Raw genomic sequence first — 42,933 nt, 5'->3', positions numbered from 1 at the left:
CAGCGCGACGCCCGCGAGGGCGCGCGCGTGGCCGCGGTGGTCACCGCGGTGCGCTCGGGCGACCGCGCCACCAGCACCCGGCTCCAGGCGCCCGCGAGCGCCCTGACCCCGTCGGGATCGCTGGCGGCCCTGCGCGAGGCGGTCGAGCTGGGCCTGAGCGTGCTCATCGGCTACGTCGACAACCACGGCACCCGCACCGAGCGGATCGTCGACCCGCTCGCGGTGGAGGGCGGACAGCTCACCGCGCGCGACCACCGCGTCGACGACGTGCGGACCTTCGCGGTGCACCGGATCACCACGGTCAAGCCCGTCGAGCCCGGCGCCGCCGGCTCGTAGGCTGGGCGCCATGGACGTCGCGGGCCACGCCGAGCAGGCCGCCCGGCTGGTCAACGCCACGGTGCTCGACGTCGACGACCTCGTCGCTGTGCTCTCGGAGCGCCCCGCGCTGGCCGCGCGGGTGACCGACCGCGACTGCATGCTCGTGCGGCGGCTGCAGCGCGACCTCGACCCCGTCTTCCGGGCGGCCGCCGAGGGTCGCGACGCGGCCGCCGTCGAGGCCCTCGACGCCCTGCTGGCCGCGCACCCGGTCACCCCGCGACTCACGCCCGACCCGCACGCGCCGTCGGGCCTGCGCCTGGCCGTCGGGGGTCGCTCCGACGCCGTGGCCGAGCAGCTCCTCGCCGAGTCGCTGGTGGGCCTGGCCACCCTGGTGGCCGACCTCGGCGCCGCCCGGCTCGGCGTGTGCGGGGAGCCGCGCTGCTCGCAGGTGTGGGTCGACACCTCCTCCAACCGCTCCCGGCGCTACTGCTCCGGGCGGTGCGCCTCGCGGGTCCACGTGGCCGCCCACCGCGCGCGACGGCGTACGCCGGCCTGAGCCGACCGCCCGCCGCCCGGCGGCTCCGTAGACTCGCCAGGTGAACGACGGCCCCCTCATCGTCCAGTCCGACAAGACCCTGCTGCTCGAGATCGACCACGAGCGGGCGCAGGACTGCCGCAAGGCGATCGCCCCCTTCGCCGAGCTCGAGCGCTCCCCCGAGCACGTGCACACCTACCGGCTCACGCCGCTGGGGCTGTGGAACGCACGCGCCGCGGGACACGACGCCGAGCAGGTCGTGGACACGCTGCTGGAGTACAGCCGCTACGCCGTGCCGCACTCGCTGCTGGTCGACGTGGCCGAGACCATGGCCCGCTACGGCCGGCTGCGCCTGGAGAAGCACCCGGTGCACGGGCTGACCCTGGTCAGCTCCGACCGACCCGTGCTCGAGGAGGTGCTGCGGGCCAAGAAGATCGCCGGCATGATCGGCGCCCGCCTCGACGATGACACCGTGGTGGTGCACGGCTCCGAGCGCGGCAACCTCAAGCAGGCGCTGCTCAAGCTGGGCTGGCCGGCCGAGGACTTCGCCGGCTACGTCGACGGCGAGGCCCACCCCATCGACCTCGACGAGAGCGAGTGGCACCTGCGCGACTACCAGCGCGACGCCGCCGACTCCTTCTGGCACGGCGGCTCCGGCGTCGTCGTGCTGCCGTGCGGCGCCGGCAAGACGCTGGTCGGCGCGGCCGCGATGGCCCACGCCAAGGCCACCACGCTGATCCTGGTGACCAACACCGTCTCGGCGCGGCAGTGGAAGGACGAGCTGGTGAAGCGCACGTCGCTCACCGAGGACGAGATCGGCGAGTACTCCGGGGCGATGAAGGAGATCAAGCCGGTCACCATCGCGACCTACCAGGTGCTCACGCTGCGCCGCAAGGGCGCCTACCCCCACCTCGAGCTGCTCGACGCCCGCGACTGGGGCCTCATCGTCTACGACGAGGTGCACCTGCTGCCCGCGCCGATCTTCCGGATGACCGCCGACCTCCAGGCGCGCCGGCGCATCGGCCTCACCGCGACCCTCGTGCGCGAGGACGGCCGCGAGGGCGACGTCTTCTCCCTCATCGGGCCCAAGAGGTACGACGCGCCCTGGAAGGACATCGAGTCGCAGGGCTGGATCGCGCCGGCCGACTGCGTCGAGGTGCGGGTCTCGCTGCCCACCGACGAGCGGCTGGTCTACGCCACGGCCGAGCCCGAGGAGCGCTACCGCCTGGCCGCCTGCACCCACCACAAGGTCGACGTGGTGCGCGAGCTGGTCGCCCAGCACCCGGGCCAGCCCACCCTGGTCATCGGGCAGTACATCGAGCAGCTCGACGAGCTCGCCGCCGCCCTCAACGCCCCGGTCATCAAGGGCGAGACGACGGTCAAGGAGCGCCAGCGCCTCTTCGAGGCCTTCCGCTCGGGCGAGATCGGCCTGCTGGTGGTGAGCAAGGTGGCGAACTTCTCCATCGACCTGCCCTCGGCCGAGGTGGCCATCCAGGTGTCCGGCTCCTTCGGCTCGCGCCAGGAGGAGGCCCAGCGCCTGGGCCGGCTGCTGCGGCCCAAGAGCGAGGGCAAGACCGCGCACTTCTACACGATCGTCTCGCGCGACACCGTCGACGCGGAGTTCGCCCAGAACCGCCAGCGCTTCCTGGCCGAGCAGGGCTACGCCTACCGCATCGTCGACGCCGAGGACCTGCCCGCCTGAGGAGGGCCCCGCCGGGGCCGCCGGCCGGGTCAGCCGGCCGGGTCAGCGGCCGCGGCGGGCCCGGCGCACCAGCCACACGACGAGACCGAGCACCGCGAGCACGAGCACGACGGCCACGGCGATCTCCGCCGGGGCGGGCAGCAGCGGGTCCAGCCCGCCGTCGTCGGTGACGGTCAGGAGGCGGGCGGTCGACAGGCGCACGGGCGCATCCTCGCCCGCCGCACCCCTGCACGCGCAAAACCGGGGGTGCCACCCGATTCCTGCTCCGTAGCGTCGCCGGTCGCCGGCCACCGTGGTCGGCGACCGATCAGGGGAAGGACGATGGAGAAGATCACCCCGAAGCTCCTCAGCTGGGCTTCCATCCTCGAGGACACCACCCGCGAGCAGGCGATGACGACGGCGCGCATGCCGTTCATCCACCCGCACCTCGCGCTGATGCCCGACGCCCACCTGGGTCTGGGGGCGACCGTCGGGTCGGTCATCCCGACCCTCGGCGCGATCATGCCCGCCGCCGTCGGCGTCGACATCGGCTGCGGCATGATCGCCGTGCGCACCCAGTGGACGGCCGACCGGCTGCCCGCCGACCGGCGCCCCGTGCGCGAGGCCATCGAGCGGGCGGTGCCGCTCTCGGCCGGCGGAGTCAACCGCCGCGTCAGCCGCGAGCACACCCGGCAGCGGCTCGAGCTGCTGACCCGCCTCGCCGAGCAGGCCGGCTTCGAGCCGGCGGCGTACGCCCGGCGCTGGGAGCTGCAGCTGGGCACCCTGGGCTCGGGCAACCACTTCATCGAGGTGAGCGTCGACGAGGAGCAGCGGGTCTGGCTCTTCCTGCACTCGGGCTCGCGCGGGGTGGGCAACCGGATCGCGCAGCACCACATCGCCGTCGCGCGCGACCTCTGCGAGCGCTGGTGGGTGCCGCTGCCCGACAAGGACCTCGCCTACCTCGTCGAGGGCACCGCGGAGCTCGACGCCTACGTCGCCCAGATGCGGTGGGCGCAGACCTACGCGCTGCTCAACCGCGAGGAGATGATGGACCGCGTCGTGCGCCAGGTCGAGGAGTGGGTCGGCGAGGCCGTGGTGCGCACCGAGGAGATCAACTGCCACCACAACTACACCGAGCGGGAGCGGCACTTCGGTCGCGACGTGTGGCTCTCCCGCAAGGGCGCCATCAACGCCGAGGCCGGTCGGCCCGGGCTGATCCCCGGGTCGATGGGCGCCGCCTCCTACGTCGTCGTCGGCAGGGGCGACCCGGTCTCGCTGCACTCCGCACCCCACGGCGCGGGGCGGGAGTACTCGCGGGCACGGGCCCGGCGCACCTTCACCCGCGAGCAGCTGCGGGAGGCGATGACGGGCATCGAGTGGCGCGACTCCGAGGCCTTCCTCGACGAGATCCCGGGGGCCTACAAGGACATCGACCGCGTCATGGCCGACGCCTCCGACCTGGTGGAGGTCAGACACGTGCTGCGGCAGGTGGTCAACGTCAAGGGCGACTGATCCGGGCCTACGGCGACTGGTACGTTGTTGCGCATTGTTCGCAACAACACGGGAGCGTCGTGACACCCACCGCCACCCCGTCCGCCCGTCCGGGCCCCGCCCCCGGACAGGCGGACGACCCGCTCGGCCTCCGCGCGCGGCGCCGGCGTACGACGCTGTGTCTGCTCGGCCTCGGGGCCGGGCTGGTCGCCACCGTGCTGGTCGGGGTGGGCGCGGGGGCGGTCGGCATCGACCCCGCCACCGTGGCGCGCATCGTGGGGCACCACCTGCTGGGCCTGCCCGGAGCGGCCTCCGTCGACCCCACCAGCGACGCCATCGTCTGGCAGGTGAGGCTGCCGCGGGTGGCGCTCGCCGTGCTGGTCGGCGCCGGGCTCGCCGTCTGCGGGGTGGCCCTGCAGGCCATGGTGCGCAACGTGCTGGCCGACCCCTACCTGCTCGGCATCAACTCCGGCGCCTCCACCGGCGCCGCGGCGGCCATCCTCTTCGGCCTCGGCGCCGGCCTCGGACAGCACGCGCTGCCCGCCAGCGCCTTCCTCGGCGCCGTGGCGGCCTCCGCGCTCGTGCTCGCGGTGGCACGCTCCGGCGGGCGGCTCACCTCGACCCGGATGCTGCTCGCCGGGGTGGCGGTGGGCTACGCGCTGTCGGGGCTCACCAGCTTCCTGGTCTTCGCCTCCGGCTCCGCCGAGGGCGCGCGGTCGGTGATGTTCTGGCTGCTGGGCTCCCTCGGACTGGCCCAGTGGGGCGCGCCGCTCGCGGTGGTCGCGGGCGTGGTGTCCCTCACCGTCGCGCTGCTGGCGGTGTGGGGGCGCGGGCTCGACGCGCTCGCCGTCGGCGACGAGACCGCCCACACCCTCGGGATCTCCCCCGACCGCTTCCGGACCCTCCTGCTGCTGGTCGTGTCGCTGTGCGTCGCGGTGCTCGTCGCCGCCGCCGGCAGCATCGGCTTCGTCGGCCTCGTGGTGCCCCACCTCGCGCGCCGCGCGGTCGGCGCGGGTCACGTGCGCGTCGTGCCGACCGCCGCGCTCATGGGCGCGATCCTGCTCGTCTGGGCCGACGTCGCCAGCCGCGTGCTCCTCCAGCCGCAGGAGATCCCGATCGGGATCATCACCTCGGTCGTGGGCGCCCCCTTCCTCCTGCTGCTCATCCGCCGCCTCCACGCCACCGCGGCCTGACCCCTCCCTCCCCGATCCCTCCCCACCTAGGAGACCCATGCCCCGCCCACGTGGCTCCGCCCTCACCGCCTCCGTCCTCACCGCCTCCGTCCTCGCGCTCGCCGGCTGCGGCACCTCGACCGACGCGTCGGGCAGCGCCTCGGGCGGCGAGCCGGTGACGGTCGCCAACTGCGGCAGTGACGTCACCTTCCCCTCCGCCCCGGAGCGGGTGGTGATGCTCAAGAGCGCCGCGGTGCCCTACCTGCACGACCTCGGCGTGCTCGACCGGGTCGTCGCCCGCGCCGGGCTCTACCCGTCGGAGTACTACGACGAGCAGACCCTCGCCGAGCTCGACGTGATCCCCGAGCTGACCAGCGACACCGACGCCGGCGGGCACCTGCAGATCTCCAAGGAGGTCGTCGTCGCCCAGCGGCCCGACCTCGTGCTGGGCGAGGTCGACAACCTCTCGCGCAGCAGCCTCGAGGCCGTCGACGTGCCACTGCTGGAGGAGCCGGCACTGTGCGAGACCGGCGGGAGCGAGCCCGGCTTCGACGACGTCTGGTCGCAGCTGGCGCTCTACGGCGAGGTCTTCGACCGTCCCGACGAGGCGGCCGCCGCCACCGCCGACCTGCAGGAGCGCCTCGCCGCCGTCGAGGCCGAGGTCGACGGGCCGTCGGGGCGCACGGCCGCCGTACTCTACCCCACGGTGGGCGGAGGCACGACGTACGCCTACGGCACCGGGTCGATGGCCCACCCGCAGCTGGAGGCCGCCGGCTTCGAGAACGTGTTCGGCGACGTCGACGAGCGGGTCGTCGAGGTCACCCTCGAGGAGCTGCTGGGCCGCGACCCCGACGTGATCGTGCTGCTCCACACCGACGGCGACCCCGCCGACGTCGAGGAGGCCCTGGTGGACCTCCCCGGCGCGGAGCGGCTCACGGCCGTGCGCGAGGGAGAGGTGATGACCCAGCTCTTCAACTTCACCGAGCCGCCGAGCCCGCTGGCCGTCGACGGGCTCGAGGCGATCGTGGCGAGGTTCGGGGAGTGATCACCGCGACCGGGGTCTCCTGGTCCTACGCCGGCCGCCCGGTCGTCCACGACGTCGACCTCCTCGCGCGGCCCGGCCGCGTGCTGGGGCTCATCGGCCCCAACGGCAGCGGCAAGACGACCCTGCTGCGCCTGCTGCACGGCGCGCTGCGCTCCCCCACCGGGCAGGTCGAGGTCGACGGCGACCCGGCCGCGTCGCTCGGCCCGCGGGAGGCGGCCCGGCGCCTCGCCGTCGTGGTGCAGGAGAGCGGCGGCGAGACCGCCCTGACGGTGGCGGAGATGGTCCTGCTGGGGCGCGGACCCCACCTGTCGACCTTCCAGCGCCTCGGGGCCGACGACCACGCGCTGGCCCTCGACTGCCTGCGCCGGGTCGGGGCCGACCACCTCGGCGCCCGCGCCTTCGCCGGGCTCTCCGGAGGCGAGCGGCAGCGCGTGCTCATCGCCCGCGCACTGGCCCAGCAGGCGACGCACCTGCTCCTCGACGAGCCGACCAACCACCTCGACGTGCGCTACCAGCACGAGGTGCTCGGCCTGGTGCGAGGGCTCGTCGAGGGCCCCGACCCGACCGCGGTCGTCGTGGTGCTGCACGACCTCAACCTGGCCGCCCGCTACTGCGACGACCTCGTGCTGCTCGGCGACGGCGCGGTCGTGGCCGCCGGGCCGGCCGGCACCGTGCTCGACCCGGCCGTCCTCGAGCCCGTCTACGGCATCGGCATCCGCCGGGTCGAGGTCGACGGCCAGGTCCACCTGCTCTTCCAGCCCACCGACCCGCCCGCCGACCCGCCCACCGACCGAGGAGCCCCCGCATGAGCGTCCAGGACCGCATGAACGACTACTGGAGCCGCCGGGCCCCGGCCTACGACGCCGGCCAGCACCGGCCCGAGCACCGGGGCCGCGACCGCGAGCTGTGGGCCGAGGTGTGGTCGGCGGCGCTGCCCCCGGCCCCGGCCGACGTGCTCGACCTCGGCTGCGGCAGCGGCTACGTCACCACCCTGCTCGCCGGGCTCGGCCACCGCGTCACCGGCATCGACCTGGCCGACGGCATGCTCGAGGTGGCGCGGCAGCGGGTCGCCGGGCTGCCCCCGACGACCCGTCCGCCGCGGCTGGTGCGCGGCGACATGGTCGCCCCCGACTTCCCGGACGACAGCTTCGACGTGCTCGCCGGGCGCTACGTGCTGTGGACGCTGCGCGAGCCCGGAGCCGCCCTGGGGGCCTGGCGCCGCGTGCTGCGCCCCGACGGGGTGCTGGCCATGGTGGACAGCACGTGGTTCCCCGACGGGCTCGGGAGCCACGGCAGCGAGGACTTCACCGGCTCCTACGACGACGGCGTGCGCGCGGCCCTCCCGCTGGCCGAGGCCACCAGCATCGAGGCCAGCGCCCAGGCGCTGCGCGACGGCGGCTTCCGCGACGTCGAGGTGACCCCGCTGACCGGGCTGCTGGAGCTCGACCGGGCCCACGGCGCGGCACCCGGGCACGACGTACGGCTGCAGTTCCTGCTGACCGCGCGCCCCTGACCGGCCCGGCCGGGCCGCCTCAGCCGCGGCCCCGGCGGTCGTCGTCGATGACCGACGCGCGGGCGACGTACTGGTCGGTCATCACGCCGTCGAGGGCCCAGGCGGTCAGCTGGAAGTCGTACCTGCGGGCCCCGCGCTCGTCGTCGGGCTGGTAGGCCAGCGGCACGACGCCACCGGTCTGCCCGGGGGCGAGGTCGAGCACGTAGCGCTCCAGCGAGCCGCGCGACTGACCGGTGGTGAGCACGAGCACCCGCGCCGGGCGGGTCAGGCCGGTGACCGTGAAGGGCAGGTCGACCGTGGCGGGCGCGGGGCCGTCGCCCTCGGGCCGGCGCACGTCGGCGAAGCTGATCGTGGCCATCCGCCGCTGCGGCACGGCGGCGAGGCCCTCGGGCGCGGCCGAGACGTCGGCGACCCAGACCCGCCCGTCGTCGCTGCGGGAGACCAGGTCGACCGCGGTGACGCGGGCGGGGTCGATGCCGGCGGCGGCGGAGGCGTCGACCAGCAGCGTCTGGCCCCAGATCTTGGTGCTGCCGCGCGGCAGCGCGCGCAGCACGCCGTCGCCCTCCGGGGTCACCACGGCGGTGGCGCCGTCGGCGTCGGTGAGGCGCACGTCGACCTGCACGTGGCCCAGCCGCGGGTCGACGAGGGTGCGCAGCTCGAGCCGACGCCCGGCGAGGTCGAGCGGCTCCTCCAGCACCAGTCCGGCGCGCTGGCCCGGGGCGTCCCACGACACCTCCAGGAAGCGGTGGGTCGGGGTGCGCTCGCCCGACGTGGTCCAGTGCGGGGTCACCTGGCCCGTGATGCCGCGCCCGCAGTCGGCGGCGCGCTGGGCGTAGGACGCGGTGCCGCGGCAGAAGCGCGAGGCCGCGCCGTCGGGCAGGGAGCGTCCGGCCTCGTCGCCGGGCGCGCGCACGTCGCGCCCGCCACCGACGGCGTGGCTGAGCACCTCGGCGTCGCCGGCCGACGCCGCGGTGACCCGCGAGCCGTCGAAGAGCGGCAGCACCGCGTCGTCGCCGGTGAAGAGCCGCACGGCCCCGGCGGTGTACGTCGCGCCCACCGCACGCTGCTCGGCGCCGTCGAGACGGCGCGGGTCGGCGGTGCCGCACGAGCGGTTCTCCCCGCCGAACCAGTCGTCGACCGACGGGGCCGCGGCCACGCCGGGGGTCCACTCGGAGTTGAAGAAGTTGTGGTTGGCGCCCAGCACCAGCACCGAGCTCTTCAGCGAGGTGTCGTCGGGGGCGACGTCACGGCCGTAGTCGGTGAAGCGCTGGCCCTGGAGGTCGAACACGTCGCCGTCGCAGGCCGGCAGCAGGGTCACGGTGGGCACGTAGGGCGCGGTCTGGGTGCCGAAGTCGGTCGGCGCGATGAGCACCTGACCGGCGACGCGGTAGGGAGCTGACAGCGGGATCTGGATCGAGGCGCGGTCCACGCCCTCGCCGCCGCGGCTGTGGCCCACCAGCACGACCCGGTCGAGGTCGACGTCGTGGGAGGGCGCCAGGTCGACCCAGTGGTCGAGGTGGCGCGCGATGATCTCGGCGCGGGCGTCGGCACCGCCGTCGTCGAGGCGGTAGTCCTGGGCGTTGATGCCGTTGACGCGGATCGAGACGGTGGCGTAGCCCTGGCTGGCCAGCAGCTCCTGGGTCTGCACGTAGCCCAGGTGGCTCGGGATCTCCTCGAAGCGGCCCGCGCAGGGCCAGTCGGAGCTGTAGGCGCGCGGTCGGTCCGGGTCGTAGCACACGCCGTGACGACCGTGCTGGAAGAGCACGAGCGGCCGGGGCCCGGTCGCGGCGTCGGCGGCGGGCTCGACCACGTGGCCGACCATCTCGACCGGCTCGGGCATCCCCGGCAGCTTGACCGGGTCGAGCTCGTAGTCGCTGGCGACAGTGGCGAACGGCCCGGCCACCCCGGGGTCGTCGGCGAGCTCGGCGAAGCCCTGCGTGTACGGCGCGGTGGCCGCGCGACCCGCGGCGAGCGGCGCGGTGGCCCGGGACGCGTCGAGCCCGGACTCGTCCAGGCGGTCGCCCGAGAGCAGCACGTCGAGGTCGGCGGGGTCGGGGCGCTGCGCGGAGCGCACCGTGGCGCTCACGGTGCGCCCGTCGGCGCTCACGGTCGGGGCCCCGAAGCCGAGGCCGGCGCCGGCGAGGGTCGGGCGGTCGGAGCCCAGCGGCAGCCGGCCCGGCGCGGTCCACGCCACGCGCCAGGTCACGGCGTCGACCCGCGACACCTGCCAGGTGCCGCGGTCGGCGGAGGTGGCGCCCGGCGCCGGCGGCGCGGCGGCGGTCGGGGTGGGCACGACGGCCGCGGCCGTCAACGGGAGCATGATGGCGGCGAGCGCCGCGGCGGCACGGCGGGTGGGGCGCTGGAGCACGGGTGGGGTCCGTTCGTTCGGGGTGGGCGGTCTGCCCACCGACTCCTAGACGCACGAGAGCGTCGTCCGGTTGCCTCGAGCACGCACATCCTGCGGCCGCACCGCCGCGGCGTCCACGCCTCATCGGGTTTTCGGCGCAGCGGCGCGGCTTCTCTACCCTTGTCGGAGTGAAGGCACTGCTGCTCGAGAACATCCATCCGCTCGCCGTCCAGATCCTCGAGGGTCGCGGCTTCGAGGTCGAGCTGCGCGCCGGCTCCCTCTCCGAGGACGAGCTCGTGGAGACGCTCCTCGGCGTCGACCTGCTCGGCATCCGCTCCAACACCCACCTCACCGAGCGGGTGCTCGACGCCGCCACCGACCTGCAGGCCGTCGGCTGCTTCTGCATCGGCACCAACCAGGTCGACCTGGCCGCGGCCGCGGCCCGCGGCCTGGCCGTCTTCAACGCGCCCTTCTCCAACACCCGCAGCGTGGTGGAGCTGGTCATCGGCGAGATCATCGCGCTGGCCCGTCGCCTGCACGAGAAGTCGGGCAAGATGCACGCCGGTGTCTGGGACAAGTCGGCCAAGGGCAGCCACGAGATCCGCGGCCGCACCCTCGGCATCGTCGGCTACGGCAACATCGGCACCCAGCTGTCCAACCTGGCCGAGTCGATGGGCATGCGGGTCATCTTCTTCGACACCGCCGACCGGCTGGCCCACGGCAACGCGCAGCGCATGAAGACCCTCGACGACCTGCTCGAGCAGGCCGACGTCGTCACGCTGCACGTCGACGGCCGCCCCGGCAACGCCGGCTTCTTCGGCCCCGAGCAGTTCGCGCGCATGAAGCCGCGCTCGCTGTTCATCAACGCCGCGCGAGGCATGGTCGTCGACAACGAGTCGCTGCGCGAGCACATCCTCTCGGGCCACATCGCCGGCGCCGCCCTCGACGTCTTCCCGATCGAGCCCAAGGCCCAGGGCGACCCCTTCGAGTCGCCGCTGCGCGGTCTCGACAACGTCATCCTCACCCCGCACGTCGGCGGCTCCACGCAGGAGGCGCAGGAGGAGATCGGCTTCTTCGTCGCCAACAAGCTCGCCGGCTTCGCCCTCGAGGGCCGCACCGAGCTGTCGGTCGACCTGCCCGCCGTCATGGCCCCGCAGCTGCAGAGCGGGCACCGGCTGGGCTACCTCCACGTCAACGTGCCCGGCGTGCTCGCCTCGGTCAACCGGCTCATCGCCGAGTCGGGCAGCAACGTCACCGGTCAGTACCTCGCCACCTCCGGCGAGCAGGGCTACGTCGTCACCGACACCTCCGACCCCGTCCCGGAGTCGGCGATCAAGGCCCTCGCCGACTCCGAGCACACGCTCTGGGTCCGCACCTGGTCGGCCTGAGCCCCACCGCCCCGTCCGTAGGCTCGGGGCATGGGGACCGCGAGGGTGAGCGTGCGCGACCGGCTGGGCCAGGCGCTGTTCGAGCGCGTGGCCGGGCCCGACGGCGCCAAGCAGAGCGACCGGATCCACAACCGGCCCGGGCCGCGGTGGTTCGAGCCCGACAGCGCGATCGTGCGGGTGCACAGCGACGCCTCGATGTTCATCGGCGGGATCCGGGCGCTGCTCCTGCAGACGCTGCACCCCGCGGCGATGCGGGCGGTGGCCGAGCACTCGGGCTACCGCGGTGACATGTGGGGCCGCCTGGCGCGCACGAGCACGTTCCTCGCCACGACCACCTTCGGCCACGCCGAGGACGCCCAGACCGCGGTCGACGTCGTGCGCCGCATCCACGCCAAGGTCACCGGCACGATGCCCGACGGCACGCCGTACGCCGCCTCCGACCCCCACCTGCTGAGGTGGGTGCACGTCGCGGAGGTCGACTCCTTCCTGCTGGCCCACCAGGTCTACGGCAAGCAGCCGCTCGACCAGGCCGGGCGCGACGAGTACGTCGCCCAGGTCGGGGTGATCGCCGAGCGGCTCGGCGTCGTCGACCCGCCGCAGACCGAGGCCGAGCTGCGCGAGGCGCTGGCCGCCTACCGCCCCGAGCTGCGCGGCACCCCCGAGGCGCGTGAGGCCGTGGGCTACCTGCTCTTCAAGCCGCCGCTCCCCCTGCCCGCCCGGGCGCCCTACGGCGTGCTGGTGGCCGCTGCCGTGGCGCTGATGCCGGTGTGGACCCGGCTGCCGCTGCGGCTGCCCTGGCTGCCGGTGGGCGAGCGGACCGTCGTGCGGGCGCTGGGCGGCCTGGCCACCGGCACCATCCGGTGGGCGATGACGCCCTCGCAGGCCGCCCGCGCCGCCGCCGACGCCTGATCCACCCCCGACCCGGGCTGGCACCGGTGGGTGCGTCCCCGTTGAATGGACCCATGGAACCTCCGCATCCGGACCTCTCCTCACGCTGGCCGCTCGCCGGCGCCACCGACGTGCGCGACGCACTGCTGGCCGCCTACGGCGACCCGAGCCGCGGCTACCACGACCTGCGCCACCTCGCCGAGGTGCTCGACCGGCTCGACGAGCTCGCCGCGCGGGGTGCGTCCTACCCGCAGCGTCCGGTGGTGCTCGCCGCGTGGTTCCACGACGGGGTCTACGACGGGGAGCGAGACGCCGAGGAGCGCTCGGCCGCCTGGGCCGAGCACGCCCTCGCCGCCCACCTGCCGGCCGAGGAGGTCGCCGAGGTCGTGCGCCTGGTCCGGCTCACCGAGACCCACCAGCCCGACGACGACGACCCCGCCGGCTGCGCCCTCTCCGACGCCGACCTGGCCATCCTCGCCGCGCCCCGTGCGCGCTACGACGACTACGTCGCCGCCGTGCGTCGCGAGTACGCCCACCTCGACGACGAGACCTTCCACGAGGGCCGAGCCCGGGTGCTGGAGAGCCTGGCCGAGAAGCCGGAGCTCTTCCACACCGCGCACGCCCGCCGCACCTGGGAGGCCCCGGCCCGCGCCAACCTCGACGCCGAGCTCGCCTCGCTGGGGGCCCGCACGGGCCGCTCCGAGGCCGTCAGCCGCTAGGGCGGCCGCGCCTCTGCGTCGTGCGCAGCCCGGCCGCGCGCAGCCGGGCGACGAGCTCGCGGCTGCTGACCGGCGTGGCACCGGCGGCCACGACGTGGTCGTACCACTCCGAGGGGACGTCGTAGTGGTCGCGGTCGAAGCCGCGCTCGGAGAAGCCCTGGGCCCGCGCGAAGGCGTGCAGCTCGTCGTAGGACGTGTCGCTGGCCAGGTGCGACCACAGCCGGCCGTGGCCGGCGGCGTTGGGCGGGTCGATGAGGATCATCGGGCGCTCACGCACCCCATCCTGGCACCGCGCGCCGCACGAGGTGCCCGAGCGCCCGCAGCGAGGCGGCCTCGTCGAGACCGCCCACGTCGAGGTCGAGGAGGTCGGGGCGCTGGCCGGTGAGCGCCTCGAGGCGCGAGATCCACAGCGCCGGACCCTGCTCGCCCTCGCCGTCGACCACGCCGGCGACAGCCTGCGCCAGCGGCGTCGAGTCCTCGCGCCGCGCGCACCGCGTGGCGACCTCGGACGCCGGTGCCCGCAGCAGCACCGAGCAGACGTCGGCCCCGGCGGCGTGTGCGGCCTGCTCGAAGCCGGCCAGGCCCGCGGGGTCGGCGAGCAGCTGCGGCAGCACGACGTCGCGCCCGCCGCGCAGGTGGGCCGTGACCATGGCGTGCGCGACGGGTCTGGCCACCTCCCCGGTGGCGGCGAAGTCCTCCCGCCACCCACCGACCCACGTGCGCAGCGCGTCGACGTCGAGCAGCAGCGTGCCCGGGTGGGCGTCCGCCCACCGGGCGGCGAGGGCCGACTTGCCGATGCCGGGCGGTCCGTTGAGGTGGAGGAGCAGGCTCACCCCTCGACCCGGTTGCCGTCGTCGTCCCAGTGGGCGGCGACCTTCTTCGAGGGCTGCACGCGCGGCGGCTCCCCCGGCATCTTGGGGTGGTCGGGCGGGTAGTTGAGCTCTCCGCCGGGCAGCTCCTCCCACAGGTCGAGCAGCGGCTGGAGCGAGCCCGCCGCGTCGTCGATGCCGGCCCACGGGTCGCCGTGCTCGCGCAGCCGCTCGGGCACCGTGACGATGTTGAGCTCGCGGGGGTCGCGCAGCTCGGCCAGCTCCTCCCACGACAGCGGGGTCGACACGGGCGCCCCGGGCAGCGGGCGCAGGGAGTAGGCGGAGGCGATGGTGCGGTCGCGGCAGTTCTGGTTGTAGTCGACGAAGATCCGCTGCCCGCGCTCCTCCTTCCACCAGTTCGTGGTGACGCCGGGGTCGCGGCGCTCGAGCTCGCGGCCCAGGCCGATGGCGGCGTGGCGCACGTCGGCGAAGTCCCACTCCGGGCGGATGCGCACGTAGACGTGCACGCCGCGGTTGCCCGACGTCTTGGGCCACCCGACCAGACCGAGCTCACGCAGCAGCGCGTCGGCGACGCCGGCGACGCGCACGGCGTCGGCGAAGGTCGTGCCGGGCTGGGGGTCGAGGTCGATGCGCAGCTCGTCGGGGCGGTCCTGCCAGCCCTCGACCGCGGGGTCGCGGCGCACCGGCCAGGGGTGGAAGGTGATCGTGCCCATGTGGGCGCACCACACCGGCACCGCGATCTCGGTCGGGCAGATCTCGTCGGCGGTGCGCCCCGAGGGGAAGGTGATGCGGGCGGTCTCGAGGTAGTCGGGCGCCCCCTTGGGCACCCGCTTCTGGTAGAACGCGTCGGCGTCCTTATCCTGCGGGCCCGTGGCCAGCCGCATGCCGGGGCGCACGCCGGAGGTCCAGCGCTCCAGCGCCGTGGGACGACCGCGCAGGGCCCGCATCAGCCCGTCGTCGACGGAGGCGACGTACTCCGCCACGCCCAGCTTGGTGATCTCCGGGGTGCGGTCGGTGGCCTCGAAGACCACTCGGTCGGGGCTCGAGACCCGCACGACGCGCCCGCCCGCCTGCACCTCGACCGCGCTCGCCTTCGCCATGGGCGCCACCGTAGCGGCGAAACCCGGTCGTGGCGGGCGGCGCACGCGCCGTAGCGTGACCACGTGCGCCCCGACCCCCTCTCCGATCCCCCTGCCGACCCCCACGCCGACCCCCACGCCGACCCCCATCCCGACCTGGTCTTCGACCAGCTCGACGTCCACAGCACCGACGCGGGCGTGCTCTCCCGCCTGCGGGCGTATGCCGACGCCTGGAGCCTGGGCTTCCACGAGGGCGGGCTCGACGACGACAAGCACCGCCGCTGGCTGGAGTCGACCCGCGCCGACGACGCGGTGCTGCGGGCGGTGTGGCCGCGCACCAGCCGGGTGGCGGGCACGCCGGCGCCGGTCGGCACCTTCACCAGCTGGCAGCACCAGGTCAACGTCGGTGGCGGGCGCCTGCTGCCGCTGCACATGATCACCGACGTCACCGTGGCCCCCACCCACCGCCGCCGCGGCCTCCTGCGCCGGCTGATGGGCGAGGACCTCGCCGAGGCCGCCGACCGGGGGCTGCCGCTGGCCGCCCTCACGGTCTCGGAGGGCTCCATCTACGGCCGTTACGGCTTCGGCGTGGCCACCCGCCGCCGGCGCATCGAGGTCGACCTCACGACCCGCTTCGCCCTGCGCGACCAGGTCGAGGACACCGGGGCGCTCGAGCTGGCCACGCCCGCCGAGGCCTACCCGGTGTGCCGCGCGGTCTTCGAGCAGGTCCTGGCCACGACGCGGGGCATGGTGGCGCGCCCGGCCCACCACGCGGTCCACGACAGCGGTGAGCACGACTGGGAGACCGGTGGCCCCGACCGCGCGTCGCGGGTGGCGGTGCACCTCGACCCCTCGGGCACGCCCGACGGCTACGTCCGCTTCCGTGTCAAGGACACCGACGGCGGGCTGGTGGAGGTGCGCGACCTGCAGGCCCTGACCCCGCAGGTGCACCTGCGGCTGTGGCGCTTCCTCGCCGACCTCGACCTGACCGCGAAGGCGCGCGCCATCGCCCCGGTCGAGGACCCGCTCGACCTCGCGCTCACCGACCCCCGGGTCGTCACCACCACCGAGGTGCGCGACGTGCTGTGGCTGCGCGTGCTCGACCCGGTCGCGGCGCTGGAGGCGCGGCCGTGGAGCGACGACGCGACGGTCGTGCTGGGCGTCGACGACCCGCTCGGTCACGCCGCGGGGACCTTCCGGGTCACCACCGAGCAGGGACGGGCACGGGTCGAGGCGACCGACGAGACGCCCGGCGTGCGGCTCGGCGTCGACACGCTCGGCGCCCTCTACCTCGGCGACCGCTCCGTGCTCACCGCGGCCGCCGCGGGTCGGGTCACCGGGTCCGACGTGGCGACGTGGGCCGCGATGGCCGACCACGCCGGTCCGGCCCCCTGGAACACCACCGGCTTCTGAGCGCCGCCGCCGGGGTCCGACACCGCGGGACCGGGGCTCCCCCCGGATGTCCCGGCTCCCGCGGCGCGGGGTCGGTGGGGCGGCCCTCAGCCGCGGGAGGCCTCGCCCAGCAGCGAGTTGGGGCTGAAGACCGGTCGGCGGTCCTCGTCCTCGGCGGTGGCGCGCACGAACTCGAAGCCCGACGTGGTGACCACCCGCCAGTGGTCGACCCGGGCGGCCAGGTCGGCCGCGCACGTCAGGTGCAGGGGCGGGGCGTGGAAGGCGTTGCGCCCGATCTCCAGGTCGTCGCCGACGAAGGCCACCGGGCGCCCCAGCGACTCCGCGCAGGCCCCGCAGATGCGGCTCAGGGCGCACTGGGTCACCCGGCGGGCGACGAGCTGGAGGTCGCCGGCGTCGTCGCGCTCCCAGGCGAAGGGAGCCTCGACGGCGTCGACGTCACGGCTGAGGCCCCGGATCATGACGCCTTCCGCGACCAGCCGCCCAGCTCGGCGCGGCGCGAGGGACGCTCGGCGTCGCTCTTGCGGCCGCGCTCGACCGGGGCCCGGTCGGGGCTCGGGGGCTCGGGCTTGTCGGAGGTGGTGAAGCCGTTGGGCACCGAGAGCTTGATGATGGTGCGCAGCGCCTGGCCGTACTGCCGGTGCAGCGGCCCGATCGTGTAGGGGATGTCGTACTTGTCGCACAGCGCGCGGACCTTGACCGCGATCTCGCCGTAGCGGTTGCTCGGCAGGTCGGGGAAGAGGTGGTGCTCGATCTGGTAGCCCAGGTTGCCCGACATGATGTGCAGCAGCGGGCCGCCCTCGAAGTTGGCCGCGCCGAGGATCTGGCGCAGGTACCACTCCGCACGGGTCTCGTCCTCGATCTCCTCCTCGGTGAAGTGCATCGCACCGTCGGGGAAGTGGCCGCAGAAGATGATCACGTAGGACCACAGGTTGCGGGTCACGTTGGCCGTGGCGTTGGCGGTGAGGGTTGTGCGCCAGTGCGGCCCGCTGAGCGCGGGGTAGACGACGTAGTCCTTGAGCACCTGGTTGCGGCCCTTGCGCCAGATCTGCCCGAGCTGGCGCTTCATCTCCTTCGGGTCCTTCTTGCCCTTGCGGATGGCCTCGATGTCGAGGTCGTGGAGGGCCACGCCCCACTGGAAGAGGCTGGCGAGCAGCGCGTTGTAGACCGGCTGGCCGAGGTTGGCGGGGTGCCACTTCTGCTCGCGGGCCATGCGCAGGATGCCGTAGCCGATGTCGTTGTCGTGGCCGAGCACGTTGGTGAACTGGTGGTGCACGTAGTTGTGGGAGTGCTTCCACTGCTCCGCGGGCTGGGCGGTGTCCCACTCCCAGTTGGAGGAGTGGATCTCGGGGTCGTTCATCCAGTCCCACTGGCCGTGCATGACGTTGTGGCCGATCTCCATGTTCTCCAGGATCTTGGCCACGCCGAGCATCGCCGCCCCGGCCGCCCAGGCGGGCTTGCGGTGCGAGGCGAGCAGGGTGACGCGGCCGGCGAAGGCCAGGCCGCGCTGCACCTTGATCATCCGGTTGATGTACGCCGCGTCCGCGGCCCCGCGCGACTCCTCCACCTCCGCGCGGATCGCGTCGAGCTCGCGGCCGATCTGCTCGACCTCCTCGTCGGTGAGGTGGGTGTACTCCCGGACGTCCGAGATGGCCATGGGTCCTCCAGTGGGTGCAGCGGTGCGGGGGGGCTGGTGGGTCGGGTGGGTCAGATGTCGAGGGTGCAGTCGCCGGCGGCGGCGGTCACGCAAGTCTGGATCTGCTCGTTGGGCTGGGCGTACTCCTCGCCGTTGCGCAGGTCGCGCACCGCGCCGGAGACGAGGGTGACGGTGCAGGTGTGGCAGATGCCCATGCGGCAGCCGTAGGGCATGCCCACGCCCGCCTGCTCGCCGGCCTCGAGCACGGTGGTGGCGCCGTCGGCGTCCACCGTCTTGCCGGAGTTGCGGAAGGAGATCGTGCCACCCTCGCCGCCGGCGTCGCCGAGCTTCAGCGAGAAGCGCTCGAGGTGGAGCCGCTCGGCGACCCCCTCGGCCTCGAAGTGCTCGCTGAGCGCGTCGAGCATCGGGCCGGGTCCGCAGGCCCACGTCTCGCGCTCGCGCCAGTCGGGGCACACGCGGTCGAGGTCGGCGGGCGCCAGCATGCCCTCGGTGTCGGTGTGGAGGCGGTGCACGGACAGGCCCTCGTGGCGCTCCTCGAGCCGGTCGAGCTCGTCGCGGAAGATCATCCGCTCCGCCGTCGGCGAGGAGTAGTGCATGACGACGTCGGGCATCGAGCCGCGGCGGTCGAGCGTGCGCAGCATCGACATCACCGGGGTCACCCCGGAGCCGGCCACGAGGAAGAGCATCCGCGCCGGCGGGGGGTCGGGGAGCACGAAGTCACCCTCGGGCAGCGCGAGGCGCACGATCGTGCCGGGGGCCAGGCCGTTGACCAGGTGCGAGGAGAGCAGGCCCTCGGGCATGGCACGCACCGTGATCGCGATGGTGCGGCCGCTGCGCTTGGGCGCTGAGCTCACCGAGTAGGAGCGCCACTGGTACTTGCCCTCGACCTGCACGCCGATGCCGACGTACTGGCCGGGCTTGTGGTCGTAGCGCCAGCCCCAGCCGGGCCGGATCACCAGGGTGGCGGCGTCCTCGGTCTCGGGCACGACCTTCTCGATGCGGCCGCGCAGCTCGCGGGTCGACCACAGCGGGTTGACCAGCGAGAGGTAGTCGTCGGGGTGCAACGGGGTGGTCAGCTTCGAGCCCGCCCTGCGGACCCGCTCCCACGGGATCGTCCCTGCCATTGGCCCAGTGAACAGGCGTTCTCCCACTGGCGTCAACGGGTCGGAGGGGTGAACCTCCCCGACGTACTCTGGGGGTATGACCTACTCCGTTGAGAAGACCGACGCCGAGTGGCGCGAGCAGCTCTCCCCCGACGAGTACGCCGTCCTGCGCAAGGCCGGCACCGAGCGGGCCTTCACCGGCAAGTACACCGACACCGAGACCACGGGCGTCTACCGCTGCAAGGCCTGCGAGGCCACGCTCTTCGAGTCCGACACCAAGTTCCACTCCAGCTGCGGCTGGCCGTCGTTCTACCAGCCGATCAGCGACACGATCGAGTACATCGAGGACACCAGCCACGGCATGAAGCGCGTCGAGGTCCGCTGCGCCAGCTGCGGCTCCCACCTGGGCCACGTGTTCCCCGACGGCTACGGCACCCCCACCGGCGACCGCTACTGCATCAACTCGATCAGCCTCACGCTGGAGGAGAAGCACTAGGACGGTCGGCGTGACTCTCCGGGTCGCCATGTGGTCGGGGCCGCGCAACCTCTCCACGGCCCTGATGCGCAGCTTCGAGCACCGCGCCGACTGCACCGTCGTCGACGAGCCGCTCTACGCCGCCTACCTCGCCGCCACCGGTCTCGACCACCCCGGCCGCGACAAGGTCATCGCCTCCCAGTCGACCGACTGGGGGGCGCTGGTGCGCGAGCTGACCGCGGGCCCCGTGCCCACGCCGGTGCAGTACCAGAAGCACATGACCCACCACGTGCTCCCCGACCTCGACCAGGGAGCCCTGACCGGGCTGCGCCACGCCTTCCTCGTGCGCGACCCCGAGCGCGTGCTCACCTCCTACGCCAAGGTGCGCGAGGAGCCGACGCTGGAGGACCTCGGCCTGCCGCAGCAGCTGGCGCTCTTCGAGCGCTTCGGCGGCCCGGTGGTCGACGCCGCCGACGTGCTCCGCGACCCGCGCGGCACGCTCACGGCCCTGTGCGCCGCGCTCGGCCTCGCCTTCGACGAGGCGATGCTGTCCTGGCCCGCGGGCCCGCGCGAGACCGACGGCGTGTGGGCCCCGCACTGGTACGCCGGGGTCGAGGCCTCCACCGGCTTCGCCACCTCCTCCCCCGGCGGGCACGACCCGCTGCCCGAGCGCCTGGCGCCGCTGCTCGAGCGCTGCCGCCCCTTCTACGACGCACTGGCCCCCCACCGGCTGCGCCCCGCCACCGACCAGGAGTCCTGAATGCTGCAGCAGTTCGACCCCCGCAACGCCGACCTCCAGGTCAACGTCGGCGGCCGGATCACCCACCGCGACGAGGCGGCGGTGAGCCCCTTCGACTCCGTGGTGCAGGGCGGTGACGCCGTCTGGGAGGGGCTGCGGCTGCACCGGGGCCGGATCTTCGGGCTCGACGAGCACCTCGCCCGGCTGCGCCGCTCGGCCAAGGCGCTGGCCTTCGCCGAGATCCCCTCCGACGCCGAGATCGTCGAGCAGCTGCGCCGCACCCTGGCGGCCAACGACATGCACGACGACGTGCACGTGCGCCTCACGCTGACCCGCGGGGTCAAGGTCACCAGCGGCATGGACCCCCGGCTCAACACCTCCGGGCCCACGCTCATCGTGCTCGCGGAGTTCAAGTCACCGGTCTACGACGCCTCCGGCATCACCCTGGCGACCTCCTCGGTGCGCCGGCACCGCGCCGACTCCCTCGACCCCAAGATCCACCACAACAACCTGCTGACCTCGATCATGGCCAAGGTCGAGGCCACGGTGGCCGGCGCCGACGACGCCCTCATGCTCGACGACGCGGGCTTCGTGGCCGAGACCAACGCCACCCACGTCTTCCACGTCGCCGGCGGCCGCGTGCGCACCTCCACGACACGGGCGTGCCCCGAGGGCATCACCCGCGAGACGGTGCTCGGGCTCTGCGCCGACCTCGGCCTGCCCACCGAGGTATGCGAGCACTCGCTGGTGGAGCTCTACACCGCCGACGAGGTGTTCGTGACCGGCACCATGGGCGGGGTCACGCCGGTGGTCGCGATCGACGGGCGCACCATCGGCGACGGCGCGCCCGGCCCGGTCGCCGCGCGCATCTCCGCGGCGTACGCCGAGCTCACCGCCCGCTCCGGCACCGTCGTGGCCTGAGCCGGCCGCCGCTCAGGGCAGGCGCTGGACCAGCTCGGCCACCGGCACCAGGGCACCGGTGTAGAACGGGATCTCCTCGCGCACGTGGCGGCGCGCGCGGCTCGCGCGCAGGTCGCGCATGAGGTCGACGATGCGGTGCAGCTCGTCGGCCTCGAAGGCGAGGATCCACTCGTAGTCGCCGAGGCCGAAGGAGGCGACGGTGTTGGCGCGCACGTCGGGGTAGGGCCGCGCCTGCATGCCGTGCTCCTTGAGCATGTCGCGGCGCTCCTCGTCGGGCAGGAGGTACCACTCGTAGGAGCGCACGAAGGGGTAGACGCAGACGTGGCGCTTCGGCTCCTCGTCGGCGAGGAACGCCGGCACGTGCGACTTGTTAAACTCCGCGGGCCGGTGCAGCGCCATCTGCGACCAGACCGGCGCCAGGCGCGAGCCGAGCGCGGTGCGGCGGAAGCGGTGGTAGGCCGACTGCAGGGCCTCGGAGTCGGCGGCGTGCCACCAGACCATGACGTCGGCGTCGGCGCGCAGGCCGGCCACGTCGTAGACGCCGCGCACCACGACCCCCTCCTCGGCCAGCTCGGCGAGGAGCTTCTCGACCTCGGCGCCCTCGGCCTCGCGGTCGGCGTCGCCGAGCACCCGGTCGAGACGGAAGACCGACCACGTGGTGTAGCGGATGGAGTCGTTGATCTCGCGCAGCCGGGCGGCGTTCGTCTGGGTGTCGCTCATGGCTCCATCATGCCGCGCGGGGCCTCGTCGGCCCACGTGACCCTGGTCGCCAGCAGCTCGCGCACCGCGCGGTGGGCCGAGCCGACGGCCGCGGGGATGCCGACCCCGTCGTAGGCCGCCCCGCAGACCGCCAGGCCCGGCACCTGCGCGACCGCGGTCCGCACCCGTGCGACGCGCGCGACGTGGCCCACGGCGTACTGCGGCAACCCGCCGCCCCAGCGCTGCACGTGGGTGTCGACGGGGCGGGCGTCGAGCCCGGTCAGCGCGTGCAGGTCGGACAGCGACGCGGCGACGAGCTCGGCGTCGTCGGCCTGCAGGGTGCGCTCCTCGCGGTGACGGCCCAGCGAGGTGCGCAGCAGCAGCACGTCGTCGCCGTCGACCAGCCCGCGGCCGGCCTCGCGCACCCACGCCCACTTGGAGAAGGAGTACGTCGCCGCCTTGATCCGGCGCCGCTCGACCGGTGGCACCAGGAAGCCCGACGTGTCGGCGGCCGCCAGCGCCGGTGCCTCGGCGGCCCGCACGGCGAGGGTCACCACCGCCACCGAGGCCGTCTCCACCGCGGCCAGCTCGCTCGCGGCGGCGGGCGCCACGTCGGCGAGCAGCCGCGCGGTCGGTGCGGGCGGGGTGGCCAGCACGACGAGGTCGGCGCGCAGCAGCTCGGGGTCGGTGGTGGGGCCGAGCAGCAGCTCGAGGCCCTCGGGCGTGCGGCGCAGGCCGCGCACGGTGGTGCCCGTGCGCACGCGCAGCCCACCGGCGGCGACCACCGCGTCGGGCAGCGCCCCCATGCCGCCGGACAGCCCCGCGAAGACCGGGCCGGCGTACGTCGTGGGCACCGCGCCGCCGTGGGTGACCACCGAGCCGCGGGCGGCCAGCGCGACCAGCTGCGGCACGGCGGCGCGCGCGGAGATCTCCCGGGCCAGGCCGGAGTAGACCCCGCCGAGCAGGGGCTCGACGAGCCGGTCGGTCACCTCGGGGCCGAAGCGGGCGTCCACGAGGTCGCCGACGGTGACGTCGGCACCCGGGTCGCCCGGGTCCCCCAGGTCGCTGGCGGGCAGGTCGACCTCCCGGGCGGCGCGGGCCAGGCCCTCGGGCGAGAGCACGCCGGAGGCCTCGAGCGCGGCCAGGTCGAGCGGCACCCCCATGAGCGAGCGCGGCAACGACCGCATCGCCCCGCGGCTGTGGATGCGCGAGCTGACCACGGCCGGGTGCTCGACCTCGAGCCCGACCGCGCGGGCCAGGTCGACGCCCTCGGCTCGGCGGTTGAGCATCGCCTCGGCGCCGACGTCGACCAGCGCGCCGGCGACCTCGTGGCGGAGCAGCTTGCCGCCGACGCGGTCGGCGGCCTCGAGCACGACGACCTCGTGGCCGGCCTGGGCCAGGTCACGGGCCGCGGCGAGGCCGGCGATGCCGCCGCCGACCACCACGGCCAGGGCGCGGGGGGTGCCGGGTGCAGCCATGCCACCAGCGTCTCAGAGCGGCCCACGCCGCGACGACCGGGTGCGGGGTCGTCGCGGCGTGGGAGTCGGGGGGTGGAGCCGGGGCAGCGGCAGGGGGGCTCAGGCCGAGGCAGCCATCCGTCCGAAGCCGCTGCGGTGGAAGACCAGCGGGGCGTCGGCGACCGCGCCGTCGACCGACTCCACGGCGTGCAGCTGGAGCAGCACGATGGTGTGGTCGCCGGCCTCGACCTCGCGGTAGAGCGAGCAGTCGAAGCGGGCCAGGCCCTCGTCGAGGGTCACCGCGCCGTCGTCGGTGGTGGAGATGTCGATGCCGGTGAAGCGCTCGTCGACCGGCCCGGCGAGCTGGCGGCAGACCCCGCCGTGGTGGTCGGCCAGCACGGTGACGCCGAGGTGGTCGGCGCGGCGCAGGTCGGGCCAGGTCTTGGAGGTGTTGGCGATCGAGAACGACACCAGCGCCGGCTCGAGACTGACCGAGGTGAACGAGCTCGCGGCCAGCCCGACCGGGCGTCCGTCGACCTGCGCGGCCACGGCGACGACCCCGCTGGGGAAGATGCCGAAGGCCTCGCGCAGGCGCTGGGGGTCGAGGTCCTGGTTGGTGGAGAGGGCGGTGACGCTCATGCGGGGGCTCCTGTCGGGAGGTGGGGGTGGAGCGCGGGGTCGAGCAGGGCGGCCACGCGGGGCCGCGCCGTCGCGAGCCAGTCGGCGTAGGCCGCCGGGTCGTCGTGGTGCTGGTCGAGCACGTAGAGGCCGCGCGCCGGCACCGTGGCGCCGAGCTCGGTGAGCACCGGGCGCAGGGTGAGCTCGGGGGCCAGGGCGTGCGCGGGGCTGGCGCCGAGCATGAGGGGCACCGCGACGCCGCGCAGCCCCGTGCCGGCGGCGAAACGGTCGAGGAAGAGCTTGAGGAGGCCGGTGTAGGTGGCCTTGTAGGTGGGGCAGGCCACGACGACGAGGTCGGCCTCCCCCACGGCCTCGACGAGGTCGGCGACGACCGCGCTGGACCAGTCGAGCAGGGCCGGGCCGAGCTCGGCGAGGTCGACGGTCAGGTCGGGCTCCTCCCCCGACAGCTCACGGGCCAGCAGCGTGGCCGCCCCGAGGGTGCGCGAGCGCGGCTTGGGGTTGCCGACCACCACCGCGACGCGCGGGCGGGCCGTCACGACGCCGCCGTGCGGCCGGCGGCCTGGAACGGCACGGCGGTGTTGTGGTGCACCGGCGGGGCCGGGTGCTCCCACAGGCCGCGCTCGGCCAGGATCGGCAGCACGCCCTCGCCGAAGTGGTAGGCCCCCTCGAGGTGGGGGTAGGCCGAGAGCACGAACTCGTCGATGCCGACGGAGTGGTACTCCTCGATCCGGTCGGCGACCTGCTCGTGGCTGCCCACGAGGGCCGTGCCGGCGCCGCCGCGCACGAGGCCCACGCCGGCCCAGACGTTGGGGTGGATCTCCAGGTCGTCCTTGCTGCCGCCGTTGAGGTCGAGCATGCGGCGCTGGCCCTCCGACTCGCTCTTGCGCAGGCCCTCCTGCACGGCCTTGATCGAGGCCGGGTCGATGCCGGCGAGCAGGCGGTCGGCCTCGGCCCACGCCTCCTCGGCGGTGTCGCGCACGATGGTGTGCATCCGGATGCCGAAGCGGATCGGGCGCTCGGCACCGCGTCCCTCCTCGGCCGCGAGCTTCCGGATCCAGTCGACCTTCTCGGCCACCGCGGCCGGCGGCTCGCCCCAGGTGAGGTAGACGTCGGCGTGCTTGGCCGCGACCCTGCCGGCCGCCGGCGAGGAGCCACCGAAGTAGATCGCGGGCACCGGGTCGGGGATCTGCCCGAGCGTCGCGCTCTCGACCTGCAGGTGCTCACCGGCGAAGTCGACCGTCTCCCCGGCCCACAGCCGGCGCACGATCTCGAGGAACTCGTCGCAGCGGGCGTAGCGGGCCTCCTTGTCGAGGAAGTCGCCGAACATGCGCTGCTCGTGGCTCTCGCCACCGGTGACCACGTTGAGCAGCAGGCGGCCGCCGGTGAGGTTCTGGAAGGTGCCGGCCATCTGCGCGGCGAGGTAGGGCGCGACCAGCCCGGGCCGGAAGGCGACCAGGAACTTCAGCCGCTCGGAGACCTGGCTCAGCATCGCGGTCGAGAGCCAGGCGTCCTCGCACCACGCACCGGCCGGGGTGAGGGCGGCCTCGAAGCCCATCTGCTCGGCGCCGCGGGCGATCTGGCCGAGGTAGGGCACGTCGGCGGGTCGACCCGACGGCCCGGCGCTCACGCCGTGGCCGCCGCCGACGACCTGGCGGCCGTCACCGCCGTTGGTGGGCAGGAACCAGTGGAACGTCAACGGGCTCATGGGGGGGTTCTTCCTCTCAGATCTGACCGTGGTTGGGCGGCAGCGTGCCCTCGAGGGCGTGGCGCCCGAGGTGCTGGACCTTCCAGCTCGCAGGGTCGTGCAGCGTGTGGGTGCGGGCGTTGCGCCAGTGGCGGTGCAGGTTGAGCCCGTCGAGGGCCGAGCGGGTGCCGGCGACCTCGAAGAGCCGGCTGGCGACGGCCACCGACACCTGGGTGGTCGAGGCGCGCGCGGCGGCCACGGCGAGGCTGGCCGCCCCGGCGCTCTCGACCGTGAGGTGGGCGTCGGCGCGGTCGACGGCGCGCCCGGCCTCGGCCACCAGGGCCTCCGCGCCGCGCACGGCGAGGTCCATCTCGCCGAAGGCGTGCACGACGAGCGGGTCGTCGGCGGCCCGCTCCACCCCGGCGTCGGGGTAGGGCCGCGACGTCGTGGTGACGAAGGCCGCCGCGTCCTCGATCGCCGCGCGGGCGATCCCGGCGTCGATCGCGGCGTGCAGGAGCTGGGCGAAGGCGCCGTAGGTCTGCGGGCCCTCGAAGGTCAGGTGGTAGGGCGTGATCCGCGAGTCGTCGACCGCCACACCCTCGAGGCGCACCGTGCCGCTGGCGGTGGTGCGCTGGCCCATGCCGGCCCAGTCGTCGACGACCGTGACGCCGGGGGCGGTGCGCTCCACCCACGCGACGTGCATGGGACCGTCCTCGCCGAGGTGGGCGAGCACGGGGATCCAGTCGGCGAAGAGCGCGCCGGTGCTGTAGCCCTTCTCGCCGTCGAGGCGCCAGGTGCGGGCGCCCTCCGCCGTGGGCCCGGTCGGGGTCAGGGTGGTGCGGTGCTCGCGCACGTGCTTCGTGCCGACCTCGGACTGGGCGTTGCCCAGCCGGCGCCCGCGCAGCACCTCGCCGAAGAAGAACGCCTGCTGGGCCGGCGTGCCCTGGTGGCGCAGCGCGTTGACGTAGACGAAGTGGCTGTGCGGCACCTGGGCCACGCTGGGGTCGCCCGCGCCCAGCAGGCGGAAGACCTCGGCCACGACCTCCACCGGCAGGTCGGCGCCGCCGTGCTCGGCCGGCACCGTGATCGCCAGCAGCCCCGAGGCCGACAGCAGGTCGAGCTCCGCGGCCGGCAGCACCCGCTCCGCGTCGCGGCGTACGGCGCCCTGCGCCAGCTCGCCCGCGAGGTCGGCGGCGACGCGCAGCGCGGCGTCGGCGTCGAGCACGGGCACCGTCGCGGGGGCGGTCAGCGTCGTCATCGGCCGACCCTCGCGAGCTCGGCGGCCTCCAGCTCGCGCACGATCGGCAGCACCTCGCGGCCGAAGTGCTCGACGTCCTCGATGAAGTGCAGGAAGCCGAGCAGCATCATCTGCACGCCCTGCCGCTTGTACTCCATGATCCGGTGGGCGACCTGCTCGGGCGTGCCCACCAGCCCGGTGCGGAAGCCGTCGTTGTACTGCACGAGGTCGGAGAAGTCGGAGTCCTGCCACATGCCCTTCTTGTCACCCGTCGACTGGCCGGCCTGCTTGACCGCGGAGCCGAAGCCCTCGACGGCCTCGACGTCGGCCTGGTCGATGATGTCGTGCAGCACCTGGCGGGCCTCGGCCTCGCTGTCGCGGGCGACCACGAAGCCGTTGACGCCGAACTTCACGGCCCCCTCGGGGCGGCCGTTGACCCGGGCCACGTCGGTGACGTCGCGGACCTGCTCGGCGACGCCCTCGGGGGTGTTGCCGTTCATGAAGTACCAGTCGGTGACCCGCCCGCCCATGCCGCGGGCGTCGGTGGAGTTGCCGCCCATGAAGATCTCGGGGTGGGCCCGGCCGGGCACCTCCAGCGGCTTCGGCTTCAGGTCGAAGTCGTGCAGGCGGTAGAAGTCGCCCTGGTGCTCCGCGTGGTCGCTGGTCCAGATCTCGCGGACGTAGCGGATGAACTCCTCGGCGCGGCGGTAGCGCTCGCCGTGCTCGAGCCACGGCTCGCCAAGCCGGGTGAACTCGTCCTTGAACCAGCCGGAGACGACGTTGATCGCGGCGCGCCCGCCCGAGATCTGGTCGGCGGAGGCGATGAACTTGGCGAGCACGCCGGGCTGCCAGAGGCCGGGGTGCACCGCGGCGATGACGTTGAGCCGCTCGGTGGCGAGCAGCAGCGCGAGCGACAGCGAGGTCGACTCGTGCTGGTAGGCCGCGCCGTAGGAGGCCATGTAGCGCACCTGCGACAGGGCGTACTCGAAGCCGCTGTCCTCGGCGACCTTGGCCAGGCGCTTGTTGTACTCGTAGCTCCAGTCGGTGCGCTGCTCGATCTTGCTGACGACCAGGCCGCCGCTGACGTTGGGCACCCAGTAGGCGAACTTCAGCGGCTCGTGACCCGGCTGCACGCCGGTCTCGCCGCGGGTCTGCTGCACGGTCATGGGGACTCCTCGTGGTCTCTCGCGGCCGAAGCCGCTTATGTCGATAAGATTGCTGGACAATGGGCCGGGATGCAAGGCGGGACCCCCGGGAGCCCCACCGGAAGCGGCGACGGGGTGACAGGCACCGCCTCTCACCGCCCGTCACCGGTCACGTCACCGGTCGCGCCGCGTGGCCCCGATCGACCAGGCGTACGGCGGGGTCGCTCCATTGACGAGGTGGTCGCCGACCACCCGCGCCTTGAGGATCCGGGGATTGTGCGACGACACCGTGCGGGCGTTGCGCCAGTGCCGGTCGAGGGCCCGACCGCGCGCGGTGGCCGAGGCGCCGAGGGTGTCGAAGAGGTCGTTGGTGGCGCGCAGCACGAGGTCGGTGACGACGACCTGCGCGGTGGACGACTCGATCTCGCCGACCTCGACCAGTCGCCGGGTGCGCTCGGGGTCGCCGTGCGCGGAGTCGGCGACGGCCTGGAGGGCCTCGGCGACCCGCAGCGTGGCGGCCTCCGCGGCGTAGACGGCGGCGGCGATCTCGCCGATGCGGGCGAGCACCTGCGCGTCGTCGCGCACCCGGGCGGCGTTGGCGTGGGAGTAGTTGCGCTCGCGGCGGCGCACCTCGGTGACCGCGTCGGCGAGCGCGGCACGCCCGATCCCGGCGAGGGTCGCGAGCAGGTTGAGCTGGTAGAGCGCGGTCTGGTGCGGGAAGCGCTCCTCGAAGGCGAGCACGTCCTCGGCGGGCACGCGCACGGCGTCGAAGCTCGTCGTGCCACTGCCGGTGCCGCGCTGGCCGAAGCCGTCCCAGTCGTCGACGACGCTGACCCCGGAGCGGCGAGTGTCGACGATCGCGATCGCGAAGTCGTCGGCGACCCCGCCGCCGGGCCCCTCGCCCTCGGCGCCCTCGTCACGCAGGGCGTAGACGTCGACCCACTCGGCGTAGATGGTGCCGGTCGTGTAGTACTTCGTGCCGTCGAGGCGGTAGTCGCCGCCCGCGAGGCGGGTGAGCACCGTGCGCTGCGTGCCGATCTCGGTGGCACCGACCTCCGACCAGGCGTTGCCGGCGATCTCGCCCGCGGCGAACCGGTCGAACCACCGCGCCTGGTCGGAGCCGCGGGCGTGCTGCCACAGCCGGTCCTCGACGAGGGCGAAGTGGCCGCGGAAGGCCTGCGGGAGGTTGCTGTCGACCGCCGCGAGCTCGATCCACAGCTGGGTCACCTCCAGCAGCGACAGCCCCTCCCCGCCGTGCTCGCGCGGCACGCGCACCGCGCCGAAGCCGGCCGCCTTGAGCCAGGCGACCTGCTCGACCGGCAGCTCGCCGTCGAGCTCGCGCCCGACGGCCCCGGCCGCGATCCGCTCCCACAGCGGGGCGTAGGTCGCGCGCAGCCCCGCCAGGCGCGGGGAGTCGACGGCGACGTGGGGCACGAACGGCACGGCGGCCTCCCGGGCGGGGGCACGCCCCACGGACGACCGCGCGGCGGGCTGGACGGACGGCTGGACAGACATGGGCGCTCCTCGGCTACAGTCATGACACGGTTTGTCTACTGACTTTGTCGACTATGACGTCGAGGAGCCCCGGGGGCAAGCCGACACCCGCCCCTCCCAGGAAGGATCCCCGGTGCGCATCGAGCAGCTGGAGTACCTCGCCGCCGTCACCCAGCACGGCTCCCTGCGCCGCGCCAGCGAGCGACTGCACATCTCCCAGCCGGCGCTCAGCGAGGCGGTCAGCAAGCTCGAGCGCGAGCTCGGCGTGACGCTGCTCGACCGGCGCCGCTCCGGCGCCCGGATCAGCCGCCAGGGCCGCGACCTGCTGCAGAACATGGTCGACGTGCTCGAGGCCGTCGACCGGCTGCGCACCGCCGCGGGCGACCAGACCGCCTCGGCCCGGCTCATCCGGCTCGGCACGGTCAACGCCGCCACCTCCAGCCTGCTGGTGCCGGCCGTGCGCGGGCTGCAGGACAGCCACCCCGGCACCACGGTCGAGGTGATGACCATGCAGCAGGCAGAGATCGACGCCGGCCTGCACGAGGGCTCCCTCGACCTCGGCCTGGTCAACGTGCTCTCCGGCGACGACACCCCCACCGACCTGGTCGGCACCGATCTCCTCCACGGGCGCCCGGTCGCCGTGCTCCCGGCCGGTCACGCGCTCACGGCGTACGCCGAGGTGGGCGTCGACCAGCTGCGCGCCGAGCGGTTCGTCACCATGCGCGCGGGCTACCTGATGCACCGCTTCGCCCACCGACTGTTCGCCGGCCACATGCCGGCCACCTGCCACAGCACCGACGGCGCCGAGCTCGGCAAGGTGATGGTCGCCGAGGGGCTGGGTCTCACCGTGCTGCCCGACTACAGCGTCGTCGACGACCCCCTCGAGCGCGCCGGCCTCCTCACCACCCGGCCCATCGCCGGCGACCGCACGGTGGTGTCGCTGGTGCTGCGCCATCGCACGCCCGACCGGGTGCCGGTGCAGGTGCGCGAGCTGCGGGGCCTCCTGGTCGACCTGGCCCGACGGCGCAGCAGCGGAACCACCCTGGCCGTCGCGGCGTCCCAGGGGGCATGACCCGACGCCACCGCAGCGCCCCGGCCGCCCTGCCGACCGCTCTCCTGCTCGCCCTGCTCCTCGGCCTCACCGCCTGCTCCGGCGGCGGCTCCGACGAGGCGTCCGGCGCCGGCAGCACCGCCGACACCGCCGCCGACGCCGTCGGGCCCGAGTCGGCCCTGTCCTCGGCGGTCGAGGGCGGCTCCGGCAGCAGCACCGCCCGCGCCCGGCCCGCGGCCGTCGAGCCGGCCACACCGGCGATCATCTCCACCGGCAGCCTCGAGGTGCGCGCCGACGACGTGGCGGCAGCCCGCGACGAGGTGCAGGACGTGCTCGACCAGACCGGTGGGACGGTCGCGGAGGAGCGGTCGACCAGCGACGAGGACGGCGCCGTGGAGTCGACCCGTCTGGTGCTGCGCGTGCCGAGCGAGGGCTTCGCCGTGGCGATGGAGGCCCTGGAGGGCATCGGGGTCACCGAGGACTCGCGCCGCGCGAGCGAGGACGTCACGACGCAGGTGGTCGACAACGAGGTGCGGGTGCGGGCCCAGCGCGCCAGCATCGCGCGCATCGAGGCCCTGCTGGCGCGGGCCGAGACCATCGGCGCCGTCATCAGCATCGAGGGCCAGCTGACCCGTCGCCAGGCCGACCTCGACTCGCTGCTGGCCCAGCAGGCCTACCTCACCGACCAGACCTCGCTGTCGACGATCACGGTCAGGCTCGCCCGCACGCCTGACCCGTCCTCGGACCAGCGGCCCGAGGAGGACCGGTCGGGCTTCCTGGCCGGGCTGGCCGCCGGCTGGGACGGCCTGTCGTCGGTGGCGGTGGGTGCGGCCACCGCGCTCGGCGCCGTGCTGCCCTTCGCGGTCGTCGCGCTGCTGCTCGGCGTGCCGCTCGCGCTGCTGGTGCGCTCGCTCAGAGCGGGTAGGACTGCACGAACTCCGTGAGCCGGGCCAGCTGGTCGGGGTCGGTGGAGGGGATCACGCCGTGCCCGAGGTTGAAGACGTGCCCCCGGGCCGCGCGGCCGGCCTCGATCACCTCGGCGGCGCGCGAGGTCATGACGTCGGTGGGGGCGAAGACCAGCGTCGGGTCGAGGTTGCCCTGCACGGCGCGGTCGCCGACCTGGCCGATGGCGTGCGTCAGCGGCGTGCGCCAGTCGACGCCGACCACGTCGGCGCCGGCCTGACCCATCAGGCCCAGCAGGTTGGAGGTGCCGACCCCGAAGTGGATGCGCGGCACGCCCAGCGCGCCGGCCCGCTCGAGCACGCGGGCCGAGTGGGGCATGACGTGCTCGACGTAGTCGGCCGGGGTCAGCGCGCCGGCCCAGGAGTCGAAGAGCTGCACGGCCGAGGCGCCGGCGGCGACCTGCACCTCGAGGTAGGCCGCGGCGATCCCGGCGATCTTGGCCATGAGCGCCTCCCACACCTCGGGGGCGCCGAACATCATGGCCTTGGTCCTGGCGTGCTCCTTCGACGGCCCGCCCTCGACGAGGTAGGAGGCGACCGTGAACGGCGCGCCGGCGAAGCCGATCAACGGGGTGGCGCCGAGCTCGCCGACGAGACCCTGCACGGCCTGGGTGATGAAGGGCACGTGCTCGGGGGTCAGGTCGGGGATGGCGGCCACGTCGGCCATCGTGCGCACCGGCTCGGCGACCACCGGGCCGATGCCGGGCTTGATGTCGAGGTCGACCCCGACGGCCTTGAGCGGCAGCACGATGTCGGAGAAGAAGATCGCCGCGTCGACGCCGTAGCGACGCACCGGCTGCAGGGTGATCTCGACCACCAGGTCGGGGTCCATGCAGGACTCGAGCATGCCGACGCCCTCGCGCACCCGGAGGTACTCGGGGAGGCTGCGGCCCGCCTGGCGCATGAACCACACCGGCGTGTGGGGCACCGGCTCCCCCCGGACGGCCTTGAGGAAGGCGCTGTCGGCGAGGTCCTGCACGGGCGCGGTGGCAGTCGTCACGGGCACAAGGGTCGCACTCCCCCCGGCGTGTTCGCACATCGGTTCGAGTCCTCCCGACCTACTGTGGCCCCATGGTCGTCCGCCAGGAGACGCGCCCGGGTGCGGGCGCGGACGCGCAGCCCCCCGAGTTCCGGCAGGCTGTCGCCAGCATGCAGGGTGCGCGGCTGCGCCCCGAGGTGCTCTGCGAGCAGATGCCGGCGCCGCAGCGGATCGCCCCCTACGCCTCCGCACTGTCGGCCGACGTGACGGTCGACGGCACCGACGTCGGCACCGGGCGGATCATCGTGCTCCACGACCCCGACGGCAACGACGCCTGGGAGGGCACCTTCCGCTGCGTCGCCTACGCCCGCGCCGACATCGACGTCGACCTCGTGGCCGACCCGATGCTGCCCGAGGTCGGCTGGTCCTGGCTGGCCGAGGCGCTGGAGTCCCACGGCGCCGCCCACCTGGCCGCGTCGGGCACCGTGACCACGGTGACGACCGAGAGCTTCGGCGGCATGGCCGAGGAGGGCCGCACCGCGCAGATCGAGGTGCGCGCGTCGTGGACGCCCGCCCTCGGCGACGACGGCGCCCCCGACCTCGCCCCGCACGTCGAGGCCTGGGGTGAGCTGCTGTGCACCGCCGCGGGCCTGCCTCCCGTGCCCGACGGGGTCACGATGATGCCGAGCCGCCGCGGGCAGCGCGGCCCCACCCGCTGATGACGGACGAGCCCGACACCACCCCGATCCCCGAGCAGGCCCCCGAGCAGGCTCCCGAGCTGCCCCTGCTGACCCTGCGCGACGGCCTGCCGCCGCTCACCGACACCGACGCCGGCCTGCGCGAGGTCTGCGCGTCGCTCGCCGCCGGCACCGGCCCGGTCGCCATCGACGCCGAGCGCGCGTCGGGCTACCGCTACTCCGGTCGCGCCTACCTCATCCAGCTGCGCCGTGAGGGGTCCACGACCTTCCTCGTCGACCCGATCGGCCTGTCGAGCCTGGCCCCGCTCCAGGAGGCGCTGGCGGGCACCGAGTGGATCCTGCACGCCGCCACCCAGGACCTCCCCTGTCTCACCGAGCTCGGCCTGCACCCCGACGCGCTCTTCGACACCGAGCTCGCGGGCCGGCTGCTCGGCTACCCCCGCGTCGGGCTGGCCACGCTCGTCGAGACGCTGCTGGGCGCCCGGATGAAGAAGGAGCACTCCGCGGTCGACTGGTCGACCCGGCCGCTGCCCGAGCCGTGGCTGGAGTACGCCGCGCTCGACGTCGAGGTGCTCGTCGAGCTGCGCGACCGGCTCGCCGCCGAGCTGGTCGAGTCCGGCAAGGACGAGTGGGCGCGCCAGGAGTTCGACGCGCTGCGCGGCTTCGCGCCGACACCGCGGGTGGATCCCTGGCGGCGTACGTCGGGCCTGCACCGGGTGCGGGGACGACGCTCGCTGGGCGCGGCCAAGGCGCTGTGGGAGGCGCGCGACGAGATCGCCGAGCAGCGCGACGTGACGCCGGGGCGGATCATCCCCGACGCCGCCATCGTGGCGGCCGCGACCGCGATGCCGGAGGACCGGGCGGCCCTGCTGGGCACCAAGGGCTTCCACGGCCGCGGCGCGGAGCGCTACTCCAGCCGCTGGATCGCCGCCGTGCGCGGCGCCGCCGAGGCCGAGGAGAAGGACCTGCCGACGCGCTCGCCGCGCTCCGACGGCCCGCCCCTGCCCCGCGCGTGGGCCGAGCGCGACCCGGTCGCCGCCCGCCGGCTCCAGCTCGCCCGCGAGCAGATGGCGGCCCTCGCCGAGGAGCAGCACCTCCCGGTCGAGAACGTCCTCACCCCCGACTACCTGCGCCGCACCCTCTGGGACCCGCCGCACACCCGCGAGCCCGCGGCCCTCGCGGAGGCGGTCGCCGCCCTGCTGAGCGGCTACGGCGCACGTCCGTGGCAGGTCGCGCTGGCCGAGCCGGTGCTCACCGCCGCGATCCTCGAGGCCGACCTCCCCGTGGAGGAGCCGGTCGAGGAGGACTGAGCCTCACTCCTCCTCGGAGTCGTCCTCCACGGGCTGCTCCAGCACCTCGCGCGACTCCTCGTCGATCTGCGTGGTGAGCTCGTCCAGCGGCAGCACGCCCGGCGCGCTGACCAGCTCACCGATGGTCGGGTCGACCGCCGCCTGGAGCTCGCTGTAGGTGTCGAGCAGCGGCGGCAGCACCATGAAGCGGTTGGTGTAGGTGAAGACGCCCGCGCTGGCCGGCTGCTCGTCGGTCTGCAGGAAGTCCTCGGAGAGCGCGACCTCCTGGTTGGCCGGCACGAGGTGCCCGGCCCGGGTGACCACGGCGACCTCCGGCGAGGAGATCATGTGGACCAGGAAGTCGGCCGACTCCACCAGGCTCTCGGTGTCGGGGTCCAGGCAGAGCCCGGTGAGGTCGCCGATGGTGGCGGTGGTGTCGAGGGTCGGCATCGGCAGCACGTCGAAGTCGAGCCCGTCGACCTCGCGCAGCTCGGGCACGAGGTCGCGGAAGCCGGCGATCATGCCGACCTTGCCGCGCTTGAACCACTCCAGCCCGGAGGCCTGGTCGAGCTGGTCCTGGCTGAGGGTCAGGCGCGGGTCGCGCAGCACCTCGAGGGTCGTCTCGAGCGCCTCGCGGGTGTCGTCGCTGGAGAAGTCCAGCGACGTGGGCTGGTCCTCGTCGTCGAAGACCTCGCCTCCCCCGGCGTAGACGAAGGGCGAGAGGCCGCGCAGCGTGGGGTCGATGTAGACGCCGCGGGTGCCGCGGCGCGGCTTGGCCGCGAACTCCGCGGCCGCGCGGAACTGGTCGAAGGTGAAGCGCGAGTGCGACTCCGGCGGCACCGAGATGCCGCGCTCGGCCATGGTGTCGAGGTCGACGAGGTCCTCGTTGTAGTAGATGACCATCGGGGAGACGCCGTAGGGCATGCACTGCAGCTTGAGGTCGGCCGAGAACGCCTCCTGGGCGTCGCGGGAGTAGACGTCGCCGAAGGAGACGTCGCGCTCGTCGAGCAGCTCGTCGACCGGACGGGTCCAGCCCTGCTCGCGCAGCCAGGTCAGGTCGCGGCGCGAGGCGAGGTAGACGTCAGGCACGTCGGTGCCGCGGCGCAGCGCGGCGACGAAGGCCTCGCGGGTGGGCCAGGAGCGCAGCTCCACGCGGCTGGCGTCGGAGACCTGGTTGAACTGGCGCACGGCCTGCTGGTAGGCGCTGATCTCCTCCGGGGCACCCCAGGCGCCGAAGGTCAGGTCGACCTGGGGCACCTGCGAGGTCTGCCCGGTCGGCTCCGGCTGCGGGGCGGGGGCGTCGCCTCCCTCGTCGGAGCAGGCGGCCAGCCCGAGGGAGGCGCCGAGCGCGAGCACTGCCAGGAGCGACGTACGCCGCCGGCCCGATCGTCCGAACCTGCTCACCGACACCCCGTCCCGCGCTCCGACACTGCCTGAGACACCCGTGGGGCGCCGCGGGTCAGCCTACCGAGCGGGTCCTCAGGGGTGTGGCGCGGCCTCGGCCGGGCCGTGCCAGGCCGTCTCGGGGCCCGCTCAGCGCCAGCCGTGCAGCGCCCGCGCGGCCGCGACGACCTCGTCGAAGCGCGCGCGGTCGAGCGCCGCGCCCTCCCGGCGCACCGAGGCGGGGTCGAGGTCGAGCAGCCGGTCGAGCCGCACCTCGCTCGGGCGGCCCTCGCGGTCCCACCCGCCGGCGCCGACGTCGAGCCAGTGCCGGCCGTGGCGCGCCTCGTCGGCGGCGTCGCGGTCGTGGTCCTTGCTGGTGAGCATGAGCGCCACGAGCCGCCGCCCGCGCGCCGCGCGGGCCAGGACCAGCACCGGGCGGTCCTTGCCGCGCCCGTCGTCCTCCTCGTAGGGCACCCACGCCCAGACGACCTCGCCGGGGTCGGGGCGGCCGTCGGCCCGTGGCGCGTAGTCGAGACGGGGCCCCGACCGGGGGCCCGACCGGGGCCCGGGGGACGACCCGGGCCGGGGAGCCGGGCGGGTGCTCCGGCGCAGGGCACGGACGACGCGGAGGGCGGTGCTCAGACGGGAGCTCATGGCCGCCACGCTAGTCGGAGCACGCCGGACCGGGAGCGCCTCACGGCGCGTGGCCGCTCGTAGCGGCTTATTGTGGGACCCGGGGCTGCCGCGGCCCGGCGTGCTCCTGAGTGAGAGTTTAACGACCCGAGGCCCGTCGTCCAACCGCACCGCTCCCGCGGGAGCCGGCTCAGGCCAGGCGCGAGGCCAGCTCGGCGTGGCCCGCGGCCTCGAGCTGCTCGGAGAGCCCGAGCATGCGCTGCACCTCGGCGTCGGTGCGCTCGGGCAGTCCGGCGCGGCCGGTGGCGACCACGCGGGAGAAGGCCGCGGCGCGGAAGAGCACGTCGGCGAAGTCGCCGGCGACGATGCCGCGCAGCACCTGGTCGACCATCGCCTGCAGGCCCTCGGGCGTCGGCGGGTCGGCGACGCCGGCGACGACCCGCGCCACCTGGGCGCGGGCCCGCCCGGCCTCGAACTCGCGCGCCACCGCGGTCGGGTCGGCGTGCACCCACTGCCGCAGCACGAAGAGCCGCCACAGGCAGCCGGCCAGCGAGTCGGCCGGCGAGCCGGCCCACACCTCGGCGATGGTCTCGATGCCCTCGGTCTCGGCGAGGTGCAGCAGCCGCTCGGCCACGGCATCGTCACGCGAGTCGGCCGCGCCGCGCACCAGCAGGTGGGCGGCGCGGTCGGCGGCCTCGCTGACCATCGCGGGGTCGTCGCCGCCGACGAACTCGTCGAAGAAGGCCCCGGCCTTGCGCATGGGCCGGTGGTGGGGGCGCTGGGTCACCCGCTCGACACTACGCCCGGGCTGTGCGGCCGCGGACCCGTCAGCCCAGGGCCTTGCGGATCCGCTGGTCGCTGACCGGCACGGCGGTGCCGAGCTGCTGGGCCCACAGCGAGACCCGCCACTCCTCCAGCAGCCACCGCACCTGGCGCAGCGCCTCCCCCGGCGGGCGGCCCGGCGCCAGCGCCTCGGTCCGGTGCGCCCACGCGGCCTGCAGGTCGGCCACCTGGTCCATCAGCAGCCGGTCGCGGTGCGCCGCGGCGCCGCCCTGGTCGAGACGGGCCCGGCGCTGGTCGAGCGCGGCGAGGTAGGTCGGGTAGCGCCGCAGCCAGGTCGTGCCCGCCTCGGCGACGAACCCGCGGTGCACCAGCCGCGCGAGCTGGGCCCGCATGTCGGTGAGGGCCGGGAGCATGGCCATGTCGGCGCGGCCGGACAGCGACTTCTCGGTGCGCCGCCACGCGTCGAGCACGCGCACCACGTCTCCGAGCACGGCGCGCAGGTGGGCCTCCTGGTCGCGGCCGGCGGCCTCGCGCAGGGCGGCGTACGCCTCGGGGGTGCGGGCGGGCGGGCGGGCGTCGACGACGGCCTGCACCACGGCGGCGCGGCAGTCCTCGAGCAGCTCGGCCACCGAGGCGTACGGCGAGCCGGCCAGCCCGAGCTTCTCGGCGTTGGTGAGGGAGTCGAGCACCCGCTTGACCGGCGAGGGCAGCTCGAGCAGCAGCAGCCGCGCGACGCCCAGGCGGTGGCGGGCGTCGCGCTCGTCCTCGGAGCCCGCGACCGCGAGCCCGACGCTGGCGCCCTCGTCGACGAGCCCCGGGAAGCCGCGGACCTCGTGGCCGGCGCGGGTCTGCACGAAGGAGGGCTCGATGGTGCCGAAGGTCCAGCCGGTCTCACCGCTGCGGGCGACCCCGGAGTCGGCCGCGACCTCGGCCATCGCCTGGGCGAAGCGCGGGCGCAACGGCTCCTTGAGCGCCTCGAGGTCCTTGCCGCGGGCCTGCTCGGCCCCGGTGTCGTCGACGACGCGGTAGGTCGGTCGCAGGTGCTCGGGCACCTTGGTCCAGTCCCACGCCTCGCGGGGCACGACGACGCCGGTGGTCGAGCGACACCAGCGCTCGAGGGCGTCGAGCAGCGGCTCCTCGCCCGCCGGCACCTCGCGCAGGAAGTCGCGGGCCCGGTCGGGGGCGGGCACGAAGCTGACGCGCAGGTTCTTCGGCAGGCTGCGGATCAGGCTGGTGACCAGCTCCTCGCGCAGCCCCGGCACGACCCAGGAGAAGTCGTCGGCCCCGACCCGGTTCAGGGTGGTGACGGGCACGTCGATGGTGAGGCCGTCGTCGGCGGCGCCCGGCTCGAAGTGGTAGGCGATGGGGAACGTCAGACCCTCGTCGGCGGCCCACTGCTCGGGGTAGTCGGCCTCGCTGACCTCGGCGGCCGCGTCGTGGGTCAGCATCGCCGGGTCGAAGGTCAGCAGGTCGGGGCGGCGGCGGCGCTCCTGCTTCCACCACTGCTCGAAGTGCGAGCCGCTGACGACGTCGGGGCCGATCCGGGTGTCGTAGAAGTCGAAGAGGGTGTGCTCGTCGACCACGATGTCGCGGCGCCGGGCGCGGTGCTCGAGCTCGGCGGCCTCCTCGAGCAGGCGCAGGTTCTCGGCGTAGAAGCGGTGGCGGCCCGAGGTGAGCTGCGCCCACTCGCCGTAGACGAGCGCGTGGCGGATGAAGAGCTCGCGCGAGAGCTCCTTGTCGACCTTGCCGTAGGCCACGAGCCGGTCGGCGACCAGCGGCACGCCGTAGAGGGTCGCCCGCTCGTAGGCCACGACTGAGGCGCGCTTCTTCGACCAGTGCGGCTCCGACCAGGTGCGCTTGACCAGGTCGCCACCGAGGCGCTCGGCCCAGGCCGGGTCGAAGCCCGCGGCCTGGCGGGCCCAGAGACGGCCGGTCTCGACGAGCTCGGCGGCCATGACGTACTGCGGGGGCTTCCGGGCCAGTCCGCTGCCGGGGAAGATCGCGAACCGGGCGCCGCGCGCGCCGAGGTACTCCCGCATCGGGCGGCGACCGGTGCGCGCCTTGGCGCCCGGGGCCTCCTTCTCGCGCTCCTCCAGCAGGCCGATCTGCGACAGCAGACCCGACAGCAGGGCCTGGTGGATGCCGTCGGCGTCGGGCTGGTCGGCGGGTCGGCCGACCTCGATGCCCATCTCCTTGCAGACCTGGCGCAGCTGCGACTCGAAGTCCTGCCACTCGCGCACCCGCAGGTAGTTGAGGAACTCCCGCTTGCACATGCGGCGGAAGGCGCTGCCGGAGAGCTCGCGCTGCTGCTCGCGCAGGTGCGACCACAGGTTGAGCCAGGTCAGGAAGTCGGAGCCCTCGGCCTTGAAGCGGGCGTGGAGCTGGTCGGCCTGGGCCTGCTGCTCCGCGGGACGCTCGCGGGGGTCCTGCAGCGACAGCGCGGCCGCCACGACGAGCACCTCGCGCACGCAGCCGAGCCGCTCGGCCTCGAGGATCATGCGGCCCAGGCGCGGGTCGATCGGCAGCCGGGCGAGGCGCTGCCCGAGCCGGGTCAGCCGCCGGGCCTCCGGGGCGCCGGTCGAGGGCAGCGCGCCGAGCTCCTCGAGCAGCTGCACCCCCGACTGCACGTTGCGCCGGTCGGGGGGCTCGACGAAGGGGAAGCGGGCCACGTCGCCGAGACCGAGGCTGGTCATCTGCAGGATGACGCTGGCCAGGTTGGTGCGCAGGATCTCGGGGTCGGTGAACTCCGGGCGCGCCTCGAAGTCCTCCTCGGAGTAGAGCCGGATCGCCACGCCGGCCGCGACGCGACCGCAGCGCCCGGAGCGCTGGTTGGCCGAGGCCTGGCTGATCGCCTCCACCGGCAGCCGCTGGACCTTGGTGCGCAGCGAGTAGCGGCTGATGCGCGCGACGCCGGTGTCGACGACGTAGCGGATGCCGGGCACGGTCAGCGAGGTCTCCGCGACGTTGGTCGCCAGCACGATGCGACGCCCGGTGTGGGAGCTGAAGACGCGGTGCTGCTCGGCGGCCGAGAGCCGGGAGTAGAGGGGCACGACCTCCGTGCCGCCGCCGCGGGTGCCCTGGGTGGCCTCGGTCAGCGCCTCGGCGGTGTCACGGATCTCCCGCTCGCCGGGCAGGAAGACCAGGATGTCGCCGGGCCCCTCGGCGAAGAGCTCGCGGCAGGCCTCGACGATCGCCTCGGTCTGGTCGCGCACGACGACCTCGCCGTCCTCGTCCTGGTCGTCGCCCGCCTCCTCCGGCAGCACCATGAGCGGGCGGTAGCGGACCTCGACGGGATAGGTGCGCCCCGACACCTCGATGATCGGGGCCGGCTTCCCGTCGCGGTCGGCGAAGTGGGCGGCGAAGCGCTCGGGGTCGATGGTCGCCGAGGTGATGACGAGCTTGAGGTCGGGTCGCTGCGGCAGCAGGCGGCGCAGGTAGCCCAGCAGGAAGTCGATGTTGAGCGAGCGCTCGTGGGCCTCGTCGATGATGATCGTGTCGTAGCGGCGCAGCATGCGGTCGCGCTGGAGCTCGGCGAGCAGGATGCCGTCGGTCATCAGCTTGACGCGGGTCGCGCGGGTCGTGCGGTCGGTGAAGCGCACCTGGTAGCCGACCACCGACTCCTCCCCCAGCGGCTGGCCGAGCTCGTCGGCGATCCGCTCCGCCACCGACCGGGCCGCGATCCGGCGCGGCTGGGTGTGGCCGATCAGCCCGCCCGAGCTGCGCTCCTTGCCGTCGCGGCCCTTCCTCGTCGTACGCCGGCCGCGGCCGAGCTCGAGGCAGATCTTGGGCAGCTGCGTGGTCTTGCCGGAGCCGGTCTCCCCGGCCACGATCACGACCTGGTGGTCGCGGATGGCCTGCGCGATGTCGTCGCGGCGCTGGGTGACGGGGAGCTCGGCGGGGTAGGTGATCGAGAGCTCGGGCGGCGCCTGCTCTCCGGCCGGGCGCGGGGAGGACATGATGCTCCCCATTCTGCCTGCGGCCGGGTGACGGGGGCCAACGGGTTGCCGGCGCGGGCCCTCGGCCTCTGGTCGCGCCGGCTGCTGGCGGCGCACCCTGGGTCATGCGCCGTCTGCTGATGCTCGTGCCCGCCGCCCTCCTCGCGCCGCTGCTCGCCGTCGCGGGGCACGTCGGACCCGCGCAGGGCGGTGAGACGTTCATCCGCCCCACCCACGGGCTCGACCCCGACGACTGGTCGCTGCGTCGGCTCGACTGCGACCTCGTGGAGGCCGACACCACCCGCGTCGGCCTCACTGCCGGACCCGCCACCTCCGGCCAGGGCAGCCTGCTCGTCGAGGGCACCGCCGACTCCCTGGGCGGGGTGGTGCGGCACCGCTCGGGGTCGTTGCCGTCGGTGTCGGTGGTGGTCATGGGCGCGGGGGGCGGCGAGGACGCGCCGGAGGGCGTCGCGCCGCAGGGTGTGTGGTGGGTCGAGGCCGGCGGCGTCACCTACACCAGCGACCCGGTCGACCTCGGCGACGGCGTCTTCGAGCGGGTCCACCTCGACGCGGCCGTCCTCCACGGTCCCGACTTCACCGGCAGCGTCCGCGACGTGCCCGGCAACCAGGACGACTGGACGGCTGGCCTCCTCACCGGAGGCTGCGTGCGGAGCCCGACGGCCCGCCTCGACGTCTTCTTCTGGAAGAAGAGCCGCTTCGGCGACGACCTGGAGCCGAGCGACTGGCTGCGCCTCGACCACGTCGCCGACGTCGGCGACCCGCCGCCCGTCGGCAGCCGCTTCACGCTGCGCGCCCGCGCCCTCCACGCCGGGCTGCTCACCGGCGTGGTCACCCCGGTCGACGGCGCCCGGGTCCACTTCCGACGGGTGCTCACCGACGGCGCGGTGCGCACCACCTCCGAGCAGCGCGCCAACGCTCGCGGCTGGGTGACCCTGCGACGCACCGCGGACCAGAGCGCCACGTGGCGGGCACGGCGGGACCGCTCCGGTGGTCGACCCGACGTGGTCAGCCCGGCCCACGACGTCTACGCCGCCCTGGCGCTCTCACGCCCCCGGCTCGACGGCACCCCCTGCCCGGGCGTCCGGGCCTGCGAGGACATGACTGTCGACGGCCCCCGGGTCGTCGTCTCGGGCACGCTGGCGCCACCGCGCGGTCGGGTCGAGGTGCACGTCACCCCGGTCGACGGCGACCCGACGGTGCACATGGTCCGCCCCGGACCACGACAGCGCTGGCGCACCGCCTTCTCCCTGCCCGCGGGTCGCTACCACGTCTTCGTCGACGCCCTCTCGACCTCGCCCGAGTACGTCGACGCCAACGCCTGGTGGCTCGACCTCCGCGTCCGCTGACGCGCACCCGTCAGGGGTGCGATCGGCCGTGAGGCCCCGCGCCTCAGCCGGCGCGGACGAGGGTCGTCCAGCCGTGGGGGTTGGTCCAGGTGTAGGTGCCGTCGGGATGCCGGTGGTAGCTCCAGGGTGGGCTGCCCTCGGAGCCGGTGGTCTTGAGGCGGTGGTGGTGGCGGCACAGCGGCGCGAG

General features: G+C 74.5%; 41 protein-coding genes. 20 read left to right on the top strand and 21 right to left on the bottom strand.

The genetic code is table 11. The features are described 5' to 3' along the window. The 3 genes from LPA27_RS15265 to LPA27_RS15255 form a co-directional block, all read left to right on the top strand. Positions 1–336 (top strand): WYL domain-containing protein (locus LPA27_RS15265; protein ID WP_228942983.1); only part of this gene is annotated, 336 nt, incomplete at its 5' end. A 10-nt stretch (positions 337–346) separates the two neighbouring features. Beyond that, positions 347–874, top strand: a complete 528-nt coding sequence (locus tag LPA27_RS15260) for a CGNR zinc finger domain-containing protein (RefSeq protein ID WP_056862049.1) — start codon at positions 347–349, stop codon at positions 872–874. 40 nt (positions 875–914) lie between these two features. After that, positions 915–2,555, top strand: coding sequence for a DNA repair helicase XPB (locus LPA27_RS15255; protein ID WP_228942982.1), 1,641 nt, complete (start codon positions 915–917; stop codon positions 2,553–2,555). Between the two features lie 42 nt (positions 2,556–2,597). On the opposite strand, the gene LPA27_RS15250 is transcribed toward LPA27_RS15255, so the two are convergent. Beyond that, positions 2,598–2,756, bottom strand: coding sequence for a hypothetical protein (locus LPA27_RS15250; protein ID WP_228942981.1), 159 nt, complete (start codon positions 2,754–2,756; stop codon positions 2,598–2,600). A 120-nt stretch (positions 2,757–2,876) separates the two neighbouring features. Between LPA27_RS15250 and LPA27_RS15245 the strand changes: the two genes are divergently transcribed. Genes LPA27_RS15245 through LPA27_RS15225 form a run of 5 tightly spaced genes read left to right on the top strand, consistent with a single transcriptional unit; the run spans position 2,877 to position 7,755 of the window. Then, positions 2,877–4,046 (top strand): RtcB family protein, encoded by a 1,170-nt coding sequence (locus tag LPA27_RS15245; protein WP_228942980.1) that lies wholly within the window; start codon positions 2,877–2,879, stop codon positions 4,044–4,046. A 59-nt stretch (positions 4,047–4,105) separates the two neighbouring features. After that, positions 4,106–5,218 (top strand): FecCD family ABC transporter permease, encoded by a 1,113-nt coding sequence (locus LPA27_RS15240; protein WP_228942979.1) that lies wholly within the window; start codon positions 4,106–4,108, stop codon positions 5,216–5,218. 37 nt (positions 5,219–5,255) lie between these two features. After that, a complete protein-coding gene (locus tag LPA27_RS15235; RefSeq protein ID WP_228942978.1) occupies positions 5,256–6,242 on the top strand; it encodes an ABC transporter substrate-binding protein in 987 nt (328 codons plus the stop codon). Next, positions 6,239–7,051 carry an ABC transporter ATP-binding protein gene (locus LPA27_RS15230; protein WP_228942977.1) on the top strand — a complete coding sequence of 271 codons (813 nt, stop codon included), beginning with the start codon at positions 6,239–6,241 and terminating at the stop codon, positions 7,049–7,051. The genes LPA27_RS15235 and LPA27_RS15230 overlap by 4 nt, the downstream gene beginning before the upstream one ends. Further along, positions 7,048–7,755: a class I SAM-dependent methyltransferase gene (locus LPA27_RS15225; protein WP_228942976.1), complete on the top strand. Its 708-nt coding sequence runs from the start codon at positions 7,048–7,050 to the stop codon at positions 7,753–7,755. Before LPA27_RS15230 ends, LPA27_RS15225 begins: the two co-directional genes overlap by 4 nt. Positions 7,756–7,774: 19 nt before the next feature. Here the strand turns inward: LPA27_RS15225 and LPA27_RS15220 are convergent, their stop codons facing one another. Continuing rightward, on the bottom strand, positions 7,775–10,123 hold the full coding sequence (locus LPA27_RS15220) for a hypothetical protein (RefSeq protein ID WP_228942975.1): 2,349 nt from the start codon (positions 10,121–10,123) through the stop codon (positions 7,775–7,777). 167 nt (positions 10,124–10,290) lie between these two features. Here LPA27_RS15220 and serA point away from each other — a divergent pair, with 167 nt between their 5' ends. The 3 genes from serA to LPA27_RS15205 are packed head-to-tail and all read left to right on the top strand — an operon-like array spanning position 10,291 to position 13,097. After that, positions 10,291–11,490 (top strand): phosphoglycerate dehydrogenase, encoded by a 1,200-nt coding sequence (gene serA, locus LPA27_RS15215; protein ID WP_228942974.1) that lies wholly within the window; start codon positions 10,291–10,293, stop codon positions 11,488–11,490. A gap of 30 nt (positions 11,491–11,520) precedes the next feature. Then, a complete protein-coding gene (locus LPA27_RS15210) occupies positions 11,521–12,399 on the top strand; it encodes an oxygenase MpaB family protein (RefSeq protein ID WP_228942973.1) in 879 nt (292 codons plus the stop codon). 53 nt (positions 12,400–12,452) lie between these two features. Further along, positions 12,453–13,097 (top strand): hypothetical protein, encoded by a 645-nt coding sequence (locus LPA27_RS15205; protein ID WP_228942972.1) that lies wholly within the window; start codon positions 12,453–12,455, stop codon positions 13,095–13,097. Here the strand turns inward: LPA27_RS15205 and LPA27_RS15200 are convergent. The 3 genes from LPA27_RS15200 to LPA27_RS15190 are packed head-to-tail and all read right to left on the bottom strand — an operon-like array spanning position 13,087 to position 15,027. Further along, positions 13,087–13,374 (bottom strand): DUF4031 domain-containing protein, encoded by a 288-nt coding sequence (locus tag LPA27_RS15200; protein WP_228942971.1) that lies wholly within the window; start codon positions 13,372–13,374, stop codon positions 13,087–13,089. The genes LPA27_RS15205 and LPA27_RS15200 overlap by 11 nt on opposite strands. Next, complete coding sequence (locus LPA27_RS15195; protein ID WP_056862039.1) at positions 13,367–13,930, bottom strand: AAA family ATPase; 564 nt, start codon at positions 13,928–13,930, stop codon at positions 13,367–13,369. The genes LPA27_RS15200 and LPA27_RS15195 overlap by 8 nt, the downstream gene beginning before the upstream one ends. Continuing rightward, positions 13,927–15,027 (bottom strand): DNA polymerase domain-containing protein, encoded by a 1,101-nt coding sequence (locus LPA27_RS15190; RefSeq protein WP_228942970.1) that lies wholly within the window; start codon positions 15,025–15,027, stop codon positions 13,927–13,929. The genes LPA27_RS15195 and LPA27_RS15190 overlap by 4 nt, the downstream gene beginning before the upstream one ends. Before the next feature lie 63 nt (positions 15,028–15,090). On the opposite strand from LPA27_RS15190, the gene LPA27_RS15185 reads away from it, so the two are divergent. Beyond that, a complete protein-coding gene (locus LPA27_RS15185) occupies positions 15,091–16,419 on the top strand; it encodes a GNAT family N-acetyltransferase (protein WP_228942969.1) in 1,329 nt (442 codons plus the stop codon). An 86-nt stretch (positions 16,420–16,505) separates the two neighbouring features. Here LPA27_RS15185 and LPA27_RS15180 read toward each other — a convergent pair whose 3' ends face one another. From LPA27_RS15180 to LPA27_RS15170, 3 genes are read right to left on the bottom strand one after another with little or no spacing between them, the layout of a single operon-like run. Further along, on the bottom strand, positions 16,506–16,877 hold the full coding sequence (locus LPA27_RS15180; protein ID WP_228942968.1) for a hypothetical protein: 372 nt from the start codon (positions 16,875–16,877) through the stop codon (positions 16,506–16,508). Continuing rightward, the gene (locus LPA27_RS15175; protein WP_228942967.1) at positions 16,874–18,073 is read right to left on the bottom strand and encodes a fatty acid desaturase family protein; all 1,200 of its coding nucleotides are present in this window, start codon (positions 18,071–18,073) and stop codon (positions 16,874–16,876) included. The genes LPA27_RS15180 and LPA27_RS15175 overlap by 4 nt, the downstream gene beginning before the upstream one ends. Positions 18,074–18,123: 50 nt before the next feature. Beyond that, positions 18,124–19,197 carry a ferredoxin reductase gene (locus LPA27_RS15170; protein WP_228942966.1) on the bottom strand — a complete coding sequence of 358 codons (1,074 nt, stop codon included), beginning with the start codon at positions 19,195–19,197 and terminating at the stop codon, positions 18,124–18,126. Between the two features lie 76 nt (positions 19,198–19,273). Between LPA27_RS15170 and msrB the strand changes: the two genes are divergently transcribed. The 3 genes from msrB to LPA27_RS15155 are packed head-to-tail and all read left to right on the top strand — an operon-like array spanning position 19,274 to position 21,311. Beyond that, on the top strand, positions 19,274–19,672 hold the full coding sequence (msrB, locus tag LPA27_RS15165) for a peptide-methionine (R)-S-oxide reductase MsrB (protein WP_228942965.1): 399 nt from the start codon (positions 19,274–19,276) through the stop codon (positions 19,670–19,672). Between the two features lie 10 nt (positions 19,673–19,682). Then, a complete protein-coding gene (locus LPA27_RS15160) occupies positions 19,683–20,411 on the top strand; it encodes an HAD family hydrolase (protein WP_228942964.1) in 729 nt (242 codons plus the stop codon). Next, on the top strand, positions 20,412–21,311 hold the full coding sequence (locus LPA27_RS15155; RefSeq protein WP_193662609.1) for an aminotransferase class IV: 900 nt from the start codon (positions 20,412–20,414) through the stop codon (positions 21,309–21,311). It abuts the gene before it with no gap. A gap of 12 nt (positions 21,312–21,323) precedes the next feature. Here LPA27_RS15155 and hemQ read toward each other — a convergent pair whose 3' ends face one another. The 8 genes from hemQ to LPA27_RS15115 form a co-directional block, all read right to left on the bottom strand. Then, on the bottom strand, positions 21,324–22,031 hold the full coding sequence (gene hemQ, locus LPA27_RS15150) for a hydrogen peroxide-dependent heme synthase (RefSeq protein ID WP_193662612.1): 708 nt from the start codon (positions 22,029–22,031) through the stop codon (positions 21,324–21,326). After that, positions 22,028–23,488: a protoporphyrinogen oxidase gene (hemG, locus tag LPA27_RS15145; protein ID WP_228942963.1), complete on the bottom strand. Its 1,461-nt coding sequence runs from the start codon at positions 23,486–23,488 to the stop codon at positions 22,028–22,030. Before hemG ends, hemQ begins: the two co-directional genes overlap by 4 nt. 99 nt (positions 23,489–23,587) lie before the next feature. Next, positions 23,588–24,106 (bottom strand): flavin reductase family protein, encoded by a 519-nt coding sequence (locus LPA27_RS15140; protein WP_056904837.1) that lies wholly within the window; start codon positions 24,104–24,106, stop codon positions 23,588–23,590. After that, a complete protein-coding gene (locus LPA27_RS15135) occupies positions 24,103–24,642 on the bottom strand; it encodes an NAD(P)H-dependent oxidoreductase (RefSeq protein ID WP_228942962.1) in 540 nt (179 codons plus the stop codon). Before LPA27_RS15135 ends, LPA27_RS15140 begins: the two co-directional genes overlap by 4 nt. Beyond that, positions 24,639–25,811: an LLM class flavin-dependent oxidoreductase gene (locus LPA27_RS15130; RefSeq protein WP_228942961.1), complete on the bottom strand. Its 1,173-nt coding sequence runs from the start codon at positions 25,809–25,811 to the stop codon at positions 24,639–24,641. The genes LPA27_RS15135 and LPA27_RS15130 overlap by 4 nt, the downstream gene beginning before the upstream one ends. Positions 25,812–25,827: 16 nt before the next feature. Continuing rightward, positions 25,828–27,048: an SfnB family sulfur acquisition oxidoreductase gene (locus LPA27_RS15125; protein ID WP_056862025.1), complete on the bottom strand. Its 1,221-nt coding sequence runs from the start codon at positions 27,046–27,048 to the stop codon at positions 25,828–25,830. Continuing rightward, a complete protein-coding gene (gene sfnG / locus LPA27_RS15120; RefSeq protein ID WP_056904840.1) occupies positions 27,045–28,193 on the bottom strand; it encodes a dimethylsulfone monooxygenase SfnG in 1,149 nt (382 codons plus the stop codon). Before sfnG ends, LPA27_RS15125 begins: the two co-directional genes overlap by 4 nt. 153 nt (positions 28,194–28,346) lie before the next feature. Further along, the gene (locus tag LPA27_RS15115) at positions 28,347–29,687 is read right to left on the bottom strand and encodes an acyl-CoA dehydrogenase family protein (protein WP_228942960.1); all 1,341 of its coding nucleotides are present in this window, start codon (positions 29,685–29,687) and stop codon (positions 28,347–28,349) included. 112 nt (positions 29,688–29,799) lie between these two features. On the opposite strand from LPA27_RS15115, the gene LPA27_RS15110 reads away from it, so the two are divergent. Both LPA27_RS15110 and LPA27_RS15105 read left to right on the top strand, forming a co-directional pair. After that, positions 29,800–30,738: a LysR family transcriptional regulator gene (locus LPA27_RS15110; RefSeq protein ID WP_228942959.1), complete on the top strand. Its 939-nt coding sequence runs from the start codon at positions 29,800–29,802 to the stop codon at positions 30,736–30,738. Beyond that, positions 30,735–31,661 (top strand): DUF4349 domain-containing protein, encoded by a 927-nt coding sequence (locus LPA27_RS15105; protein ID WP_228942958.1) that lies wholly within the window; start codon positions 30,735–30,737, stop codon positions 31,659–31,661. Before LPA27_RS15110 ends, LPA27_RS15105 begins: the two co-directional genes overlap by 4 nt. On the opposite strand, the gene hemE is transcribed toward LPA27_RS15105, so the two are convergent. Further along, the gene (gene hemE, locus LPA27_RS15100) at positions 31,630–32,679 is read right to left on the bottom strand and encodes a uroporphyrinogen decarboxylase (protein WP_228942957.1); all 1,050 of its coding nucleotides are present in this window, start codon (positions 32,677–32,679) and stop codon (positions 31,630–31,632) included. The two genes, LPA27_RS15105 and hemE, sit on opposite strands and share 32 nt — an antisense overlap. Positions 32,680–32,750: 71 nt before the next feature. On the opposite strand from hemE, the gene LPA27_RS15095 reads away from it, so the two are divergent. Together LPA27_RS15095 and LPA27_RS15090 are read left to right on the top strand one after the other, a co-directional pair. Further along, positions 32,751–33,377, top strand: coding sequence for a DUF3000 domain-containing protein (locus tag LPA27_RS15095; RefSeq protein ID WP_056904844.1), 627 nt, complete (start codon positions 32,751–32,753; stop codon positions 33,375–33,377). Beyond that, a complete protein-coding gene (locus LPA27_RS15090; RefSeq protein WP_228942956.1) occupies positions 33,377–34,666 on the top strand; it encodes an HRDC domain-containing protein in 1,290 nt (429 codons plus the stop codon). Before LPA27_RS15095 ends, LPA27_RS15090 begins: the two co-directional genes overlap by 1 nt. A gap of 3 nt (positions 34,667–34,669) precedes the next feature. Here the strand turns inward: LPA27_RS15090 and LPA27_RS15085 are convergent, their stop codons facing one another. The 4 genes from LPA27_RS15085 to hrpA form a co-directional block, all read right to left on the bottom strand. Continuing rightward, a complete protein-coding gene (locus LPA27_RS15085; protein ID WP_193662643.1) occupies positions 34,670–36,049 on the bottom strand; it encodes an ABC transporter substrate-binding protein in 1,380 nt (459 codons plus the stop codon). A 129-nt stretch (positions 36,050–36,178) separates the two neighbouring features. Beyond that, positions 36,179–36,682, bottom strand: a complete 504-nt coding sequence (locus LPA27_RS15080; RefSeq protein ID WP_228942955.1) for a type II toxin-antitoxin system PemK/MazF family toxin — start codon at positions 36,680–36,682, stop codon at positions 36,179–36,181. A 169-nt stretch (positions 36,683–36,851) separates the two neighbouring features. Continuing rightward, the gene (locus tag LPA27_RS15075) at positions 36,852–37,448 is read right to left on the bottom strand and encodes a hypothetical protein (protein WP_228942954.1); all 597 of its coding nucleotides are present in this window, start codon (positions 37,446–37,448) and stop codon (positions 36,852–36,854) included. 40 nt (positions 37,449–37,488) lie between these two features. Further along, positions 37,489–41,400, bottom strand: a complete 3,912-nt coding sequence (gene hrpA, locus LPA27_RS15070; protein ID WP_228942953.1) for an ATP-dependent RNA helicase HrpA — start codon at positions 41,398–41,400, stop codon at positions 37,489–37,491. A gap of 104 nt (positions 41,401–41,504) precedes the next feature. On the opposite strand from hrpA, the gene LPA27_RS15065 reads away from it, so the two are divergent. Beyond that, on the top strand, positions 41,505–42,746 hold the full coding sequence (locus LPA27_RS15065; protein WP_228942952.1) for a hypothetical protein: 1,242 nt from the start codon (positions 41,505–41,507) through the stop codon (positions 42,744–42,746). The last annotated feature ends 187 nt before the right edge of the window (positions 42,747–42,933 follow it).

The sequence above is a fragment of the Nocardioides sp. Leaf374 genome, assembly GCF_916862475.1.
Lineage (GTDB): Bacteria > Actinomycetota > Actinomycetes > Propionibacteriales > Nocardioidaceae > Nocardioides > Nocardioides kribbensis.
The sequence above is the reverse complement of the archived record's forward strand: the minus strand, read 5'-3'. Positions and strand labels throughout refer to the sequence as shown.

Excerpts from the sequence above, each read along its gene's own strand:
- LPA27_RS15260 (WP_056862049.1), top strand. The coding sequence starts at position 347 with ATGGACGTCGCGGGCCACGCCGAGCAGGCCGCCCGGCTGGTCAACGCC.
- LPA27_RS15245 (WP_228942980.1), top strand. The coding sequence starts at position 2,877 with ATGGAGAAGATCACCCCGAAGCTCCTCAGCTGGGCTTCCATCCTCGAG.
- LPA27_RS15235 (WP_228942978.1), top strand. The coding sequence starts at position 5,256 with ATGCCCCGCCCACGTGGCTCCGCCCTCACCGCCTCCGTCCTCACCGCC.
- LPA27_RS15225 (WP_228942976.1), top strand. The coding sequence starts at position 7,048 with ATGAGCGTCCAGGACCGCATGAACGACTACTGGAGCCGCCGGGCCCCG.
- LPA27_RS15210 (WP_228942973.1), top strand. The coding sequence starts at position 11,521 with ATGGGGACCGCGAGGGTGAGCGTGCGCGACCGGCTGGGCCAGGCGCTG.
- LPA27_RS15205 (WP_228942972.1), top strand. The coding sequence starts at position 12,453 with ATGGAACCTCCGCATCCGGACCTCTCCTCACGCTGGCCGCTCGCCGGC.
- LPA27_RS15190 (WP_228942970.1), bottom strand. The coding sequence starts at position 15,027 with ATGGCGAAGGCGAGCGCGGTCGAGGTGCAGGCGGGCGGGCGCGTCGTG.
- LPA27_RS15180 (WP_228942968.1), bottom strand. The coding sequence starts at position 16,877 with ATGATCCGGGGCCTCAGCCGTGACGTCGACGCCGTCGAGGCTCCCTTC.
- LPA27_RS15175 (WP_228942967.1), bottom strand. The coding sequence starts at position 18,073 with ATGGCCATCTCGGACGTCCGGGAGTACACCCACCTCACCGACGAGGAG.
- LPA27_RS15170 (WP_228942966.1), bottom strand. The coding sequence starts at position 19,197 with ATGGCAGGGACGATCCCGTGGGAGCGGGTCCGCAGGGCGGGCTCGAAG.
- msrB (WP_228942965.1), top strand. The coding sequence starts at position 19,274 with ATGACCTACTCCGTTGAGAAGACCGACGCCGAGTGGCGCGAGCAGCTC.
- LPA27_RS15155 (WP_193662609.1), top strand. The coding sequence starts at position 20,412 with ATGCTGCAGCAGTTCGACCCCCGCAACGCCGACCTCCAGGTCAACGTC.
- hemQ (WP_193662612.1), bottom strand. The coding sequence starts at position 22,031 with ATGAGCGACACCCAGACGAACGCCGCCCGGCTGCGCGAGATCAACGAC.
- hemG (WP_228942963.1), bottom strand. The coding sequence starts at position 23,488 with ATGGCTGCACCCGGCACCCCCCGCGCCCTGGCCGTGGTGGTCGGCGGC.
- LPA27_RS15140 (WP_056904837.1), bottom strand. The coding sequence starts at position 24,106 with ATGAGCGTCACCGCCCTCTCCACCAACCAGGACCTCGACCCCCAGCGC.
- LPA27_RS15130 (WP_228942961.1), bottom strand. The coding sequence starts at position 25,811 with ATGAGCCCGTTGACGTTCCACTGGTTCCTGCCCACCAACGGCGGTGAC.
- LPA27_RS15125 (WP_056862025.1), bottom strand. The coding sequence starts at position 27,048 with ATGACGACGCTGACCGCCCCCGCGACGGTGCCCGTGCTCGACGCCGAC.
- sfnG (WP_056904840.1), bottom strand. The coding sequence starts at position 28,193 with ATGACCGTGCAGCAGACCCGCGGCGAGACCGGCGTGCAGCCGGGTCAC.
- LPA27_RS15115 (WP_228942960.1), bottom strand. The coding sequence starts at position 29,687 with ATGTCTGTCCAGCCGTCCGTCCAGCCCGCCGCGCGGTCGTCCGTGGGG.
- LPA27_RS15105 (WP_228942958.1), top strand. The coding sequence starts at position 30,735 with ATGACCCGACGCCACCGCAGCGCCCCGGCCGCCCTGCCGACCGCTCTC.
- LPA27_RS15095 (WP_056904844.1), top strand. The coding sequence starts at position 32,751 with ATGGTCGTCCGCCAGGAGACGCGCCCGGGTGCGGGCGCGGACGCGCAG.
- LPA27_RS15090 (WP_228942956.1), top strand. The coding sequence starts at position 33,377 with ATGACGGACGAGCCCGACACCACCCCGATCCCCGAGCAGGCCCCCGAG.
- LPA27_RS15080 (WP_228942955.1), bottom strand. The coding sequence starts at position 36,682 with ATGAGCTCCCGTCTGAGCACCGCCCTCCGCGTCGTCCGTGCCCTGCGC.
- hrpA (WP_228942953.1), bottom strand. The coding sequence starts at position 41,400 with ATGTCCTCCCCGCGCCCGGCCGGAGAGCAGGCGCCGCCCGAGCTCTCG.
- LPA27_RS15065 (WP_228942952.1), top strand. The coding sequence starts at position 41,505 with ATGCGCCGTCTGCTGATGCTCGTGCCCGCCGCCCTCCTCGCGCCGCTG.